We start from the raw sequence: 53,917 nt of genomic DNA on the forward strand, positions 1-53,917 counted from the left end.
AGCCGGCGTCCTCCGCGCGCTCCGCGATGGCCGCGGTCACCTCGCGGACCGCCTGCCTCGCGTACCGCTGGACGAGCGCGTCCCCGGACTGCGCGAGCGGCGCGATGGCCGAGAGGCCGGTCGTCGCTCGCGCCGGGTACGCCTTCGTGACGCCCGCGACCGCGACCACGCCGTTCTGCTGGACGAGCGGGTCGTCGGCCCGCGTCAGCGAGACGAGCTCCGAGAACTGCACGGAGAGGGCGTCCGGCTGGCGCTCGGCGAGCTCCGCGAGCACCCACGTCGCGCCCCGCCGCACCCACACGTCGTCGTCCGCGGCCGCCTCGCGCACGTCGTCGAGGACGGTCCGGACCTTCGTCGGCTGGGTCGTGACGGCTTCGACGAGCCGCCACGCCGCCCCCGCGCGCTCGTCGGCGTCGTCGCTGTGAAGCCGGTCGGCGAGCTCGTCGACGCCGTCGGCGTCCACGGACTGGCGGAGCGCGGCGACGCGCTCCTCGTCGACCGAGCCGTCGGTATCCCGTTCCATCGCAGTGATTCGTCCCGTCTTCGCCGGCGGGCGCATTGAACCTTCGGCTTTCCGCGGTGGTCGTCTCGTCTCGCACAGGCCGCCGTGAACACCCGGAACCGGGACGCGCTGATTCGGACGGGCGCGACCGGGACGAACGTCGACGACCCGCGCGTGCCGGTCGTGGCGGACCGAGACGCGTCCATCGCCGAGGTTCGAGCGTTCAGTAATATCTGGAATTTAGTTACAGAAATGTACTTCCTTACCTTCTTTCCATACGCTCATATCGTACTAACGGATTTTAGTGGATGTACGGAAAGAGTGATACGTGGGGCGACGGGAGGTGACGGTAATGAGCGGCAACGACTCGAGGGCGGTCGACGCGCGCGAGGACGCGGACCGGTTCCGGCACCTCTTCGAGAACGTCCAGGACGCGGTCGTGGAGTTCGAACTCCACGGCGAGGAGCCGGTCGTCGCGACGGTCAACGACGCCTTCTGCGAGATGTTCGGCGTGAACCGCGGGGAGGTGGTGGGCGCGTCGCTGAACGACCTCATCGTCCCGAGCGAGCGGATGACCGAGAGCAACCGCTTCGACCAGCGTACGGCCGCGGGGAAGTCGAACTACGCCATCGTCGACCGGCGCACCGAGGACGGCCTGAAGACGCTGCTGTACCGCGGCATCCCCTACGACGGCGGCGACCGCGGGTTCGCGCTGTACACGGACCTCACCGACGAGATTCGCCAGGAGCGCGAACTCGCCGTGCTGAACCGCGTGCTCCGGTACAACCTCTCCGAGGACGTGGACGCGCTGCTCGGCCACGCCGAGGAGCTGGCGGCGTCGGTCGACGACCCGGAGCTCGCGGCCACGGCGTCGGCGCTCCGGGAGCGCGCGCTCGCGCTCGAGCGCACCAGCGAGGAGGCGCGGGACCTCGAGCGCGTGCTGGACGCCGACCCGGTCCTCGAGCCGACGCCCCTCGGCGAGGTGGTGCAGTCTGCGCTCGCCGACGTGCCGCTGGCGGACTACGCCGACGTGACCGTCGACGTCGGCGACGCACCGGCGGTGCTGTCGGGGGGCCACCTCGACCGCGCGGTCGCCGCGCTCGTGGACAACGCGGTCCGGTACGCGGACGCGGAGACGCCGGTGGTCGAAATCACGGCTCGGCGCACCGACGACGCCGTCGAGCTGACGGTGCGCGACCGCGGTCCCGGACTCCCGGACACGGAGCGCCGCCTCCTCACCGGCGACGTCGACCTGACGCCGCTCGACCACGGGAGCGGCCTCGGCCTCTGGCTGGTCCGCTGGATCGCGACCGCGTACGACGGCGCCGTCGCGTACGACGAACGGGACGACGGCAGCGCCATCACGCTCGAACTCCGCGCGGCGACCGGGGACTGAGCCGTCGCCCGGGCGCCCGGCGCGAACGTGAAAGCGTAAAGACCCCGCTCCGCGACGGTGCGGGTATGGACCGCGTAGCAATCATCGGTGCGTCGATGACGGCGTTCGGCGACCGCGACGCGTGGGTGCGGGGGCTGCTGGCGGAGGCCGGCGACGCCGCCCTGCGGGACGCGGGCGTCGACGGCGACGACCTCGACCACCTCTACGTCTCGAACATGGCCAGCGGCGAGTTCGAGGGACAGACCGGCGTCCCGAACGCGCTCGCCCACGACCTCGGCGCGCTCGGCGCGTACACCCAGCGCGTCGACCAGACGAGCGCCTCCGGCGGCGCGGGCATCTACGCCGCGTGGCAGTCCGTCGCCTCCGGCGCCAGCGACATGACGCTGCTCGTCGGCGGGGAGAAGATGACCCACCGGACCACCGGCGAGGCGACGGACGTCATCGCCAGCCTCACGCACCCCGTGGAGTACAAGCACGGCGTCACGCTCCCGAGTTTCGCGGGCCTGACGGCGCGCAAGTACCTCGACGAGTACGACGCGCCCCGCGAGAGCCTCGGGAAGGTCGCCGTGAAGAACCACCGCAACGGCGTCGACAACCCCCACGCGCAGTTCCGCAAGGAGGTCGACCTCGAGACCGTCCTCGAGTCGCCCGTCGTCGCCGACCCCCTCCGACTGTACGACTTCTGCCCCATCACGGACGGGAGCGCCGCGCTCCTGTTCTGCCCGGAGTCCGTCGCCGAGCAGTACACCGACGACTACGTCGTCGTCTCCGGCATCGGCGGCGCGACGGACACCCACGTCGTCCACGAGCGCGAGGACCCGACGACGATGCGGGGCGTCGTCGAGTCCTCCGAGGTCGCCTACGAGATGGCCGACCGCGGCCCCGGGGACGTCGACTTCGCGGAGCTCCACGACATGTTCACTATCTTGGAGTTCCTCCAGAGCGAGGACCTCGGCTTCTTCGAGAAGGGCGAGGGCTGGAAGGCCGTCGAGGACGGCGTCACCGACCGCGACGGCGACCTCCCAATCAACACCTCTGGGGGACTGAAGTCGAAGGGCCACCCGCTCGGCGCGAGCGGCGTCGCACAGGCGTACGAACTCTACGTGCAGTTGCTCGGCGACGCGGGCGACCGGCAGGTCGAGGGGAGCGTCGGCCTCGCCTGCAACGTCGGCGGCTTCGGCAACTGCGTGACCACCACCATCCTCGAACAGCCATGAGCTTCGACGCACACCGCTGCCCGAACGGCCACGTCACGTACCCCGGACACACGCGCTGTCCGGAGTGCGGGGAGGAACAGACCGAGACCGTCGACCTCGCCGACCGCACCGGCACCGTCGTCACGTGGACGACCTCCACGGCGACGCCGCCGGGCGTCCGCGAACCGAACCACCTCGCAATCGTGGAGTTCTCTGTCGAGGGGGAGGACGTGCGCGCGCTCGGCCAGCTCACGACCGCCGACGGCGTCGAAATCGGCAGCGAGGTCGAACCCGTCTACGCCGACGAGCTCCGGGACCCCGAAGCGGGCATCCGCGAGCCGGAGAGCCACGAGTGGGACGGCTACCGGTTCGAGCCGGCGTAGCAATCGCTCGCGGCTGCTGCTTCAGAACGCGCGGTGGTACTGCACGGGCACGTCGGCCGCGTCTTCGCGCCCGAGCTCCGTCGCGGCGTGCAGCGGGAAGTAGGGGTCGCGGAGGAACTCGCGGCCGACGATGGCGAGGTCCGCGCGGTCGTTGCGAATCACGGCGTCGGCCTGCTCCGCGGAGGTGATGCCGCCGACGGTGCCGACCTTCACGTCCGTGTCGCGGCTGTTCCGGATGTGCTCGGCGAACCGGAGCTGGTAGTTCGGGCCCGTCCACTCGATGTCTTGGTCAGGGTGGATGCCGCCGGAGGAGACGTCGATGAGGTCCGCGCCGACCTCGTAGAGGTCGTCGGCGAGGCGGGCGGACTGTTCGACGTTCCACGAGTCGCGGTCGTCGAGCCAGTCGGTCGCGGAGATGCGGACGAAGACGGCCTTCTCGTCGCCCATCTCCTCGCGGACGGCCTCGGTGACCTCGCGGACGATGCGCGTGCGGTTCTCGAAGCTCCCGCCGTACTCGTCGTCGCGGTCGTTCGTCACCGGGGAGAGGAACTCGTGGAGGAGGTAGCCGTGGGCGGCGTGGACCTCCGCGATTTCGAAGCCGGCCTCGCGGGAGCGGCGGGCGGCCTCGCGGAACGACTCGATTACCTCGTCGACGCCCTCGGCGTCGAGGGATTCGGTCGCGGGCGGCTCCCCCTCGTACGGCCACGGTTCGTCGGAGGGGCCGACGACCGTCCAGCCGCCGTCCTGGGGATGGACGGGCTCGGAGCCCTCCCACGGCCGGGACTTCGACCCCTTCCGGCCCGCGTGCGCGAGCTGGATGCCCGGCGTGGCGCCCTGGGACTTCACGAAGTCGACAATAGGCTCGAGAGCGTCCCGGTGGTCGTCGCTCCAGATGCCGAGGTCCTCGGGCGTGATGCGGCCGCGCGGTTCGACGGCGGTGGCTTCGGTCATCACGACGCCGGCGCCACCGGTCGCCCGCGAGCCGAGGTGGACGCGGTGCCAGTCGGTCGCGAGGCCGTCGCGGTCGTCCACGGAGTACTGGCACATCGGGGACATCACGAACCGGTTCCGGGCGGTCACGTCCCGCACGTCCAGCGGCGAGAACACGTCGTCAGTCATCGCGTCGGCGTAGCGCCGCCGGGGGTTTAGCCGCGGTGCCCGAGGGGCTGCTTGCCGGCTCTCCCGAACGGGTTCGGGGCCGGCTCTCCGTCGGCGTGTTGGCTACTCCTCGAGTTCTTCGTCGTCCATTCCCTCCGCTTCCGGCGCGTAGTACTCGTCGTCGCCGTCTTCGCCGGCGACTTCGATCTCGGCCTCCACCTCGATGGAGACGCCGGGGGCGTCGAGTTCGGCCTCGAACTCCTCTTCCTCGCCGGCTTCGACTTCCAGCTCGGTCGAGTCCACTTCCACTTCGACCTCCGTGTCGACGTACGTGTCGGGCATACTCGGAGTGACGTGGTGACGACTGGTAAACGGTGCGGCCGGCCCGCGGAGCGGGCACCGACATGGCTTTCCCGTTCGGCGGACTACCGGTTCGCCGATGGCGCACGCCCACCCGTTCTCCGGCGAGCCGGAGACCACGCGGGAAGCGATCATGCAGGCGACGTTCCGCGCGCTCCGCGAGCACGGCTACGCGGGACTGACCATCCAGCGCATCGGCGACCACTTCGCGAAGAGCAAGTCGCTGCTCTACCACCACTACGACAGCAAGGACGAGCTCCTCCTGGAGTTCCTGGAGTTCATGCTCGCGGAGTTCGAGCAGGCGGCGCCGGACGACGACCTGCCGCCCCGCGAGCACCTCGAGGCCGTCCTCGACCACGTGCTCGCGGCGAAGCTCCCCGACGACCACCGGGAGTTCACGGAGGCGATGGTGGAGCTGCGCGCGCAGGCCGCCCACGACGAGCGCTACCGCGACCACTTCACGCGCAGCGACGAGTCCCTGCACGAGGAGCTCGCGGGCATCGTCCGGGAGGGCGTCGAGGCTGGCGCGTTCCGCGACGTCGACCCCGACGGCGTGGCGTCGTTCCTCGTGACGCTGTTCAACGGCGCGATGAACCAGCGCGTGACGGCGGACGAGGCGCGGGCGGAGACGGTCCGCGAGGAGGTCGACGCCTACCTCGCGTCGCGCCTGTACGCCGACGCGTAGGCCTCAGAAGGTGATGATCTCGTAGTCGTCGTCGACGAGCGAGCGGATGCTCGGGTGGCCATCGTGCTTGTCGAGGGTGACGACGCCGGCGTCCGCGACCGCGTCCTCGACGCCGAACGCGCCCGAACAGTAGTCGCAGGCGGACGTGTCGTCTTTCACGGACTGGTAGAGGTCGTGGTAGTCGTGGTCGGGGTCTTCGAGCTCGGGAATCCACTGCGTGCCCGCGCCGTCGAAGATGAGTTCGAGGTCGTCCTCGGGCTCGTCGGCGAACTCCTTGGCGGCTTCGAGGCCGTTCGCGAGCCGGCCGAGGTCGCTGTGGGATTCGGTGCCTGCCAGAATCACGACTGCTGCTTTCGTCATTACACTCCCGTCGAGGGGCGCCGCGCACAAAAGCCCGCGCGAACGTCCCAGTAACGGGGTTACGGGTCCGTAAGCCGCCTCAGTGGCGGTGGCCGCCCCGGCTGAACTGCCCGGAGAACGCGCGCTGGACGACCTCCGGGAGCGCGGGGTGGACGTGAATTGACTCCCGGACGTCCCGCACGCTGCCGGTGCCGGCCTTCATCGCGACGACGACCTCCTGAATCAGCGTCGAGGCCTCCGGGCCGACGATGTGGCAGCCGAGAATCTCGCCGTCGAGGTCGACGATGGCCTTCACGAACCCGTCGGCGTGCATCGCGTCTCCGCGCGCGGTGTCCGCGAAGTCGTAGGTGTTCGTCGCGTACTCCCGGCCCTCCGCCTCGAGGTCGGCTTCCGTGGCGCCGACGCCCGCGACCTCCGGGGACCCGAACACCGCGAACGGCATCGCCGTGTAGTCGACCGGCTCGGGGTCGCTGCCGAAGACGTTGCGCGCGACCGCCTGCGCCTCGTGGTTCGCGCTGTGCTTGAGGAGGTACTCGCCGACGATGTCGCCGAGCGCCCACACGCCGTCGGCGTCGGTTTCGAGGTAGTCGTCGGTCTCCACGAACCCGCTGTCGTCGGTCCGCACGCCGGTCGCGTCGAGGTTCAGCGTGTCCGTGTTCGGCGTGCGGCCGGCCGCGACGAGCAGGGCGTCGCCGGTGACCGAGACCGACTCGCCGCCCTCCACGACGCCGGCGTCGTCGCCGTACTCGTACTCGCGGGCTTCCAGCGTGACCTCGCCGCCGGACTGCGAGACGCTCGTCGCCTCGTAGCCGGTGTAGACGTCCGCGCGCTCGGCGAACCGCTCGGTGAACGCGTCGGCGACCTCGCCGTCGGCGTTCGGGAGGAGATTCGGGCGGCGGCCGACGACGGTGACCTCGCTCCCGAACGTCTCGAAGAAGTGCCCGAGCTCCGCGGCGATGTAGCCGCCGCCGACCACGACGAGGTGGTCGGGCGGCGTCTCCAACTGGAGGGCCTCGTCGCTCGTGAGGTAGTCCACGTCCTCGATGCCGTCGATGGGCGGAATCGCGGGCCGCGTGCCCGCCGCGATGAGCACGGTGTCCGCGCGGATGCGGGCGCCGTCGTCCTCGCCGCCCGAGAGTTCGACCGCGCGGTCGTCAACGAAGCGCGCCTCGCCCTCGTAGAGCGTGTGGCGGTCCGAGGAGCGCAGGCCGCGCCGAATCGAGTCCGCGTCCGCCTGCACCTCCTCGTTGACCTCGCGGACGATGCCCTCGAAGTCGACGTCGTCGACGGTTGCGTCGATGCCGAACTCGCCCGCGCGCTCGATGGTTTCGAGCACGTCGGCGTGATAGAGGAGGAGCTTCGAGGGGATGCAGCCGCGGTTCAGGCACGTCCCGCCGAGCGGCCCCTTCTCCACGACCGCGACCGACTGCCCCTGATTGGCGGCGACGTTCGCGACGTCCAGCCCCGACCCGGAGCCGATTACCAGAAAGTCGAACTCGTCCATACGCCGCCCACGCGGGCCGGCGCCAAGAAACCGGCTGCCGCCGCGAGCGCCGCCGGTTGACCCGAGAGTTATCGGGGCCGCCCGCGTAGTCCGGGGCGAATGAGTTTCGACCCGGAGCGCGTCACCACGGTGACGTTCGACTCGTACAGCACGCTCGTGGACGTCGAGGCCGCCGATCGGGCGCTCGCCGACCGCGTCGCCGACCCCGAGCCCGTCTCGCGGCTGTGGCGCTCGCGGTCGCTGGCGTACACGTTCGTCGCGAACCAGATCGACGCCTACCAGCCGTTCTACGAGATGAACCGCGACGCGCTCCAGTACGCGCTGGACGCCCACGGCGCCGACGTGACCACCGAGGAGCGCGACGAGATTCTCGCCGTCTACCACGAGCTCGACGTCTTCGACGACGTCCGCGACGGCCTCGCGGCGCTGACCGACGCGGGCTACGACTGCTACGTCGTCTCGAACGGGAACCCCGAGATGCTGGCGTCGATGGTCGAGCACGCCGGCATCGGGGACCTGCTCGAGGACACGGTGAGCGCCGACGAGGTGGAGACGTTCAAGCCCGCGGCCGAACTCTACCGCCACGCCGCCGCGCGCACGGGGACGCCCATCGACGAAATCGTCCACGTGACGGCGGGCTGGTTCGACGTGCTCGGCGCGTCCCACGCCGGGATGCAGAGCGCGTGGGTCGACCGGAAGGCGACGCCGTGGGAGCCGTTCGCGGGCGACCCCGACCTGACAATCGGAGACTTCCACGACCTCGTCGACGCGCTGCCGGCGTGACCGCAGGACGGCGCGGGGCGTGGTATCCGCCTGAACCCCGAGCTATTTGTCCCCACACGACACATTCGGGGACGATTAGATGACGACCGACGAGACGAGCGTCGAGCCGCAGGCGGTCGGCGACGCGCTCGACAGCATCCAGTCGGCGGCGACAGCACTCGGGGTGCCGGCGGAGACGACCGAGACCGCAGTCGCGGTGTTCCGACGCCACCGCGACCAGCGCGCCGTCCACGCCCACGACGCGGCGACGGCGGCCGCGGCGTGCCTGTACGTCGCGTGCAAGGTCGAACGCGTCCCGCGCACCGTCGACGAGTTCGTCGACGCGACGGGCGTCGATCGCACCCAGCTGCTGCGGCGCGCGAAGGCCGTCACCAGCGAACTCGGCATCGACCTCTCGGGGTTCGCGGACGCCTCCCAGTACGTCGACCGGTACGCCGGGGAGCTCGGCCTCCCGGAGGGCGTCGCGGACCGCGCGAGAGAAATCGTCGACCACTGCGAGGACGCGGGCATCGCCGGCGGCAAGTCCCCGAGCGGGTGGGCGGCCGCCGCCATCTACAACGCCAGCGTGGAGGCGGACATGGACGTCCGACAGGACACGCTCACGGAGCTCGCGGACGTCACCCACGTCACCATCCGGAACCGCTACAAGGAGCAACGGGAGGTGCTCCGCGAGCGGAACCCGCCGCCCGCGACTGCGGTCGAGGCCGTCGACTGGTACCGCCAGTACCTGCCGGCCTCGGAGTACGTCGCGGACACCGCCCGGGACCTGCTGACGGCCGCGGGCGACGCCCACTCGGTCGACGACGAACCGGCGGCGTGGGCGGCCGCGGCGCTCCGGGTCGCCGGCGAGCGCGCGGGCGCCCCCATCGGGATGAAGGCGCTGAAGACGCCCGCGGGCTGTTCGTCCTCGGACGTCCACGACCGCGCCGCCGACCTCGAAGCGCTGTAGTCAGGGCGCTTCTGCGAACACGCCGACGAACTCGCGCTGCTCGGCCAGTATCTCGGGGTCGAGGTCGGCGACGAGCGTGCGTTCGTCGCGGTTGAGCGCGGCGCTGACGGCGCCGTCCGGCCGCACGACCGCCGACTTCCCGGCGTAGTCGACGACGCGAGCGTCCGGGAGGTCGCGGCGGCCGGTGCGCCCGCAGCCGACCACCCAGCGCACGCCGTCGAGGGCGCGGGCGCGCAGGAGGAGCCGCCAGTTCTCGCTGTGGGTGCCCGGCCACGCGCCGACGACGAACAGCGCGTCGACGCGCTCGCGGGCGAACTCGGCGCTGACGTCCACGAAGTTCAGGTCGTAACACGTGGCGAGCCCGGTCTTCCCCGCGGGGGTCTCCACGGTGACCGCCTCGTCGCCGGCCTCGAGCACGTCGGCTTCGCCGCCCCAGAGGTTGCGCTTCCGATAGAAAGTGCGCTCGCCGTCCGGCGCGACGTAGGCGACGGAGTTGTAGTACGCGTCGCCGGCGTCCTCGACGAAGCCCGCGAGCACGGCCACGTCGTAGTCCGCGGCGGAGGCGGCGAGGCGGTCGAGTTCGTCGCCGTCGCGGGCGAGCGCGGCGTCGTAGACGCGGTCGTCCGCGACGAAGCCCGTGAGCGCGTACTCGGGGAAGACGGCGACGTCGACGCGGTCGTCGAGGGCGGCGAGGCGCTCGCCGACCGCGGCGAGGTTGGCGGGCGGGTCGAGGTCCGCGAGGTCGGTCTGGCAGGCGGCGACGGTCGGGGTTGGCACGCGGCGGAGTCGGCGCGCAGCGGGCAAAAAACCGCCGGACGGTCTTTATACGGATTTGAGTAAAGTCTTTACCCGGGGCGCGCCAACCACCGGGTATGGAACGAGAGGCCATCCGTCGCCGGGAGCGGCTGTACGTGGGCGGCGAGTGGGTCACGGGGCCGGACACCTTCCCCGTCACCGACCTCGCCGACGGCGGCACGTTCGCGGAGGTCGCCGCGGCCGACGAGGGCGCCGCCGACGACGCGCTCGCCGCCGCCGACGACGCGAAGGCGACGCTCCGAGACACCACGATTCCGCAGCGCTGCGAGTGGCTGCAGGCCATCGCGGACGGTCTGCGCGACCGCAAGACCGAACTCGCGGAGGTCATCGTCCGCGAGGCCGGCAAGCCCATCTCCTCGGCGCGCGGCGAGGTCGACAGCGCCGCCGAGCGCTTCGAGCGCGCCATCGAGGAGATCCGCCACCTCAAGGGCGAGTACCGCGAGGGCACCACGAGCGGCCACGAGGGCTGGCAGGCCATCGTGAAACACGAGCCGGTCGGCGCCGTGCTCTGTATCACGCCGTACAACTACCCGCTCGCGACGACCGCGCTGCAGGTCGCGCCCGCGCTCGCCGCCGGCAACGCCGTGGTCGTCAAGCCCGCGAGCAAGACGCCCGTGAGCGCCGCCATCCTCGCGGAGGTCGTCGACGACGCCCACCTCCCGGACGGCGCGTTCAACTTCGTGCCGGGGAAGGCCAGCGTCATCGGCGACGAGCTCGCTGGCGACGACCGCGTGAACGCCATCGCGATGACCGGCTCCTCGGGCGCCGGCAAGCACGTCGCCCGCGAGTCCGGGATGGTGAACCTCCACATGGAGCTCGGCGGGAACGCGCCCGCCGTCGTCTTCGACGACGCCGACCTCGACAAGGCCGCCGCCGCGGCCGCGAAGGGGTCGCTGAAGTACGCCGGCCAGCGCTGCTCGGCGGTCTCGCGCGTGCTCGCCCACGAGTCCGCCCACGACGACCTCGTCGAGCGCATCGACGCGGGGATGGACGACTGGGTGCAGGGCGACCTCTTCGACGAGGACACCGACCTCGGCCCGCTCATCAGCGAGGACCAAGCGGACTGGGTCGAAGAACTGGTCGACGACGCCGTCGACCGCGGCGCGACCGTCGTCCGCGGCGGCGACCGCCACGAGGACGGCGACGGCGTCCACGTCTTCGAGCCGACGCTGCTCGCGGACGTCCCGCAAGACGCGCGCATCGTCGACGAGGAGCAGTTCGGGCCGGTCTGCGCGGTGACGACGTTCGAGGACGACGCGGACGCGCTCGAGGTCGCGAACCGATCGGACCTCGCGCTGGACGCCTGCGTGTTCACCGCGGACTACGACCGCGCGATGCGGATGGCCGAGGACATCGACGCGGGCGCGGTCCGCATCAACGGCGCGCCCTCCCACGGGCTCGGCGACATCCCGTTCGGCGGGAACGAGGACTCCGGCATCGGCCGCGAGGGCCTCGACGCGACCATCCGCGAGTTCGTCCGCAAGAAGTCCATCATTCTGTAGCGGTCCGGCGACGGGTCGCCGCCGCGACCACCGCTCCCGCGAGGACGAGGCCGCCGGCGACGCCGAACGCCGCGACGTAGCCGGCCGTCGTCGCGAGCACGCCGCCCGCGACGCTCCCGACTGCCGTGCCGAGCCCGCCCAACGCGGTGTACGCGCCGAGGGCGTCCCCGCGGACCGCGGGCGGCGCGAGTCGCGCGACGATGCTCGTCCCGGTGACCGCGACCACCGCCCACGTCAGCCCGACGGCGACGAACAGCACGACCAGCCCCGGGAGCGCGAGCGCGCCGAGCACTGACGCGAACGCGACCGACGGGAACAGCGCGACGCGGGCGGCGAGCGCCGCGGTCTGGACGGCTTCCGGGCCGCGGGCCGCGGCGAGCGCGCCGACGCGCTCGTAGGCGACCGCGGAGGCCGCGCTGGAGACGAGGAACAGCGCGAACACGCTCCCGGAGGCGAGCCCGAGGTCCGTGGCGAGGTACGCCGGGAGCGGCCCGAAGAACACCGCGAACCCCGTGAAGAACAGCGTCGCGGCCGCGAGGTAGCCCGCGAGCCCGGGCGTGAGGCGGCCGGCGAATGCGCGCGGGTGGAGGCGGCGGAGCGCCCAGAACGACCGCACGCCGGAGAACGGCGCGAGCCGAGCGGCCCGCCCCGCGCCCCGCTGGAGGCGCTCGATGGAGACCGTGGCGCGGCCGAACCGGGCGGCCGAGACGTCCGGGCGGCCGGGCAGCCAGTGCCACGCGAGCACCGCGGCGAGCGCGCACGCCGCGGCGGAGGCGTAGAAGAACCACCGCTGGGCGCGGTGACCGCGGCGGCGTACCGGCCGGCGACGGCGGTCCACGCGGCGCCGACGAGCAGGCCGGCGAGCCAGCCGTACCCCTGCCACGCGTTCAGCACGCCGATGCGGCGGTCCCAGTCGCCGTCCGGGTGGCCGGAGACGACCAGCAGCGCGAGCACGGGCGCGGCCGCGGCGACGGCGAACTGGAGCGCGGCGTTCGCGACGACGACCGCCAGCAGGGAATCGGCGAGCGGGAGCGCGAGGAACGCCAGCGCGGAGAGCGCGAGGCTGACGAGGAGGAACGGCCGGAAGCGGCCGGTCCGCGTCGACAGCGACCCCCACGCGAGCGCGCCGGGGATGCCGGCGAACGCGGCGGTCGCGGCGACGACGGCGACGACGAACGCGTCCGCGCCGAGCGCGATGGCGTACAGCGGCACGAGCACGGACGCGGCGCCGACGGCGGCGTAGCCGAGACTCCACGCGACCAGCCAGCGGTCCCCACGGTCGGACACGCTCGACGTCTCGCGGGGCGCGAACATATCGCTTACGCGACGCCGCGAGCGAACCACGACGAGTGAAGTGGGTTCGGGTTCACGCCCCGCGCATGGACGAGCAAGCTCGCGTCGCCGCGTTCCTCGACGACGAGGACCTCCGCGCGCCGCCCGCCAACCGCGTGCTCGACCTCGCCAGCGAGGTCGGCGAACTCGCGAAGAACGTCAACGAGACCTCCGACTACGGCGCCAGCGACGGTGCAGACGTCGACCGCGACGAGCTCGGGGACGCGCTGTTCTGCCTGCTCGCGCTCGCCGACGAACTCGACTACGACGCGGGCGCGGCCCTCGACGAGGCGCTCGCGAAGTACGAGGCCCGCATCGACGACTCCGGGACCGCCGGCTCCGGCGAGTAGGGTTCTCGGTTCGCGGGAGCCGCGGACGCTTTTATGCCGCTGCTGGGCGTCTGTCCGAACGAAGATGGAAGACGACGCAAGCGGGCTGTTCGCGCCCGACAGGGTCGCCGTCGTCGGCGCGACCGACCGAGAGGGCTCCATCGGTCGCGCCATCGTGACGAACCTCGCGGACTTCGACGGCGACGTCGTCGCCGTCAACCCGGGCCGCGACGCGGTGCTCGGCTACGACTGCTACCCGGACCTGCAGTCGGCGCCCGCCGCTGACCTCGCCGTGGTCGTCGTCCCGCCGTCGGTGGTGGTCGACGCCGTCCGCGACGCGGGGGAGGCGGGCGTCCGGAACGTGGTGGTCATCACCGCGGGGTTCAGCGAGACCGGCAGCGAGGGCGCCGACCGCGAGCGCGAACTCGCGGCCGTCGCCGACGACTACGACCTCAACCTCGTCGGCCCGAACAGCCTCGGCGTGCTCTCCACGCCGTCGGGACTGAACGCGACGTTCGGCCCGTCGAACGCCCTCGACGGCTCGCTGTCGTTCATGAGCCAGTCGGGCGCGTTCATCACGGCCGTCCTGGACTGGGCGAACGACCAAGGCATCGGCTTCAAGGACGTCGTCAGCCTCGGCAACAAGGCCGTCATGGACGAGACGGACTTCCTCCGACAGTGGCACGACGACCCGGAGACGAACGTCGTGCTCGGCTACCTCGAGGGCATCGAGAACGGCCGCGAGTTCGTCGACACCGCCCGCGAGGTCACGCAGGACACGCCCGCGGTGGTGGTGAAGTCCGGTCGCACGGAGGCCGGCGCGCAGGCGGCGTCCTCGCACACGGGCACCATCGCGGGCAGCGAGGCCGCCTACGAAGCGGGCTTCGAGCAGGCGGGCGTGGTGCGCGCCGAGAACGTCCAGGAGCTGTTCGACTTCGCGCGCGCCCTCGACGGCCTCCCGCTGCCGGACTCCGAGGACGTCGCGGTCGTCACGAACGCGGGCGGCCCGGGCGTGATGGCGACCGACGCGGTCGGCGACGCGCGGCTCTCGATGGCGTCGTTCGGCGACGACACCGTCGACGAACTCGAGGCGTCGCTGCCGGACGCGGCGAACGTCTACAACCCCGTGGACGTGCTCGGGGACGCGGGCGTCGACCGGTTCGCGGACGCCCTCGACACCGTCCTCGGCTCCCCGGACGTCGGGTGTGCGGTCGTCGTCGCCGCCCCGACGGCCGTCATGGACTTCGCGGACCTCGCCGCGGTGCTCGCCGAGCGGCAGGCCGAGCACGGCACGCCCGTGGTGGCGTGCCTCATGGGCGGCGAGCGCACCGAGCGGGCGGCCGACGCGCTCGCCGAGGCGGGCATCCCGAACTACTTCGACCCGGCGCGCGCGGTGCGGAGCCTCGACGCGCTCGCCGTCCAGCGCGCCGTCGAGGCCCGCGAGTACGAGGCGCCCACGGAGTTCGACGTCGACCGCGAGCGCGCCCGCGAGATTCTCGAGGCCGCCGCGGAGCGCGACGACCGCCGGCTCGGCGTCGAAGCGATGGACCTGCTGGACGCCTACGGCATCCCGACGCCCGACGGCGAGGTCGTCGACGACCCCGCGGACGCCGAGCGGGTCGCCGCCGACATCGACGGCGACGTCGTGATGAAAATCGTCAGCCCGGACATCCTCCACAAGTCCGACATCGGCGGCGTCAAGGTCGGCGTCCCCGACGGGGAGGTCCGGGACGCCTACGAGGACCTCGTGACCCGCGCGAAGAACTACCAGCCCGACGCCACCGTCCTCGGCGTGCAGGTCCAGGAGCTGGTGGACACGGACGCGGGCACGGAGACGATTCTCGGCGCGAACCGCGACCCCCAGTTCGGCCCGCTCGTGCTGTTCGGACTGGGCGGCATCTTCGTCGAAGTCTTAGAGGACACGAGCGTCCGCGTCGCGCCGGTCTCCGAGCGGGAGGCCGACGCGATGCTCGACGACCTCGACTCCGCGCCGCTGCTGCGCGGTGCGCGCGGCCGCGACCCCGCCGACGAGGCGGCGGTCACGGAGGCCGTCCAGCGGCTCAGCCAGCTCGTCACGGAGTTCCCCGCGATCCTGGAACTGGACGTGAACCCGCTGCTGGCGACGAGCGACGGCGTGCAGGCGCTCGACGTCCGGCTCACCATCGACCCCGAACAGCTATGAACACGCTACTGGTCACATCCACGGAAGCAGGCACCGGCAAGACCGCGGTCGCGCTCGCGCTCGCGCGGCTCGCGACCGAACGCGGCGACGACGTCGGCTACATGAAGCCGAAGGGCACCCGGCTGGAGTCCAACGTCGGGAAGACCCTCGACGCCGACCCGATGCTCGCGCGCGAACTGCTCGGCCTCGACGCCGAGATGCACGAACTCGAACCCGTCGTCTACTCGCCGACGTTCGTCGAGGGCGCGATTCGCGGCCGCGAGGACCCCGCGGAACTCCGGTCGCGCGTGCAGGAGGCCTTCGACGGCCTCGCCGAGGACAAGGACGCGATGGTCGTGGAGGGCGCCGACGACCTCGCCACGGGCGGCATCGTCGACCTCACGGACCCCGAGGTCGCGGAGCTGCTGGACGCGAGGTGCTCGTGGTCGCGCCGTACGGCGAGCCCGGCGACGTCGACGACGTACTCGCGGCCGCCGACGACCTCGGCGACCGCTGCGCGGGCGTCGTGTTCAACGCGGTGCAGGACGCCGTCTACGACGACGTGGAGACGGACGTCGCGCCGTTCCTCGACGGCCGGGACGTGCCCGTGCTCGGCGTGATTCCGCGGGACGCTGACCTCGCGGGCGTCACCGTCTCGGACCTCGCGGCGGAACTCGGCGCGGACCTGCTCACGGAGGACGGCGCGGGAACCGACGGCCGCGTCGAGCGGTTCCTCGTCGGCGCGATGAGCGGCGAGGCCGCGCTCAGTCACTTCCGGCGGACGAAGGACGCGCGGTCATCACGGGCGGCGACCGCGCGGACGTCCAGACCGCGGCGCTGGACGCCCCGGGGGTGACGTGTCTGGTGCTGACGGGCGGCCACCGGCCCTCCGGCGCGGTGCTCGGGAAGGCCGCCGAGCAGGGCGTGCCCGTGCTGTCGGTGCAGTCGGACACGCTGACGACCGTCGAGCGCGCAGAACAGCTGGTGCGCGGCGGGCGCGTCCGCGACGAGCGCACGGTCGACCGGATGCAGGAGCTCCTCTACGACCACGCGGACGTCGACGCGCTCCTAGATTAGGGCGTCAGGTTCCACCCAGACGACGAAGCGGTCGTCCCGGCGGACGACCCCGCGGGTCGTCTCCGAGGCCGCGGAGTCGTCGACGTCCTCGCCGTCGACGGACTCGACCTCGTGGACGTCGTCGACCAGCAGGCCCGTGCTCTCGTGCTCGGAGAGGACGACGATGCGGCTGCCGTCCGCCTCGCCGTCGACGCCGAGGCGGACGCGGGGGTCGACGACCGTCGTCGTCTCGCCGCGGAGGTCGACGACGCCGACCACGTTGGCGTCCGCGTTCGGAATCGGAGTGACGTCTTCGGTCGCGTCCACGATCTCGTCGACGTGCGCGATGTCGATGCAGTATCGGTCCTCGCCCAGCGAGAACTCGAGGACGTCGGTCGCCGATGTCATACCGGCGAATCTTGGCCGACCGAATTAAGCGTTGGGTCTACGCCGGCGGAAGTGTTAGGCTGCCTACGTTTCCCCGCTCCGTCCGTCGATTCCGCCTCGGCGCGGAGGCCCGCCGAGCCCGACACTCTTTTTTCCCTCCACTCACATCATCAGTCCGATGGACCCGGTGGACGTGTTGCGGGTACTCGGCAACAAGTACAACGCCGAGATTCTCGAAGCCACTCACGCGCCGAAGTCGGCCCAGGAGCTCAGCGAGGAGCTCGACATCCCAATCGCGACGAGCTACCGGCGCATCGAGGAGCTCAACGAGCACGACCTCCTCAAGCTCGAGGGGAAGGAGCTCTCCGACGAGGGACGCCGCACGAAGGTGTACCGCCGGCAGGTCGACGAGATCACGGTGAAGTTCGGCGTCGACGAGACCGACGTCGAGACCACCGAGCGCACGGAGGCGAAGAACGCCCTCGTCGACGTCTGGAGCGACCTCCGCTCCGAGCAGTAGGGTCGAATCCGAGAGCGTCCGGCCGTGATTCTACGAGATAATAATCGCGGGGACATCTTTATACGGAGTCTGGGGAACGTGCGTACGAGCCACGCGCCCATGCGACCCATCGAAGCAATCTACCTGCTCTTCAGCGCGACCCTCGCCGCCGCCGGCCTCAGCATGGTGGCGTTCGCGGTCCGCGCGTACCTCGACACCGGCCGCCACTCCATGATGCACCTCTCGGCGGGGTTCGCCCTCGTCGTCACCGCAGCCATCGGCACGACCGTCGTGGCGTTCGTCACCGGCTTCGAGTACACCCGCACCCTGTTGACGGCGAACTACGTGTTCACGACCGCGGGCTACCTCTTCGTCATCTACAGCATCGTCACGCCCGACTAGGAGAACTTCGACTTCACGCGGTCGTACAGCTTCACGCGGCGCTCCGACGCCTCGCCCTCCGTCTCCAGGCCCGCTTCCTCGATGAGGTCCTCGAGCGGAATCTCGTACACCGGCCCGTCGTCGACCGGCTCCGCGGGCTCCTCGGTCTCGCCCGTGTCCGGGTCGACCCACTCGAAGCCCGTCGGCTCCTCCGGCTCGCTGGGTTCCATGCCGACGCTGTCCGCGAGCTTCGCCGCGAGGCGGTCGTACGCGCGCGCCGCGGGGCTCTCGGGCTTCAGCGACACCACCGGCCGGCCCTTCCGCACCGCGAGCTTGACCGCGTCGTCGTGGGGGACGCTGACGGTGACGGCGTCGGTCGTCCCGAGCGCCGTCGCGATGCCTTCCACGTCGTCGAAGCCGCCGTCGCCCGTGCGCGTGAACACCGCGCCCACCACGGGTTTGTCGAGTTTCCCGACGAGCTTCCCGGTCTTCGTGGCGTCCGTCAGCGACGTCAGCTCCGCGGTCGTCACCAGCAGCACGCCGTCCGCGACGCTCATCGCCATCGCGATGTCGTAGCTCAGCCCCGCGCCCGCGTCCAGCAACACCACGTCGTTGTCCTCGCGGAGGAACTCCACGACCCGGTGGAGGGACTTCGCGTCGGCGCGCGCGAACTGTTCCAAGTTCGTCGACCCGGGGACGAGCGTGAGGCCGTTCGTCTCGTACGTGGCGTCGGCGGGCGCGGCGTCACCGCCGAGCACGTCGTGGAGGGTCACGTCCGGGTCGACGCCGAGGAGGCCGGCGAGGTTCGCCATCCCGAGGTCGACGTCCACGACCGCCACGTCGAACCCGTCGTCGGCGAGCGCGACGCCGAGGTTCGCCGTGGTCGTCGACTTCCCGACGCCGCCCTTCCCGCTGGCGACGGCGAACACATACCCGTCGCCTCCGGCCTCGTTCATCGTGGGGTAGGTAGCGGACTACGATACATAAGTGTGGCCCCCCGGTCACACGGAGAGCAGCGACTCCACGAGCCGGAGCGTCAGCGACCCGATGATGGAGGAGATCCACGTCAGCACGACGAAGTGGACGTACGCGTTCACCTTGTGGCCGCCGTCGACGACGCGAATCATCAGCGACGACAGCACCGCGTTGACCAGTACCGTCACCACCAGCAGGTACTCGATGAGCTGGATGTCGTATATCCCCGTGTTGATGAGGTCGTCGACGGGCAGCGCAGCGTTTGAGAAGTCCAGCCCCAGCCCGGAGATGACGTCCACGATGCCCAGCCCGATGAAGAACGCGAACGTCGCCGCCGCCGTGATGCCGTACAGCACGCCGATCATCGTCGACGTCGCCTGGTTGCGGCGTTGGCGGAGCTGCTGGACTTCGCTCATGTTCCCCGAGATGAGGTCGCCGAGGTGTTTCGGGTCGCCACCCATCTGGCGCCCGATGAGGTACATCTCGCTGAACTTCTGGATCAGGTACGAGTGGGCGTCAGCGGTGAAGTACCGCCACGCCTTCTCCGCGTCCAGCCGGAGGTTCAGCCGCTTGTAGAGGTCGTCGACGAGCTCGGTGAGCGCGCCGAAGTTCTTGTTCCGCAGCGTCTCCAGCACCCGCGTTGTCGTCGTCTGGCGGGCCGTCTCGCTGGCTCCGAGCGCGCGGATGAAGTTCGTGAACGCGTCGTCGCGGTCCTTCACGCGCTTCTCCTCGGCGCGGGCCACCAGCCCCGGAATGATGAGCGGCGTCGTCGGTACCGCCGCGTACATCGGCAGCGGCACGCTGTGCGGGTCGACGCGCGTCCACCCGAGGAACACCGCCATGGTCCCCACGACCAGCGCCAGCGAGAGCCCGCAGCCGACCACGGTCGCGATGCGGAGCCGCCACTCCGTCCACGTCGTCCGGTTCTCCGGGAAGTACCACACCGGGTCGGTCGGCGCGACCGTGTAGATGGCGTACAGGAACCCGATTTGGATGAACGAGTAGAGGACGACGACCGCGGACACAGTCATCGTCGGGTTCGTCCCGGAGAGGATGGGGAGGACGGTCGCGAACACGAGCGCGAACGTCACGGACAGCACCATCGACAGGTAGAGGTCCTTCATCACCTGGAGGTTCTCCAGCTGGCCCTCGTAGACGGTCGCGTAGTTCCGGATGATGGCGTCCTGCTCGGAGGTCAGGTAGGCCTCGAGGCTCTCCCCGGAGTTGATGGTGTACGCCAGCCGGTCGAGGAAGTCAGCGACGAGGTCGCTGGGCACCTTGTTCGCGCGCATCCGGCAGGCGTCGTCGAGGCTCTGGTTCCACGCGTCGATGAGCTGGACGATGCGCCGGGACTCCTCCGCGAGCGGGCCGTACTCGTACTCGTCGCCCATCCGCCGGAACACCTCCACGCGGTCGATGTTCGTCGTCGACAGGATGGTCATGTGGGTGACGAACAGGTGGAAGCGGTTCTCCATCCGCGTGCGGCGCTGGTCGCGCTTGATCTTCGGGTACAGGACCGCTGTCACGAGGCCTAGCGCCCCCAGCATCGGAATCGGCACGGCGAGGAACATCGGCAGGTCGACGACGAAGACGGCCGCGACGGACGCCAGCAGGAAGACCACCGAGGGGACGACGACGAGCAGCGCGTACGTGTACGCCGGCATCCCCATCTGCCGGTAGGACTCGACGACGGAGTCGACCAGGTCGCCGAGTTCGATCTCCTCCAGCGTGCCCCGTGGCTCCGCTTCGACGTCCTCGGCGGCCATGGCTAGAACCCGCGCGTGATGGTGAACGGCAGGCCCTCGATGCCGTCCCGCTGGAACGACTCGATGGTCTCGTTGAACTCGTGGTACCCCGTCAAGTCCTCCTGGATGATGCGCTCGATGACGTCCGCGCGGAAGTCCAGTTCGTCGTAGATCTCGCGGGTGTCCGCGTACCCCAGGAGCGTCGCGATCTGCTCCTCGAGGACGTAGGAGTTGTTCCGGCCCTGGAAGACGATCTCGTCCTCGACGGGGTCCCAGTAGAACGCCTGCCGCGTGACCACGCCGCCCATCTCCTTCGAGTACCCCTCGATCTCCTGGACGGAGGTGACCCGGCGCAGGACGTCGTCGCCCTGCTTGACGCGGTTCTGGAACAGCGCCACGTCGGCGTTGTCCATGAACGTCTCCGGGACGTTGATGGGCTCCCCGGTGAACCGCTGGATCATCGAGACGATGTCGCTGGCGTGGAACGTCAGCATCACGGGGTGGCCGGTCTGGGCCGCCTGGAACGCCATCCGCCCCTCCTCGCCGCGCACCTCGCCGACGATGATGTAGTCGGGGCGGGAACGCAGCGCGGCCGCGACGAGGTCGAACATGTCCACGTCCGCGGAGTTCTCGCCCTGCCCCTCGCGGGTGAGCAGCTGCTGCCACGTGTCGTGGGGCGGCAGCACTTCGGCGGTGTCCTCCGCGGTGTAGATCTTCGAGTCCCGCGGGATGAACGACATGATGGCGTTCAGCGTCGTCGTCTTCCCGGACGCCGTCTCCCCGACCACGAACACTGTCTGTTCGTTCTCCAGGCAGAGCCAGAGGTACGCCGCCAGCTCCGGCGAGAGCGTCCCCCAGTTCGTGATCTGGCCGACCGACAGCGGCACCTCGTCGCCCTGGCGGATGGTCAGCGACGGCCCCTTCAACGAGACATCGTCGCTGTAGATGATGTTCACGCGGGAGCCGTCCGGGAGCGTCGAGTCCACGATGGGGTCGGAGTCCGACACCGGGTCGCCGATGCGTTCGCCCATGTTCCGCAGCCAGCCGTCGAACTCGTCGGGCGACCCGAAGTCGACGGTGGTCTCCAGCATCCCGAACGTGCCGTGGTCGACGTAGCAGTGGCTCGGGCCGATGACGTGGATGTCCTCGTTGTACGGGTCACGCATCACCGGCTCCAGCGGTCCGAACCCGACGATGTCCCGGTTCAGCTGGTAGCGGATGTTCTCGTACGTCGACTGCGTGACCGGAATCCGCCCGAACCCGAACGCCTCCTCGAGGGCGTCCCGGACGAGCGGCGCGGCCGCCCGCACCTGCCGGGCGGCCTGCTTCGGCGCCGCCGCGACGCGGCGCGCGCCCGCCTTCACCTGCTGGCCGGAGAGGTCCCCCGAGTCGAGGGACATCTGCCCGCGCTGGTCGCTGACCATCCGGTCGGCGACCGACGAGGCGTCGAAGTTCCGCACGAGCGACCCGAGGTTGTTCGGGAGCGTGCGCACGCGCTGGAACACGCCGCCCTCGTCGTCGTTGATGCGGACCGTCTCCTCCAGCAGCTCCTCGATGCGGTCGTCGTACTCGGCTTCCTGCTCGGGCGCCGGCTTGTTCACCGACTTCTCGAGAATGCGCTCGCGGACCTGGCCGAACACCGCCGCCTCCGGACCGGAGAGCTCCGGCTCGATGGTGTAGTACTTCGTGTCTTTCCCGAGGTCGCCGTACACGTGGCAGTAGATGGGGCCGCCGACGGGGTAGAGGACGTTCGGCTTGTCCGCCTCCCACTCCTCTTCGGGCTCGTCGATGAACTCCGGGAACTCCCCCGTGAACTGCTTGAACCGCTGGAGGTACTCCCGCAGGTGGGTGTTCCGACTCGCGGTCTCCCGCAACTCGTGCCCGATCTGTCGACTCCCGTGGTCTGCCATGGTGGTTGTCTCCTGCTACGCGACGCTCCGACTCTCGATGACGATGCCGGTCCCGGACCGCACCGAGTACCCGATGGTGTCACCGACCTGCTCGCCCATCCCCGCGAACCGCCGCACCGCGATCGAACGGCGGACGTCGTTGCCGACCTCCGCCATCTGTAACTCGAAGTACACGTCCGCGATGGAGCGGAACGGGCCGATGGCCTCCTCGTCTACAGTACTCGGGTCCACGGTCAAAACGATGACCTTTCCTTTCGAGACCAAGTCCCTGAAGAAGGAAATAATTTCCAGGGCGGCCTGGCGCTCCTCGTTCTGGCGGACGAGCGCCTCGAACTTCGGGTCGTTGCGCAGGATGGCGTCGAACGTGTCGATGATGACGACATCGGCCTCCCACATCTTCTCGGCCTCCATCAGCCGCTTCAACAGCTGCATGCGGTTGCCCTCCTCGTCGGAGTCCCCGCGCAGCGTGCTCCCGCCGGAGTCGACGTCCGCCTGGAAGAACAGGAGGTTCTCGTTCAGGAGGTGTTCCTCGACGTCGTAGGACAGCGAGTGCATCTGGTCGATGAACCCCCGCACCGTCAGCTCCGTCGACACCAGCGTCACCGAGTGGTCCTCCTCGCAGAGGCCGTAGGTCATCCGCTGGCTCATCGCGGACTTCCCCGCGCCGTAGTCGCCCTCGATGAGGACGATGCTGCCGCCGGGAATCCCGCCGCCGAGTTCGTTGTTCAACCGGTCGTGTTCGTCCAGCCCGAGCGAGTAGAGGTTTCGCGTGCTCATGATGTTCTGAACTCCAGCAGCTCTTCGTCGCCGTTGACCGTCACCGCAATCCGGTGGTCGCCAGCCGTGAGGTTCTGCTCGAGGGTCACCCGCACGACGTGGCCGGTCTGCCAGCTCTCGCCGTCGAGGACCGTGACGTTCGACGGCACCACGTACTGGCCGTCCACGAGGACGTCGAACGCCCCCGGCCTCGCCGGCAACGTGTTCGACCCCGTGTTCTTCACGAGCAGCGTGATAGTCCCGTTGTCGTAGATGGCGGACGGCGACCCGGGGTCGCTGATTACCTCCACGTCGGTCCGAATCTCGTCGCTGACGTCGACGCTGCGGTCGCCGAGCGCGCCGCTCAGCCGCTGGACGCCGTTTGTCATCGTGCCGGCGACCGACGCCGCCACGAGGATGCTCGCGATGAAGATGATGAGCGTCGAGGAGGAGACGCTCGCCATCTAGGTCCCCTCCACGGTCGCGGTCTCGGTCACGCCCGGTCCCGTGACGACCTTCACGCGGTCGGGCTCCCCCACGTCGAGGGTGACGTTGTACGTCTCCCCGGGCAGCCACAGCGACGTGTCGTTCTGCCCGCCGACGCTCCAGTCGACGTACTCGTCCCGGGGTTCGAACGCGCCGTCGACGAGCACGTCGGTCGCCGCGACGGACAGCGTCGTCGCCCCGGCGTTGGTCACGTTCACGGTCACGTACTCGTTGCCGCTCGCGTTGTACGTCGCGTCGACGACGGTGACGTCGGTGTTGCGCTGTTCGAGGACGCGGTCGTCGTAGCTGCTGTCCGCGTCCTGCACGCGCTCGTACCCGTTGTACGCCGCCGAGTAGAGGATGCCGACGCTGACGAACGCGGCAATGAAGAGGATTGCCGCGGAGCCACTAACGCTGAATCCCATTCCTGTGGAGGTCGTCGAAGCGGTCGACGATGGCGCGCTCGATGTTCTCGCTCGCCAGCTCGTCGATGTAGTCCAGGCTCTCCAAGTGGTCGTCCATCGTGAGCTCGGTCGTCCCGAACTCCTCGCGGTAGAGGTAGTCCGAGTCGGTCAACCCCTCGAGGTAGTCGAAGAGGTGGTCCCGGACCGGCTCGCCGATCCACCCGATGCGCTCGTAGTAGTTCAGCGTGCGGACCGTGTTCTTCGGCCCGAACTCCGAGAGCAGGTAGTCCAGCCACTCCAGCGCGACGACGTCCGCGAGGTAGCCCGTCGGCGGCTCCGCGAGGTGCGGCTCGTCGCCGTCCGAGGCGAATCCGAGCCCGGGCGCCGCCGGCGCCGAGCCAGAGGTTTCGTCGACGGCCGTCGACTCCTCTTCTTCCTCCTCGAACTCGAAGCCGCCGTCCTCGTCGGCCGTCTCCTCGTCGTCGCCCTCGAGGTCGGAGTCGTCGAACCCGAGTTCGGCCTCCTCGGCGGACGGCTCGGGCGCGTCCGTCGCGTCTGCCTCCGCTTCGACGGGCTCGCCGTCCTCCTCTTCGGCCCAGTCGGCGTCCCCGGACTCGTACTCCTCTTTGAGCTCCTCGAAGGAGGTGCCACCGCCGCCGGCGTCCTCCTCTTCCTCCTCGTCGTCCTCGTCGCCTTCGAGGTCGAACTCCTCGTCTTCGCCCTCGTCGTCGAACTCGTCGAAGTCGTCCATCTCGTCGTCCTCGAACTCCTCGTCGAACTCCCCCATGCCGTCGTCCTCGAGGTCGCCCATCTCGTCGTCCTCCTCGAAGGCGTCGTCCTCGAAGAAGTCGTCGGCGTCCGCGTCCGCGATGTCCGCGTCGAGGTCCTCCTCGGCGGCGTCGTCGCCGCCCTCCTCGTCGTCGTCGAAGAGGCCGAAGCTCTCGCCGCCACCGCCCCCCATCGCGTCGGCGTTCACGTCGTCGACGAACGGGTTGACCCCGCGGGTCACCATCTCGTAGATCTCGAGGAGCTTCCGGACGTTCTCCTCGACGTCCTCGACGCTCTCGCTGATCTGTTCGTTCTCGCTCCGGACGGTGTTGGCCTTCGACGCGACGTTCGACACTTCGGTCTCGAGCTCCTCGATGCGGTGTTCGAGCTCGTTCACGGACGCGTTCTGGGCACCCGCACCACCGTCCCCCCCGTCCATGTCGTCGAACGACCCGAACTCGTCGTCGAAGTCGTCGTCGAACTCCTCGTCGCCGCCGAACTCGTCACCGCCGAACTCGTCGCCGTCGGAGTCCCCCGACCCCTCCTCGTCGTCGTCGAGCCAACTGGCCATCCCGACGGCCAGCGCCCCGAGCTGGACGAAGACGAGCGCAGCCGGGGTGAGGTGGATAAACTTCATTCGGAGTGATACAGGTGCCCCGGACGTAATTAATGTTCTCCCCCAGTTCTCAAAACGATGAATTGGTCTCGCACGGCCTGAGGCCACGGAGACGCGTCGAGCGGCAGTAATAGCGAGCGAGGCGACCGCGTGAGCGCTCTGAGCGCCGACCGCCACTCAACGTGTCATTTCATCGACGAGAGCCGCGCGATGAAGACGAGACTGAGCACGTGGTCGGTCATCTCGAAGTCGGAGTGGCCCTCCTCGTCGGCCGGCCCCGCGAACCCCCGGACGTGATCGCGGAGCTCCTCGGCGGCGTCCTCGCCCACCCAGCCGATGGACTCGTAGTAGTCGATGGCGTCCAGCGAGCGCTTCACGCCGCCGCGCTCCAGCAGGAACTCCAGCCACTCGAACAGCGTGATCTCGGCGGCGTACTTCCCCGGCATCGTCTCCAGGTACGGCCGCTCGAGGCTCTGCTCGCTCGCGCTCGAGTGCATGAACAGCAGCTGCTTCAGCTGGCCCGACCGAATCGCCTCCTCGGCCGTCTGCTCGTGTTCGGTGAGCCGCTCCTTGAGCTCGCGGATGTTCTGGCCGTCGCTCTGGCGGGCCGCGCTGCGCAACTCCTCGGGGTCGTACTCGCGTGGATTCAGCGTCATGCTTCGGTCTCCTCGTCGAACTGGCCGTCGCTGGACGTCAACTGGTCGACCCGGTCGTCCAGCTCCCGGACCGCCTCCGACTGCTCGCTGGTCGCCTCCACGATGCGCTCGGACGCGTCCGCGGCCTGCTCGGCCTGGTCCTGGACTTCCTCGATGGTGACGATGACGTCCTCGACCGTCGACGCCTGTTCGTCGTTCGCGCGCGCGACCTCCGTAATTCCTGTGGCTGCCTCGTCGACCGCGTCCGCGATCTCCTCGAGGGCGGTCAGCGCGTCGTCGATCTCGTCGCCCGCGCGGTAGATCTGCTCGTGGGACTCCTCGACGGCGACGACCGTCTCGTTGGCCTGCTGCTGGACGTCGTCGATGCTGCCCGCGATGCGCTCGGTGTGCTCGCGGGTCTCGTTGGCGAGCTGTTTCACCTCGTCGGCGACGACCTCGAACCCGCTGCCCGCCTCGCCGGCGCGGGCGGCCTCGATGTTCGCGTTCAGCGCGAGCAGGTTCGTCTGGTCGGCGACCTCCGCGATGACGTCCACGACGTCCTCGATCTCGTCCATCTTCTCCTCGAGCTCGGAGACGCTGTCCACGAGGTCGTCGCTGATCTCGATGACCTCGTCGGTCGCCTGACTCGCGCCCTCGCTGGCGTCCAGCCCGTTCTCCGCGGCGGTCTGGGCCTGCTCGGCGGCCGCCGCCACCTGGTCGGAGCTGGCCGCGACCTCCTGCATGCTCGCCGAGAAGTTCTGCATCTCGCTGGCCGCGTCCGACAGCATCTCGTTCTGCTCGTCGACGGTCTCGGCGATCTCGGTGGCGTCCTCGGTCGCCCGCTGGATGGACGCCGCAAGCTCCTGGGTCCGCCCGTCGACCTGCCCGACGAGGCGTTCGAACTCGTCGGCCATCCCGTTCAGGTCGTCGACGACGCCGAGCAGCCGCTCGTCGATGACGCCGTCGTGCTCGAAGGACGCGCGCTGTTCGAGGTGGCCGTTCGACAGCGCGTCGATGGTCGTGCTGAGCTCGGTGACGAGCTCCTCGACGGCCTCCGTCCGGCGGACCTCCTCGGTGCGGTCCTCGACGGTCTCGACGACCGCGACGAGTTCGCCGTCGTCGTAAATCGGCGTCGCCGTGAACCGGATCTCGCGCTCCTCGCCGTCCGCGGTCACCATCGTGCTCGAGTCGACGTAGCCGGTCTCGGTCGCCTCGGCGCGCTCGACGTCGAACTCCCGGTCGGCGGTCTCGGGGGCTTCGATGACCTTGTCCGCGAGCGTCTGCACGCGACGCCCGTCCGGGTAGAACCCCTCGCTGGCGTGCTCGAGGCCGACGGCTTCCTCGGTCGGACACTTCGTGAGGTCCGCCAGCGCCTCGTTCCACGCGACGACCTCCCCCTCGGCGTCCAGCATGAACACCGGGACGCCGACCCCGTCGAGCAGTTCGTCGTCGTCGATGTTCAGCCCGCTGGCGGTCCCGCTGCCGTACTCGTCGACGCCCGCCGCGGCGTCCTCGACGACGGCGCCGAGTCCGGTCCGCAGTTGGGCTTCCGCGCGGTCCAGCGCCTCCTCGTCGACGTTCCCGTCGCGCAGGTCCTCGAACACCGACCGCACGACGCCGTCGACGGCGGCCTCGTGTGCGGCGACGAACCCCGCGGCGTCGACGCCCGCCGCCTCGTAGGCGGGGACGTACGTCCCGGGCTCCGGCCCGGTTTCGTCGAGGAGCCCCTCGAGGTGGTCGTGGGCTTCGTCCGGGAGGCCCGCGTCGAGGCGCGCCCCCTCGACCTCGTAGCCGTCCCGGACCGCCGCCGCGTGTCTGTCCTGCCCGCCGAAGGAGAACTGGCCGGTGTCGGTGCCGCCGTCCGTCGCCGGCTGCTCCGACCCCCCGCCGAGTAGTTTTCGAAGCGTACCCAGCATTTGTAGCCCAACAGCAACGAAGTAGGTATAAAAGGTTTCCCCCACGGTTACCATTTCGTATAATCGGGTAGGCGCCCGCTACGCGTGCGTAAAGACAATCGTACGGTCGGTCTCCCGAACGATGCAGACGTCGACTGACGACCCCGGCGACAGCTGGCAGGTCCGCTCGGTCGTCGCCAGCGCCTCCGCGAACGCGTCCCCGCAGGCCGGGCACGTCACCCCGTCGCGGTTCTCGAACACGCGCTCGGTTCCGGTGTCCTGCACGAGCTTCAGGCGGTGTCTGACGGCCTCGAAGTCGACTGTCTCGCCCATGCTACCGACTCACTGCGTCCGGAAGTATAGCTGTTAGCGAAGCCATACCGCGTTTTTCACGCCTGATAACCGGGGGCGTACCTTTTAGTATAGTTCAGGATTCTGTGCGGGTGAGCCCCAGCAGCCCGTCACGGGACCGGGGCAGAGAAACCACAAAAATGTTCGAGTTCATCAACGAGGAAGACGAGCGCGGTCAAGTGGGGATCGGGACGCTCATCGTGTTCATCGCGATGGTCCTGGTCGCCGCGATCGCCGCCGGCGTCCTCATCAACACCGCGGGTGTCCTCCAGACCCAGGCCGAGGACACGGGGCAGGACAGTACCGACCAAGTCGCGAACAACATCAACGTCATCGGCGCCGTCGGTGAAGTGAACGACGTGAGCGAAGTCGAGTACGACGACACGACCGTCTACGAGATCCGGACGACGGTCCAGAAGTCCCCGGGCGCGGGTGACATCGACCTCTCCGGGCTGAGCATCCAGTACGTCGGCCCGAACGGGTTCGGTAACCTCGTCCACATCAGCGAGAAGAACACGTCCCAGCACAACGTCTCCAACGTCTACTTCGTGCAGGCCATCACGGCCGAGACCGAGGAAGACACGGTGATGACCTCCGAGAGCGACCGCTACGAACTGGTCATCCCGACCGGTACCTACTGGGACAACAGCAGCGATACGATCCAGAACGCGACCGATGGCGTTGAGGTTGCCGCGGGTGCCTACGAGGATGTCGACGACATCGACGCCAACCCGTCCGGGGTCGACATCGACAACACGGACCTCGACCTGCTTCAGGAGAGCGACCGCGTCGAGCTGACCATCACGACCGACTCGGGTTCGCAGCGCTACGTGAACCTCCGCGTCCCGTCCTCGCTCGTCGGTGACGAGGGCGGCACGGTCACGCTGTAATCCAGAGTAATGTTCGAGTTCATCAACGAGGAAGACGAGCGCGGTCAAGTGGGGATCGGGACGCTCATCGTGTTCATCGCGATGGTCCTGGTCGCCGCAATTGCCGCCGGCGTCCTCATCAACACCGCGGGTGTCCTCCAGACCCAGGCCGAGGACACGGGGCAGGACAGTACCGACCAAGTCGCGAACAACATCAACGTCATCGGCGCAGTCGGTGACATCTCGGAGTCGGACGGTACCGCACCGCCGATCGTGAACACGACCAGCGAGTCCGGCACGCAGAACTTCACGACCTTCGAGAACGCGACCGACCAACCGAAGGCACACACCATCCGGCTCGCCGTGCAGAAGTCGCCGGGTGCTGCCGACATCGACCTCTCCGGGCTGAGCATCCAGTACGTCGGCGGGGACTCGTTCGCGAACCTCGTCCACGCCACGCAGGCTGAAGCGCCCGTCGTGACGAACGTCAGCGACGAACCGGTCATCGAAGACGGGAACAACGGTGAACCCGGTTACTTCGTCAGCAAGATCACCGCCGAGAGCGACGACACGGTGATGACCGCTGAGAGCGACCGCTACGAGATCGTCATCCCGCTCCAGCAGGCGTACAACACGAGCGCTGACTCGGCGGAGAACGTCGACCAGGAAGATGTCGGTAGCGCCATCGACTCGCTCAACTCTGACGAGGGCTACGACAACAGCAAGCTCGGTCTCCTCGACGAGGGCGACGTCGCCGAGCTGACGATCACCACGGAGTCCGGTTCGCAGCGCTACGCGAACCTCCAGGTGCCCGACTCGCTCGTCGGCGACGAAGGCAGCACGGTCCAGCTGTAGTCGACTCCGCGCCGCTTTTCACTTTTTGCGCGACGCTCTCGTCGAACAGCGACGGCAGAAGAACTAGTCGAGTGTCACTCGGAGGTTGTCGCCGGTGACGCCGACGTGCCGTTGTCCGCTGTCTCGTTCTCGAGCGCTTCGTCGGTGTAGCCGCTCGCGAACACGGTGTTGAGGAGTTTCGTGCCGTCCCACTCGCCGCTGTTGTACTTCTGGACCCAGTCGCGGCGCACGAGGTAGCCGTCGGGCTGTTCGGCGGGGTCGTGGGGGTTCTCGATGTGGGCGTGGACGACGTCGGCTTCGTCGCCGTCCTGTGCGACGTACTCGGCGTACATGCGCGCCATCTGGCCGACCTCGCGGACGTGCTGGCGCTGCGGGGGGACGTCTTCGACCTCGCCGGCGCGCGTGCGATACGAGATTTCGACGGCGTCCGCGTCGGGGGAGTAGCGGAACTCCGTGACGTCGAGGCGGGCGGCCTCGGTGCCGCTGTTCTCGAGGATGTAGTGGAACTCGGCGAGCGTCGCGGTGCCGTCGTCGTTCGGCTCCTCGGGTTCGACAGTCCGCGTCCCGCCGGGCTCGTCGTCGCCGAGGACGGTGTAGCCGACGCCGAGCACGGAGCCGAGGCCGATGCCGGCCGCGCCCACGACCATCGTCCGTCGGGAGACGTCGAGCACGCCGCCGTCGTCGGCGCCGGCGTCGTCGGTCGGTGGGTCGCTGGGCGTCGAACCGTCGTCTTCGCTCATGGCGGCGCCTATGCGGCCCGCGTATATGTCGCTTGGGCACTCGTGTCTGCGGGTTTACGTGTTTTCCGCGCGGGTGCTCGACCACCAACACCGACTTATACGTTCTCGTCGTAACGTCCGGGTAGTGCCATCGCTGTACGGGCTCGAACGCTCCGGCGACGTCGAGAAGCTCGTCGAACTGCTCCGGGAGAGCGAGAAGGAGACGGTTCGGCGCCGCGCAGCCGAGATTCTCGGGAACCTCGACGACCCGGAGTCGGCGGGGTTGGACGCGCTCGTGGAGGCGATGAGCGACGAGGAGGCCACCGTCCGCGCGGCGGCCATCGACGCGCTCACCCAGCAGGAGGCGGTCGAGGCCCTGATGAAGGGGCTGGGGGAGTCGGTCCCGGAGTCGGGGGCGACGTGGGCGCAGGCGGAGGCGTTCGTGGAGAACCTGCGCGCGGACACGGTGGAGCTGCGGATGGCGTCGGCGAACGTGCTGGGGTTGCTCGGCGTAGAGGACGCGGCGAAGCCGCTGGCCCAGCGCCTGCAGTCCGAACCCCACCCCGAGGTGCGGGCGCGGATTGCGCGCGCGCTCGGCCGCATCGGCGACCCGTCGGTCGCGGGCGTGCTCGTGGAGTGCCTGGAGGGGCAGCCGCTGGGCGTGCGCCGGGAGGCCGCGGAGGCGCTCGGCCGGCTGAACGGCAAGACGGCGCTCCGGGGACTGCTGCAGGTCGTCGACGACGACAGCGAGGAGATGCGGCGGACGGCCGTGAGCTCGCTGGGGAAGTTCGAGAACGCCAAGCCCGTCGACGCGCTGGTCGAGCGGCTGGGCGACGAGAGCGACCTCGTGCGCCGGGCGGCGGTGTTCTCGCTCATCGAGATCCTGTCGAACGTGCCGCCGGACCGCAGCCACGAGCTCCGGGAGACCATCGTCGACCGGATGGCCGCGCGCAGCGACCCCTCCATCGTGGCCTCGCTCGTGGAGATTATCGAGGAGGGAACCCAGATTCACCAGCGCCGGAACGCGGTGTGGATGCTCGGCCGGGTCGCCGGCGACAAGTCAACGAAGATGGAGGCCGTGGAGGCGCTCCGCGACGTCCTCGGCGAGGACGACGACCTCATCTCGCAGTTCGCGGCGACCGGGCTCGCGGAGATCGGCGGCCGGATGGTTGAGACGGCGCTGCTGGAGGTCATCGAGACCGACGAGTACGGCGACGACTCGGTGGCGATGGCGGCGTTCGCGCTCGGGAAGGTCGGCGGCGAGCGCTCCCGGAAGCGCCTGGAGAAGCTCGTCGACGAGACCGAGAACGCGGAAGTGCGCCGGCGGGCGTTCTCCGCCATCTCGAAGCTCGGCGGCCACACGTAAGCGGTCGCGCCCGCGGTCGGGCGGCCCGCTTTCAAATCCGAGAATCGCACGCAAAACGTTATATGCGCCAGTGGAATAACTTCCGCAAGCAATGAGTAGGGACGCGCCGGGCCGGCACGCAACCGTTGGGGCTGGGACGCCCGCCCGTCCGCTCGGGGAAGCCGAATGAGCGAGTCCGAGTACAAGATCGCGGACGGCGCCGGGAAGTTCCTGCAGGCGGTCAAGGACGGCCGGCGGATGAAGGACGCGGACTGGACGAACGGCCGCATCCTCCTGTCGAACAAGCGCATCGTCCTCGCGGGCAACGACGGGAAGCGCAGCCTCCCGCTGTCGAAGGTCTCCAGCCTGAGCGGCCGCTACGACGTCAACCAGACGGTCGCGAAGGTCAGCGACTACGTCTCCCTGCAGATGGAGAGCGAGAGCGTCGTGCTGGTCTCGATGGGGGAGAACACCGAGCAGTTCGAGACCAAACTCTACGGCGCGCTGCTCGACCAGACGGAGCTGCTCGTGAAACACCCCGCGGTGAAGGGCGGCGTCGTCCAGGACGAGTCCTTCGAGCGCGCGCGCATCAAGGTCGACGACGACCAGCTGAGCGTCGCGATGCAGAACGGGTCGTTCGTCCCCGTGGACCTCGACGACGTCGGCTCCGCGGAGGCCGCCTCGCTGGACGTGCAGGGCGAGAAGAGCCCCGTGCTGAAGGTCGAGCACACCGTCGAGGACACGAGCGTGCAGACGTACTTCTCCAGCGACTCGCACACGTGCTCGATTCTGGAGTCGCTGCTGACGAAGGAAGCCGAGAAGAGTCAGGGCTCCGTGGACCTCTCGGAGACGGAGAAGCGCGTGCTGATGGCCCTGTACTCGGGGGTGTCGTCGTTCGAGATTCCGGACTTCCTCGGGATGGACGTCGACGAGGTCGAGTCCATCTTCGAGCGGCTCATCGAGGTCGACGTCTTAGAGGAGGTGCGCAAGCGCCGCGAGGTGACGATGAAGACCCGCGGGCGGAACATCGCCAGCGAAGCCATCAACGAGGAGTAGGCGGCTTCGAACCGCGAGTCACATGTTGACGTCTTCGATGTGCTCGCTGACGGCGGCCCGGCCCATCGACGTGAGCCGCGGGCCGTCGTCGTCGCGGACGAGTTCCTTGTCGATGAGGTCGTTGAGCAGCACCGTGAGCCGGCTGGCGTCGACGCCGAGGACGGTCGCGAGGTTCGCGCTCGGGCCGCTGGAGTAGATGGCGACCAGCGCCTCGACCTCCTCCTCGGAGAGGTCGACGTCCGCGAGGTCCTGCTTGAGGAGCGTGTAGCGGAGGCGGATGAACCGCCCGAGGAGGTTCATCTTCCGGCCGGAGTCGAGCGCGAGCTCAGTCGTCACGGGCCCGGTCCCGTCCATGTGCCGGACGGACAGCAGCTGCTGCGAGGAGCCGCCGAGCTCGCGGTTCACGCGCTCGAAGTGCGTGACCGTGGAGACGTCGATTTCGGCGGCGGCGTCCCCGCGGAGTTCGACGGTGCCCGGGGAGACCGACAGGGTCCGGGACTCGAAGCTCCGGTCGGTGACGCGGCCGCCGCGGCGCGCGGGGTGTTTCGCGTACACCGTCGACCCGTTCAGCAGGCCCTTGAAGACGAGGATGACGAAGCGTTCGACCGTGTCGCCGGCGCCCTCGACGACGGCGACGCGGCGGTCGCCGTCGCGCTCGTAGGCGATGGTGACGGTGTCGTCGAAGAACTCCGCGAGGTCGCCGGGCGCGGTGTCGTGCTGGACGTCGAAGACGCCGCCCAGCGGGATGGTGACGCGGTCGTCGTCCGTGGCGAGGACGATGCGTCGCTTGCTCATCACGACGCGCCCGCGCACGGGCTCGGCGTGCGTGGCCGTGTCGGGGATGAACGACGTGACGAAGTCCGCGATGGCTGATTCCGACATGGCCCCGTGGTACGACCCGTAGTTGGTCAGCGAAACAGAATAAGCGTTACTCCTCGCCGTCGGGGAGCCGTCGGTAGATGCGGATGCGGGGGTCGGCGGCCTCGAAGCGCTCCTTGACGCCGCTGGGCAGCGTCTCGGTCTGCCCGAGGACGAGGTGGCCGCCCGCCCGCAGGGACGCGCTCACGGTGTCGAGGATGGGGCGCTTGTACTGCTTGTCGATGTAGATGCAGACGTTCCGACAGCAGACCAGGTCGAAGCCGGACTTGGGGTCGTCCGTGATGAGGTCGTGGCGCTCGAAGGTCACGAGGTCCTTGACGTGGTCGGCGACGACGAACCCGCGGTCGGCGCGCTCCTCGACGTACGCCGTGGGGTCGTCGAGGAAGCCCAGTTGCTCGCGGATGTCCGCGGTGCGCGTGCTCTGGTAGTACCCCTCGCGGGCGCGGTCGAGGGCGTCGTCGTCGATGTCGGTCGCGAGGATGTCGACGTCCCGCGGCGGGATGCCGGCGTCGAGCGCGAGCATCGCGATGGAGTACGGCTCGCGGCCGTCCGCGCACGCCGCCGACCACACCGACACCGAGGGCCGCTGGTCGGCCGTCTCGACGAGCACGTCCTCGAGGGCCGCCCAGACCTTCCGGTCGCGGAAGAACTGCGTGACGTTGACGCTGAGCGTGTCAAGGAGTTCCGCGCGCTCGTCGGGGTCCTCGCGGAGCACGTCGAGGTACTCGGCGTACGTGTCGGCGTCCCGGCGGCGCATCCGCGCGGACACCCGGCGGTCGAGGTAGGCGTCGTCGTAGTAGCTGGTCGCGAACGTCGTCTCGCGTTCCACGAACGCCAGCAGGTCCTCGAACTCGGTCAAATCACGTCCACCCCGTCGACGCGGTCTATGCGGACGTCGCCGCTCGCGGGGGAAAAGGTCACCGACCGGCCGGTGCTGCCGCCGGTCTCGCTGGCGAGCAGCGGCACGTCCGCGTCGGCGAGCGCGCGCTCGGCGGCGTCGACGTTCCGGTCGCCGATGGCCTCCCCGACCGAGATGTCCAGCATCGCGGAGCCGCCGACGAGCTTCGCGGCGACGTTCTCGGGGTCGGCGCCGCGGCGGTACATCGCCGCGAGCATCTCGTCCAGCCCGGAGTCGACGTACTTCGCGGGCTTCTCCGCCGGCGACGGCGCCGCGGGCAGCATCGCGTGCAACAGCCCGCCAACCGCGGCGTCGGCGTCGTAGACCGCGACCGCCACGCAGGAGCCGAGCCCGCTGGTGACGAGGGTGTCCTCGCCGTCCGTGACCCGCCAGTCAGCGACGCTGACCCGAGCCTTCTGCGCCTCGCTGCTCACGCGCCGTCACCCCCGGTGTCGTACTCCGGCGGGAACTCGGGGTCGGCGTCGCCCGCCGACAGCTCGGTTGCGATTTCGGCGACCGTGTCGGCGTCCTCGGGGCTGGGGAACGCGCAGACCCGGCAGGTCAGGTCGTCGCTGAGCGCGACCGTGGCGTCCACGACGGCGACCGTGTCGGCGTGGCGGCCGTACGCCGCGGCGACCGTGTCCAGCACCGCGCGGCCGTCGTCGCGGACGTGCGAGGGCGTAGAGACGTCGATGGTGGCGTCGAGGGCGTTCGCCCAGCCGTCGAGGACGCCGCTGGCGGTGACGTTCCCGAGCTCCGCGATGGCGCTCTCCGCGAGCGCCTCGTCAGGGTCCTCGCGGGCGACGAGCGCGTCCGCGACCGCGCCCGACTCGTCCTCGTCGAACAGCACCGCGAGCACCGTGTTCACGGGGCCGTCGCTCTCGAAGACCGCGCCCTCGTAGGCGGCGTCGTCGAGCAGCGACGGGACGTCCTCGACGGGCACGAAGTCGAAGTGCGACTCCACGGCGTCCGGGTCGATGCCCGTCATCGCGGCGAGGTGGTCCGCGACGGCGTCCGCGCTGTGCGCGGTCAGCTGGGCGTACGCCGCGAGCGCGTCCGCCGAGAGGTCGCCGTCGTCCCCGAGGTAGTCGACGAACTCCTCGGCCGCGGGCAGCACAGCGAACCGGCAGGTGCCGTCGACGCCCGCTAAGGCGACGCGGCTCTCGAAGACGAACGCCGCGCCGTCCGCGGCGGCCACGTCGTCGACGAGCGCGTCGTCGACGTCGACCGGTTCCGGCGGCTGCACGTCGATGGTCCCCTCGGTGTTCTCGGCCCACCCGTCGACGAATCCGCTGGTGAGGATGTTCGCGACCTCCGGGAGCGCGCCGTCGCCCGTGCCGGTCTCCTCGGCGACGCGGGCGGCGAACGGCTTCTCGAAGGAGACGAGCGCGCGGCCCGCGAGCGCGCCGTCGAACGGCACCGCGATGCGCGTCGCCGCGTCCCCGAGGAACGACGACAGGCCGTCGGCGTCCACGAGCGTCGTCCGCGAGAGCTCGCAGTGCGCGGGGACGCCCGTCAGCGTCTCGAGCGCCTCGGCCGCGCGCCGGCCCCCCTTCGCGCCCGTGTGGCTGAACGACGCCAGCGAGTCGAGGTCGACCCGCATCAGATGTCGTTGATCATCGAGACGAACTCCTCGATGTCCGGGAACGAGTAGATCTTCGCCTCGACGTCCGCGTCGGGCGCCGAGAGCGTGGCGTCGAACACCATCGCGATCTCGTGCTCGCCGGGGTCGACGCAGTGCGCGACGATGTCGTCGCCGGACGCCCGGAAGAGGTTCGGCGTGGAGATGTCGATGGTGCGCCCGAGCACGTTCGCCCAGCCGTCGATGAACCCGCTGGTCATGATGTTGCCGACCTCGCGGATGGCCGAGCGCTCCATCTCGCTGTACGCGCCGCCGTCGCTCTCGACGCCGCCCATCATCGTGGAGGCGACCCGCCGCGCGCTCGCGTCGTCGAACAGCACGAGCACGGAGCCGTGGGGCTGCTCGACGAGCGGGACGTTCACGCCGACCTGCTTCTCGTTGCCGAGGTGGGCGCCGAGGTCTTCGACGTCGATGACGTTGATCTTCGTGATCTCCATCTCCGTGTCGACGCCCGTGAGCTGGCTGAGGTTGTCAGCCACCGTGGAGGCGCCCTCGCGGGCGAGCCGGTTCACCGTCTGCAGCCGCCGGATGTCTATCATCGTGTCCATGGTTAGAGAGTCGACACGTCGAGGATGGTCACGACGTCGCCCTCCCCGAGGACGGCCGCGCCCGAGAGGCCCGGAATCCCCGAGAGGATGCCCTCGAAGGGCTTGACGACGACCTCCTCCTGGCCGCGCACGTCGTCGCAGTGGACCGCGACCTGCCGCTCGGTGTCCCGGATGCGGACGAGCATCCCGTCGTCCTCGCGGGTCTCCCCGGGGACGTTCAGCGCCTCGCCCAGCCGCACCAGCGGGTAGACCGTCTCGTCGTACGTGATGACCTCCTCGCCGTCGACGGTCTTCACCTGCCGCATCCGCGAGATCTCGTCGACGGTCTTGATGGGGATGCCGTACTCCTCGCCGCCGCTCTCCACGAACAGCACCTTCACGATGGCCACCGTCACCGGCAGCGTCATCGTGAACGTCGTGCCCTCGCCGGGGACGCTGGAGACCGACACCGAGCCGTCGAGCCGCGACACCGTGTCGCGGACGACGTCCATCCCGACGCCGCGCCCGGAGACGTCGGTCACCTCGTCGTTCGTGGAGAAGCCCGGGTGGAAGACGAGGTCCTCGACCTCCGCGTCGGAGAGCTCCTCGACCTCCTCGCGGGACTTGATGCCCTTCTCGACGGCCTTCTCGCGGACGCGCTCGCGGTCGATGCCGCTGCCGTCGTCCCGCACCTCGATGACCACCTGGTCGCGGTGGCGCTCCGCCGACAGGGTGACGGTGCCCTCGGGGTCCTTGCCGTTCGCTTCCCGCACTTCGGGCGGTTCGATGCCGTGGTCGACGGCGTTCCGCAGCAGGTGCATCAGCGGGTCGCTGATCTCCGTGAGGATGGTGCGGTCGAGCTCCACGTCGTCGCCCTCCACGACGAACTCGATGTCCTTGTCCTGCTCGCGGGCGAGGTCCCGGACCAGCCGCGGGAACTTCCCGACGATCTTCTTCATCGGGACCAGGCGCATGTCCATCACGGTGTCCTGCAGGCTCCCGGAGATCTTGTCGAGCTCGTCGAGCTCGTCGTCGACCTGCCGGTCGCTGCCCTCCATCCCGCGCCGGAGCTTGATGCGCGTCGTCACGAGCTGTTCGACCAGCCCGTGGAGCTCGTCGAGCTGGTCGACGTCCACGCGCACGGACTGAATCTCCGTGTCCGTGTCCGCGACCGGCGACTCCTCGTCGTCCGCAGCATCCCCTGCTGCACCGTCGTCTGCTCCTGCGTCGGCAGCGGCCGCTCCCGCCGCAGCGTCGCCGGCGTTCGCCGCATCGACCTCGTCAGTCTCGGCGTCGGCCGCGGAACTGCCGGCGTCGCCGTCCGCCTTCGCGTCGTCCACGGTCAGTTCCGCGACCGTGGCGTCGTCGAGCTTCGGGAACCCGTGGACCGTCGCGGCGACGTCGGCGACGTCGCTGGCGACGACGAGGTCGAAGCCGTCCTCGTACTCGCCGTCGTTGATGGCCTCCGGGCTCGGGTCGGCGCCGAGCAGGTCGAACTCCTCTTCGGCGGCCTCCAGCACGAACATCCCGTCGACGCCCTTCATCTGGGAGTCGCCCATGTCCACGTGGACGTGGAAGACCCGGCGGTCGGTGTTCGCGACCGTCTCGCGGTCGACGACGGCGAACGGGTCCACGTCGGGCGTCGCCTCGTCGCCGGTCGACTCCGCCGGCTCCTCGGCTGCGGCCTCGTCGTCGGCCTCGTCGAGGACCGCGCGCACGGATTCGACGGTGTCGGAGACGTCCCGCTGGACCTCCCCGTTGGCCTCGATCTCGTCGAGGCACGCCTCGATCTCGTCGACGCCCTCGAAGATGCGGTCCATCCGGTCGCCCGTCACCGCGAGGTCGCCCTGCCGCATCGCGTCCAGCAGGTCCTCGACGGCGTGAGCGAGCTCGCTGGCCTGCTCGAACCCCATCGCGCCGAAGTTCCCCTTCAGCGTGTGGGCGGTCCGGAAGATGGCATCCATCGCCTCCTCGTTGCCCGGGTCGGACTCGAGCTCCAGCAGCGCGTTGTTCAGATTCGTTACGTGTTCTTCGCCCTCGCGCACGAACGCTTCCAAGTAGTCGTCCATTCAGGAACTCCTCCGTATCGAGTCGGTGATCGCTTCTGTCAGTCGGTCCGCCGGCAGCACCTCGTCCACGCAGCCGGTCTCGATGGCGCGCTCCGGGATGCCGAACACCGCGCTGGTCGCCTCGTCCTGCGCGAACGTCGCGCCGCCGGCCTCCTTCACCGCGCGGACGCCGTCGGCGCCGTCCGTCCCCATCCCCGTCAACACCACCGCGACCAGCGGGTCCGTGACCCGCTCCGCGGCGGACTCCATCGTCACGTCGATGGCGGGCCGCACGCTGTGGCGCCGCTCGCCCTGGTCGAGGCGCACCCGGAGCCGGCCGTTCGAGTACCCGGACACCTGCATGTGGTAGTCGCCGCGCGCGACCAGCCCCTCGCCGCCGCTGATGCGGTCGCCGTCCTCGGCCTCGCTGATGTCGTACTCGCTGGTCTGGTCGAGGCGCTTCGCGAACCGCGAGGTGAACTGGTCGGGCATGTGCTGGACGACCAGCACGCGGAAGTCCGCCTCCCGCGGCAGCGCGCCCAGAAGCGACTCCACGACGTTCGGGCCCCCCGTCGACGCCCCCACGAGCAGCGTCGGGTGGTCGACGTAGTCGGCGTCGGTCGCCGGCGTACTGGTCGTCGGCGCCGACTGCTCGACGTCGTTGCCCGCCGTCGGGTCCGCCGCGGCGACGCGCTCGACCGCCGCCACGAGCTCCTCGCTGTGGCCCGACAGCTCCGTCGAGATGGTGCCGCCGGGCTTCGCGAACGTGTCCACGGCGCCCTTCTCCATCGCTTCGAGGGTCGCGTCGGCGTCCTCGGTGGTCAGCGCGGACAGCATCAGAATCGGCGTCGGGTGGCGGTCCGTGATGGCTTCGACCGCCTCGATGCCGTTCATCTCCGGCATCTCGACGTCCATCGTCACCACGTCCGGGTCGAGCTCCTCGACCTTCTTGACGGCCTGCTTGCCGTTCGCCGCGGTGTCCGCGACCTCGACGCCGCCGTTCTCCAAGATGTCGCTGATGACCGTCCGCATGAAGTGCGAGTCGTCGACCACCAGCGCCGTCGTCATGCCGCCAACACGTCGGAGATGGCGTCCATCACGCTGGGCTTCTGGAACGGCTTCGTGATGTACCCGTCGGCGCCCGCCTTCACGGCCTTCTTCATCTTCTCCTCCTGGCCGATGCTCGTACACATGATAATGTGGGCGCTCGGGTCGTGGTCTTTGATGTCCGCGGTCGCCTCGATGCCGTCGCGGATCGGCATCACGATGTCCATCATCACGAGGTCGGGGTCGTACTCCTTGTACATCTCGACGGCCTCGACGCCGTTCTCGGCCTCGTCCGCGATCTCGAACTCCTCTTCGAGAATCTCGCGGAGCAAGTTCCGCATAAACTCCGAGTCGTCCACCAGTAGGACCTGCTTCGCCATGGCTCGCTGATTTGGGAACGGGGCTAATAAACCCTCGTCACCGATTATCAGCGCTGATTGTCGCCGTTGTCCGCGTCGTCGACCGCGTCGATGAGCCGGTCGATGTCCAGCCACAGCACGAGGTCGACGTCGGCGTCCTCGATGTCGTCGTCCTCCTCGAGCTCCTCGTTGAGCTTCCGGATGACGCCCTTCACGAGGTCGCGCTCGACGGCCGCGGTGCCGATGCGGCGCACGTCCTCCCCGGTGTCGACCTGCAGTTCGGGGTAGTCCGAGACCTCCGTCACCTCGGCGACCCGCAGCCCGATCTTCTGCTTGTCGTCGGCGCGGTCCAGCACGAGGATGTTGTCCGACGGGAGTTCGCCCTCGATGGCGAGGAACTCCCGCGGGTCGACGATGGCGGTGGTCTCCCCGCGGAGGTCCATCACGCCCTCCACGGCGTCCGGCGCGCGCGGCACACGGGTGACCTGCTTGGACTCGACGATGCTGTCGACGGCCTCGATGTCGATGGCACACACCTCGTTGCCGAGTTCGAACTCGACGACGTGGGCGGCCGTCTCGGACTGGCGCTCGCCGCCCTCGAGATTCATCATGCCCTGCAGACGAACGACCACCGATAAAACCCTTTCGCGGCCGTTATCAGCGCGGAAAACCGGCTCCGCCTACCGCCGGGGGAAGACGAGGCCGTCCTCCTCGGAGACGGTCTCCACGAGCTCCCGAATCGAGTCCTCGGGCCCGAGGTCGTGGGCCTCGAGGTACGCGACGAGCCGCGACGTCGGGTAGCGAGCCTGCACGCTGGACTCCGCGAGCAGGATGCCGAGCGCCTCGTCGACGGGCGTGCCCGCCGCGACCTGCTGGGCGTACCAGACGAGCAGCCCGTCGAAGGCCGCGCCGATGTCGTCGGTCGCGAGCTGCTGGTGGTTGATGGAGTCGCCGGACTTCGCAGCGATGCGGTAGGCGTACTCGCTGTCGTGCTCGTCGAGTTCGTCGCCGAGCCACCGCTTCACGTCCCGGCCCGTGACCTCGCCGTCGTCCGCGTCCTCCGCGTCCGCGGCGTCCTCGCTGGCGTCCTCGTCGTCGGATGCTTCGGGCTCGTCGGCTGATTCCTCGTCTGCCTCCGCGTCCTCGTCGTCGACGGTCGCTTCGTCGGCGTCCTCGGGGGGGTCCGGCGGGCCGTCGGGACCGATGACGTACCGGTCGCCCCCGATCGAGGCCACCTCCTCGCGGGCCTCGATGTCGAGCTCGTCCGGGGAGAGGACGGTTTCGTCGGCGTCCGGGTCGCCGGATGGGGCCATACCCGGAGGGTTGGCCGCGCGCGCTCTAAAGTCTATCGCGGGGGCTCGCCGGCGAGCCGCCGGCCACCCACCTTTTTCGCGGCGCCGGTCGAACCCGACTGTATGTCGTGGTACGCGGTCGACGCGCTGGACGAGGCGCTCGCGGAGGCGAAGTCGCTACTCGTGCCCGTCGACGTCGGCGTCTGGGTCCGGCTGGCCGTCATCACGCTGTTCGCTGGCCTGTCGCCGCCGCAGACCCCGAGCGTCTCCGTCGACGTGCCGCCCCAGGCCGTCGTCGAGTACGGCGAGAACCTCCTGCGACCGCAACTGCTCGCGGCCGCGCTCTCCCTGCTCGCTATCGGTGTCGTCCTCGCCGTCGGGTTCGCCGTCGTCGGCTCGGTCATGGAGTTCGTGCTCGTGGACGCGCTCCGCTCGCGGGACGTCCGCATTCTCGGGCCGTTCAAGCGGCGACTCGGCCCGGGGCTGCGGCTGTTCGCCTTCCGCGTCGCGGTGGGACTCGTCGTCCTGCTCGCGACCGCCGGCGTCGCGTCCCCGTGTTCCTCGCCGCGACGACCGGCACCGTCCTCCCGCTGCTCGCGCTCGTCGTGACCGTCCCGCTGTTGGCCGTCGTCGGCGCGCTCGCGGCGTTCGCCTCCGAGTTCACGACGGCGTTCGTCGTGCCGCTGATGGCCGAACGCCGCGACACGCTCCTCGGCGGCTGGCGGCGCCTCTGGCCGACGCTGCGGGCCGACTGGCGGGAGTTCGCCGTCTACGTCCTCGTGAAAATCGTGCTCGTGGTCGGCGCCGGCGTCGTCTTCAGCCTCGCGGGCGCCATCGTCGCCATCCCCCTCGGCCTCGCCGTGTTCGGCGCCGCGCTCACGCCGGTCGCGTTCGTCGCCGTCGCGGTCGCCGGCGTCCTCGGCTTCCTCGTGCTCGCCGCGGTCAGCGTCCCGGTCGTGACCGGGCTGCGCTACCACTCGCTGTGCACGCTCGACGCGTCCGGCGTCGAGTTCACGCTTCACTAATTCGCCGACTTTCCACGCTCGCTAATCGTCGTCGCTGCGGTAGGCGTCGCCACCGCGCTTGCGGACGCGGAGGACGTACAGCGTCTGCGAACTCCGGTCAGCGCGGCAGCCGAGGCGGAACGGTCCGACCCGGAGTTTCTGGTGGGGTGCGCCCTGCAGTGGCTCGAGGTAGTCGAACGGGTCGCGCCACGGGTCGTCGACCACTTCGTCAAGCTTCGACGCGATTCGCTCCTGTGCGTACGCCTCGAGGGACGCGAACTGGCGGTCGGCGGTCTTCGTAAGTTCCCAGTCCCAGTCGTCGCTCATTCGTCGCCGAGGTCGTACTCCGCTTTGACGTCGTCGCTGCTCCGGGTGCGCCCCTCGCGAACGTCGACTTCGCCGGCGAGCATCGCCTTGAGGTCCGCGCGGTCGAAGTCGGGGTGTTTCACGGCGTCCCGGAGGACGGCGCGAATGAACTCGCTGCGGCTGTTGTACCCTTCCTCCTGCCACGTCGCGTCGACGTCGTCGAGGAAGGTTTCGGTGATGCGGATGTTGACGGTGGTCTTCTCCGGTGGGTTCTCCGCTTCGGCCATTACGTGTTGAATTTGTGTACCAATAGCACTTACAGCTGTCGGTGGCCTCGGGACCGGACGACGCAAAACGAGCGCGACGGAGTTCGTCGGAGACCGACCCTGATTACGTCAGCGCCGCCAGCAACTCGATAGCGAGCCCCTTGTCCAGCGGGTCGTTGGCGTTCCCGCACTGCGGGGACTGCACGCACGCCGGACAGCCGTCCGCGCAGTCGCAGGACTCCAGCATCGCGAGCGTGCGCTCCGCGAGGTCCGCGACCGAGTCGAAGCCCGCGCGAGCGAGGCCGACGCCGCCCGGGTAGCCGTCGTAGATGAAAATCGTCGGGCGGCCGGTGTGCGGGTGGACGGGCGTCGAGAGGCCGCCGACGTCCCCGCGGTCGCAGAGGAGCTCGGTGGGGAACATCGAAATCATCGCGTGCTCGGCGGCGTGGATGGCGCCCGGGAGGTCGCCCGCCGCACGCAGTTCGGCTTCGACGTCCGACGGGACGGTGTAGTAGAGCGCGCGCGTCTCCAGGGTCTGTTCGGGGAGGTCGAGTGTCATCGTCGCCTCCGTCTCGCCGCGCTCGGCGTTCCGGCGCTCGTAGCCCGTGACCTGCTCGGTGAGCGTGACGTCCGCGAACCGCACGGGGACGTCCTCGCGGGCGAACGGCGCGCGCTCCTCGCGGTTCTCGCGGACCTCGACGTCCTTGTCGGTGAGCACGCGCGTGTAGTGGTCGGCGTACGTCGGCTGGAGGTCCGCGACGTCGTTCGCGAGGTCGAGGTCCACGACCTCGTAGCGCTGGCCCTGGTGGTGGTAGATGGCGCCCGGGTGGGCGTCCCGGAGCGCGTCCGAGAACTCCATCGACGCCACCGTGTCTCCTGACGGGTCCAACAGCCTGACTTCGCGGTCGTCGATGGAGCGCAGGCTCATCTCGTGCTGGGGGCTGCCGTCGCCCGCGTACGTCCAGCGCGTGCCGTAGTCGGTCTCGCGGCGCTCGAGCACGCCCCGCTCTTCGAGTGTTCGGACGCGCTCGGCGAACCTCGGGAAGTAGGCCTCGTCCTCGGGGGAGAGCCAGTTCTCCCGGGCCGCCGACGCGACGTGCGGGTCCAGCAGGTGCTCGTTCGCGGGGTCGACGATGGCGTCCTCGGGGTCGCCCTCGAACAGCTCCGCCGGGTGGGTCATCACGTACTGGTCGAGCTGGTCCTCGCCCGCGACGAGCACGACGGCAGCGGGGTCGGTGCCGCGGCCGGCGCGGCCGGCGCGCTGGAACGTGTTCATCCGCGTGCGGGGTAGCCGTCGAGGAGGACGGCGTCGAGGCCGCCGACGTCGACCCCGAGTTCGAGCGCGCTGGTCGACCAGACGCCCCGGAGCGTCCCGTCGTGGAGGTCGGCTTCGAGGCTGCGGCGGCGGTCGTCGGTCAACGCGGCCTGGTAGGCGGCAATCTCGCTCGCGAGGTCGTGCCGGCCGCGGTCGCGGAGGTCGTCGGCGGTCCCCGTGGCGTTGCGCTCGGCGCCCTGCCGGGAGCGCGTGAACGCCAGCGTCTGGTGGCCGCGGGTCACGAGGTCGGCCATCAGGTGCCGCGTCTCCACGTGCGAGGAGCGCCGGCGTCCCTCGCCGCCCGCCTCCTCCGGGGGGTTCCACAGCAGCCAGTGCCGCGGCCCGCGCTCGCTGTGGTCCTCGTCGACGAGCGCGAACCCGGACTCGGGCCGGCCGGTCACGCGGGCCGCGTGCTCGACGGGGTTGCCGATGGTCGCCGAACAGCAGACGAAGTCGGGGTTGGCGTCGAATCGTTCGCAGACCCGCCGCAGCCGCCGCAGCACGTGCGCGACGTGGCCGCCGAAGACGCCGCGGTACTCGTGGACCTCGTCGAGCACGACGGTCTCGAGCCCGGAGAAGAACCACTCCCAGAGCCGGTGGCCGTGCGGGAGCAGCGCGTAGTGGAGCATCTCGGGGTTCGTGAGCAGGACGGTCGGCCGGCGGTCCCGCACGGCCTGCTTCTCCGAGCGGGAGAGCCGCCCGGTGTAGGTGTCCACTTGTACGCGGCTGCCGAACCCGAGGTCGCTCGCGATCCCCGAGAGCGTCTCCGCTTGGTCGGCGACGAGCGCGTTCTGCGGCCCGATATAGAGCGTGCGGCCGCCGTGGTCCATCGCGCGCTCGAACGCCGGCACCGTGTACGCGAGGCTCTTCCCGCTCGCGGTCGGCGTCGCGATGACGACGTCGTCGCCGTCCCGGACGGCCTTGATGGCGTCCGCTTGGTGGTCGTAGAGGGCGTCGATGCCGCGGTCCGCGAACGCCGACTCCAGCCGGGATTCGAGGGCGACGTTCCGCGTGCTCGCGTCGCTGCCGGGGAGCGTGCGCTCGTCGACGAGCTGGTCGTCGTAGTGCGGGCGGTCCCGGAGCCAGTCGGCGAGGTCGTCCACGCAGGACGGTGGGGTGCGGTCGCCAAACGGCTTCCGGTGGCGGCGACCGCGCCGCCGCGAGCGACAACTACTTTCCCATCTGGGGACCGAGACGGGGACATGTTCCCGCGGCTCGACTACCTCGAGTGGATTTCCGGCCGGCCGGAGGTCGCCCTCTACGACCTCGCGTCCAGCGACCTGCGCGGCGACCGCGACCACGAGCCCGAGGTCGTCCCCACACCGCTGGAGGGCCTCGACGACCCGCCGAGGGGCGCGACCCTCGAGACCCAGATCGCCGGCGAGTACGGCGTCGAACCCGAGCAGGTGCTGGTGACCGCGGGCGCGACGATGGCGAACGTCGTCGCCGCCGCGACCGCGCTCGGCCTCGACCCCGACGCCGACGCCCCCGCGAAGCAGCGCGTGCTCGTCGAGGACCCGAGCTACGAGCCGCTCGTGGAGACGCCCGCGGCCCTCGGCGCGGAGGTCGACCGGTTCGCGCGCGGCGACGACTACCGGCTGGCCGTCGAGCGCGCCGAACAGGCGATTGCGGACCACACCGAGCTCGTCACGGTGACGAACCGCCACAACCCCAGCGGCGTGCTCTCGCCCCGGGAGACGCTCGCGGACCTCGCGGACGTCGTCAGCGACGCCGACGCGCGGCTGCTCGTCGACGAAGTATACGCACCATACGTCACGGAGCCCCGGGACGGCCCGTTCGGCGGGCCGACCGCCGTGGGGCTCGACGACGCCGTGGTCACGAGCTCGCTGACGAAGTTCTTCGGGCTGGACGACCTCCGCGTCGGCTGGCTGGTCGCGGACCGCGAGTTCGTCGAGCGCGCGCGCTCGGTGTCCATGCACTTCCTCGGCGTCGCGGACACCAGCCGCGCGCTCGGCCGGCGCGCGTTCCACAACGCCGACCACCTCGCCGAGCGCTCCCGGACGCTGCTCGCGGAGAACACCGAGCTCTTCGAGGCGTTCCTCGCCGACCGCGACGACCTCACCGGGTTCCTCGCGGAGGGGTCGACGTTCGCGTTCCTCGAACCCGAGCACGTCGACGCCGACGACCTCGCGGCCGCCGCGTGGGACGAGGGCGTGCTCGTCGTCCCCGGCCGGTTCTTCGGCGACGAGGACCGCATCCGCGTGAGCCTCGGGCGCAACCCCAGCGAGGTCGCGCCCGCCCTCGACGCGCTCGGGGGCGTCCTCGACCGCGTCCAGTAGCCGCGTCGGACGCCCGTGGGACGCGAGCCTCGAACACTTATGGGGCACCGCGACAATCACCACGACATGGACTCCGAAGCAGACGAAATCACCTCGCTGGTCGGCCGCGAGGTGTACTCGAACAACGGCGTCTTCGTCGGCGAAGTCGAAGACGTCCGCCTCGACCTGGACACGGAAGTGGTGAACGGCCTCGCGCTCAGCGAGCTCAACTCCCAGCTGTTCGCGGACACCGAGACCGGGAAGAAGGGCGTCATCATCCCGTACCGGTGGGTGCGCGCGGTCGGCGACGTCGTCCTCATCAACGACGTCGTCGAGCGCTACGAGAGCCCCGACGAGGACGCGGAAGTCGCGGTCTGATTCTCCCGGCGAGTCGAACGGCGTAAGGCGGTCCGCCCGCTCCCCCGAGACATGGAAGTCGTCGGCCGCCTGCTCGCCTTGCTCGTCCTGCTGCTCGTGGGGACGGGACTGCGCGTGGCCGGCGTGCTCGACGACGCGCGCACCCAGCGGCTCAACGACGCCGCGTACTTCGTCGCGCTGCCCGCGCTCGTGTTCGTGTCGACGTACGACCGCGACGTCGCCGAGCTCGTCTCGCCCGCGCTGTTCGGCGGGATCCTCTTCGTGCTGCTCGCGACCGCGGCGGTCGCGTGGCTGGTCCACCGGCAGCTCCCCGGACGCGGCCGGCGGAGCGTCGCCGTCATCCAGTCCTACCACGCGAACCTCGGCTACCTCGGCCTGCCGCTGGTCGCCGCGACGTTCACCGACGACGTGACCGCGGTCGCGAGCGTCGTGCTCGGCGTCGGGTCGCTGTTCCAGGTGCCGCTGACGGTGTTCGTGCTCACGACCGTCAGCGACGCCGACGCCTCGCTGTCCGAGGAGCTGGCGAAGCTCGCCAAGAACCCCGTGTTGCTCGCGCTCGTCGGCGGCCTCGTCGTCGGGTCCGCGGGCGCCTCCGTGCCCGCGCCGGCGACCGCGGGCCTGGACGCGCTCGGGACGCTCGCGCTCCCCATCGCGTTGCTCTGCGTCGGCGCCTCCCTCGACGTCGACCTGCCGGACGTCGACATGGGCGCGACCGGCAGCGTCGTCGCGGTGAAGATCGCGGTGATGCCCGCCATCGCGTGGGCGACGTTCTCGCTGCTCGCCGTCGACGCCGCGACGTTCACCGCCGCCGTCGTGATGCTCGGGATGCCGACCGCGGTGTCGACGTACGTGTTCGCGAGCGAACTCGGCGGCGACGAGTCGTTCGCGTCCCTGAACGTCTTCGTCACCACGCTCGCGTCGGTCGCGTCGCTGTTCGTCCTCTTCAGCGTCGTCGGCTGACCGGAGAACTCAGTTCCCGTTCGAGCTCCCGGAGCTCTCGGACTCGACGCCCATCGCGTCGAAGAGCTTCTGCGTGACCGCCTCCTCGGTCAGCGACAGCAGCGTCTCGCGGTTCTCCTCCGTGGCCTCGATGCCCGTGAAGATGCCGAGCGGGATCTCCGCGGAGGCCTGCGTGGAGTGGCCGGCGGCCTCCCCGATGTTCTCGAAGGCGTCGCTGAGCACGCGCCCGATGTTCAGCCGGATGTCCTTCGAGCGCGCCGCGAGGTAGATGGTGTCCTCGACGATGCCGAACACCGCCGTGGTCGTGATGCCCTCGAGGTTCAACAGCTGGGACGCCGCCTGCGAGAGCGCGTCCCGGTCGCTGATGAACCCCGCGTTCGAGACGAGGTGGCTCCCCTGCACCTCGCGGTTCGCGATGGCCTCCGCGAGCACGTCCAGCGTCTCCGGGCTCATGTTCGGCGACTCCACCTGCTCGAGGGTGTCGTGGTCCGCGAACGGGTAGAGGTACGCCGCCGCGGTGAGGTCCGCGGGCGTCGTGTCCCGGCGGAAGTCCAGCGTCTCCGCGCGGATCCCGTACAACAGCGCGGTCGCGACCTCCTGGCTCACGGAGAGGTCGAACTCCTGGATGTACTTCGTGAGGATGGTGGAGGTCGCGGAGACGTTCGGCCGGACGTCTGCGAACTCCGCGTCGAACTCCTCGTCGACCTCGTAGTGGTCGAGGAAGATGTCGACCTCGCGGTCGATGGACACCTCGCCGGCCTTCGCCGGGTCGACCAGCGCGACCGTGTCGTAGTCGTCGATGTCGACGTCCTCGTACGGCGTCAGCTCGATGTCCAGGAGGTTCACGAACGCGCGGTTCTCCTGGTGGCCGATGTCCCCGAAGTAGAGGATGTCCGCCTCCACGCCGAGGTGGTCCGCGATGGCGTTCAGCGCGGCGGCCGCCGCGATGGAGTCCGGGTCGGGGTTGTCGTGCGTGACGATGGCCAGCCGGCCATCCGTCCCCTCGATGACGTCCGCGAGCTGGCGGGCCTTGTACTCCAGTTCGCCGGACTCCAGCGCGCGCAGCGCCGCGTCCGCGATGACCGACGACGGGTTGATGACGACGTCCGCGCCGAGCTCCGTGAGCTCGTCGCTGGTCACGGGGTCGCTGGCGCGCACGACGACGAACTGCTCGTCGTTGCGCTCGCGGACGTTCGCCACCGCGGCCTCGTTGGCCTCCACGTCCGAGGCCATGATGAGGACGACGTCGCGGTCGGCGACCAGCCCCGCCACCTCCTCGTCGCGGATGTCCGCGACCTGCGCGTTCAGGTCCTGGTCGCGCAGCGCCTCCACGCGGGCCTCGTCGCGGTCAACGATGAGGACGTCCTTCCCTCGCTCGACCAGCTCCTCGGCGACGGCGTGGCCGACGCTCCCGCAGCCCAGAATCGCGTACGTCGACATCGAGGAGATGGTTGCCCGGCTGCTCATGATGTCCACGGATAGCGGAGGCCGTCACTTAACCTTCCCGACCTGTCGCCGGCCGCCCCACAATTCCGGCGCCGAGTGGCGAACGCGGCCGTTTTCGCTCGGCGCGGTCGGTCCCCCGCGGCCCGGGAATTCGGCTGCCGTCGAGTGACTGCCGTCCCGAATCAGAACGTATTTGAGTCGCAGCGTCGAACGGTGGAATGCGTTGGGCCGGTAGCTCAGTTTGGCAGAGCGACGGACTCTTAATCCGTCGGTCGCGTGTTCAAATCGCGCCCGGCCCGCTGAATTCTATACCGCATAATATTGGCAAGCAGAAGCGCTGATACTCAAGTATCCGGTTGGAGATTAGTGCCTGATTTGAACACCCACGGATGCGGGACGGGCCGCCTTATCGGGGTTTACCGTAGCCGAGTCCGTTTCGATGCCGGAATGACGACGACCATACTATGGAACGGTTCCACACCAGTTCTCAACCGGCAGGTGCTGAACGTCTTCAGAGAAGTACTACCAGATGCTACTGAGTGAGGTATTGGCCGGCAGTGTTCGCCGCTCGCCGGCCTTATCGAGGTGTGTCTTGAGGACGAAATGTCTTCTCAGCACACCGATTCAGAACTAAATTGCTCGCCTGCGTCTCTAACGCTCTATTTGAGCTTCGGCAGCTCAAAGGAGATACTAACGTTAGTGATGGCGTCCGCTACACGACCAGCCACATCTGCCTTATAATCGGCTTTCCGCTGTTCACGCTCTCGCTTTCGCCGCCCTTTCGCTCGTGTGAAGTTCATCTGTATCTGGTCAGATTTATCTCCTATGAGGCGGCGGACTTCTCGGAATTCAGCTTGTGTAAGAGGCTCTTTACCGTGTATTTTCGCCATCTCGGGAGTGACGAGTCTACCGGGGCGATATTCCGTTTTCAGTCTACGAACTTCATTAAGAAACTGAAGCTCTGCGGATTCAATATTATCTACCGTCATTTCCGCGAGGTTGTCAACAGAATACGTTTCCTCCCACATCTCGAATTTCTTCTCTACGCGGTCGGGTGGCAGGTCAGTTTGAGTCATTACCTACATCTATCAACGCTTGAACCAAAGAATTAGCGGCTTCTACTATCTCCGTCGCCGGCCTTATCGGTGTCCCAGATTAGAAAAATCGACGTGGGTGATTCTCCTCTACCGTTATCGTCTCTTCAGGAGCCTCCTGATGGACTCCCACAGACAGGGAGTGCTACAGGTCTTTCATAAATTCCTCCCGACGAGCCAGCGCGTCAGCATCCTCCGGCTCGTCGTAGTGTGACTTGATGATTTCTGGCGAGGCATTCACGCGGTCACTGAGATGCTCAACCGGCCAACCGTTGTTTCGATGGTAGGTAATTGATGCACTCCGAATCGCGTGAGGGAAGTAGTTGAACGGGCAGCCGGCGGCGGGCGAGCTTCCCGCGTACTCACACTCATCGGGGTCACGGTCGTCAGGACAGGGTTCCCCATATTCGCAGGGGCGAGTCATCTGGTACACCCAGTTGCGAATCGCGGTTCGAGAGACCCGGCCATAGTTGGTCGAAATCAGGGGCCGTCGGTCGTTGTCATCCGTTGCGTCGATTCGGTTGTCGGCGAGGTAATCGTCTAACAGGCGACCCATTCCCTCAGAGAGGTTTACTGCTCGTTCGCCGCTGTGTTTGTTTTTCAGCGGCGTTCCGGACGATTCCCGGTGTTTGACCTTGATGTAGCTCTTCTGAGGGTAGTAGTCCTCCACGTCGAGTCCGTGAATCTCGCCGAGTCGCATCGCTGTGTGCCACATCAATTCGAGCGCGGTGTGGCGGTTGCTCGCGTACTCGTACTTCCGAAGGTAGTGGAGCGCCGCCAATATCTCGTCAGTATCGACATCCTTGCGACGAGCCTTCTCCTTCTTGCTAATGGAGGGAACCAAGACCTTCTCGTGGAGTCCTTCCGGAACCGCGTCAATCTTCTCGCAAAACCGAATGAAGACACGGAGCGTGGACATCTGAGTCCGTTGGCTCACTCGGTTTAGGTCGCCCTCCTTCGTCCGCCACGTCTTGTATCGGTGGACCTTCCTGCCGTCGAGGTCGTTCAGATTGTCTAATCCAACTTCGTCACACCAGCGGATGAAGTGTTGAAGCCTGATTCGGTGAGCGTTGAGCGTGTTCTCACTGTACTCTGCGTCCTTCTCGTCAAGGTACCAATCGAACGCGTCTTCTGGTTCGATAGGTTCGAGGGAGCGGTCGTTCATAGTTGGCACGACCCGAAGATGGAGGGGACTACTTCACGCGAGCGAAGCGAGCGCGGTCGCGTGTCTCAAATCGCGCCCGGCCCGCTTTTCAGTGACCTACACCGCAGAGCGACGGGTGTGTCGCTCTGCGTGTAGTCGGACGTAAAGCGGCGAGCGATTTGAACCCTGCCAGTCGCAGCCCGCGCAGCGAAGCGAGCAGGAACGTCTGGCCCCGGTTCACAATCGCGCCCGGCCCGCTTCGTCGAGGAACGCGCGTGTGAAGCGGCCACTCGTTCGTCGGTGGGACCGCCAACCACTCGAGGGAGCCGAAACGCGTTTTTGTCCCTGCGTGGAACGGACCCGTAATGGCCTCGCTGCGCTCGCTGCTGGCGCGAGAGCGAGTCGACGCACTGGGAGCGTGGGGCGTCACGCTGGCGCTCTGTCTGGCCGCCGGCCGGCTCTACCAGCTGAGCGAGCCGGACTGGACCGCGTTCGCGGTGCTGCTCGTGGGCGTGATGGTCGTCGTGCCGGTGGCCGAACGCGACCCGGCGGTGACGTTCCCGAGCGAGCTGCTCGCGCTCGTCACGCTGCCGGTGCTCGTGCGGGCGTTCGACGCGTTCCCGACGGTGACGCCGTTCTTCGCGGTGGCGGGGGTCGCGCTGTTGGTCGCGGTGGTCCTGGACGCATACACGTCGCTGGCGATGACGCCGCGGTTCGCCGCGGTGTTCGTCGTGGTGGTGACGATGGCGCTCGCCGGCGTGTGGGCGGTCGGGGTATTCGCGGCCGACTCCCTCCTGGGGACGTCGTTCCTCGTGGGGCGCGTGGAGCTGATGTGGGACCTGGTGGCGGCGACGGCCGCGGGCGTGCTCGCAGGTATCATCTTCGAGGTGTACTTCGAGTACTCCGAGCGCGTCCAGCGGCTGCGGCGGGCGGACCGGGACGACGCGTCGCGGACGGCCGAATCCGGCGAGCTGCCGGGCGAGCACCACCACCGGACGGCCGTTCGCGGGATGCAGGCGGTGCTCGCGGTTATCGCGGCGGCCGCGGTGGTCCGCGGGAACTGGACGCTGCTCGTGAACTCGGGGGTGCCGCTGGCCATCACGCTGCTGCCGGCGGCGCTCCGCCACCAGTACGACTACACGATGGACACGGGGCTGGTGGTGTGGGTGACGCTGGCGTCGACGCTGCACGCGGCGGGCGCCGTCGGGCTCTACCAGTGGTTCGGGTGGTTCGACAGCGTCACGCACGCGCTGTCCGCCTCGCTCGTCGCGGGCGTCGGCTACGCGGTCGCTCGCGCGGTCGAGTTGCACGCCCGCGCGGTGTCGTTCAACCGCGGCTTCCGCGCGACGTTCGTGGTGTTGTTCGTGCTGGCCGTCGGCGTCGGCTGGGAGATTCTCGAGTTCGCGAGCGGCGGGCTGGCGTCGGTCGTCGGCGGCGAGGCGGTGCTCGCGCAGTACGGGACCGCGGACATCGTCAACGACCTGGTGTTCAACACGGTCGGCGCGGTCCTGGTCGCGGCGTACAGCTCCGCGCACTTCGAGGACGTCGCGGACCTGTTCGTCGACCGCGTGAGCGTCGTCGTCCGCGGCGGCGACTGAGGCGTGTCGGCGCGAGATCTACCGCGGGCCGCGCCGAACGCCCGTTTCGGTCGACTCGTCCCGTCACGCGCCGCGTTGAGGCGATGTCGCCGAGACGCGTTCGGCCGCGTTCCTCGCGCTCCGAGTTCACTGAAATCCTCACAAAAATAGAAAAAGTACCGGACGTTCGTTAATTCCGCGACCCACAGCGGACAGGAATCTGCAGAAGCTGTCGTTCTACTGTACACCTGTCGAAACGCCTTAATGTCGGGTCCCCGTTTGCCAGTCCAGAACAGAGTGTCGCAGATGGACCGAGAAAACTCCCCGGCAGTCCTGGTCGTCGACGACGAACGGGACCTCGCCGACTTGTTCACCGCGTGGCTGTCCGACGA

At 69.2% G+C, this 53,917-nt stretch carries 55 protein-coding genes, 1 tRNA gene and 4 pseudogenes (1 of these 60 cut by a window edge); 24 read left to right on the forward strand and 36 right to left on the reverse strand.

Annotated features, from left to right (window positions below; all coding sequences use genetic code 11):
- Window positions 1–523: pseudogene (locus GJ634_RS00005) on the reverse strand (protein kinase); the annotation flags it as partial.
- 331 nt (window positions 524–854) lie between these two features.
- Between GJ634_RS00005 and GJ634_RS00010 the strand changes: the two are divergent.
- The 3 genes from GJ634_RS00010 to GJ634_RS00020 all read left to right on the forward strand — a co-directional run bounded on the left by GJ634_RS00010 (window position 855) and on the right by GJ634_RS00020 (window position 3,477).
- Window positions 855–1,898, forward strand: coding sequence for a PAS domain-containing sensor histidine kinase (locus GJ634_RS00010; protein WP_157499697.1), 1,044 nt, complete (start codon window positions 855–857; stop codon window positions 1,896–1,898).
- Window positions 1,899–1,963: 65 nt separating this feature from the next.
- Window positions 1,964–3,115: a thiolase family protein gene (locus GJ634_RS00015; protein ID WP_157499699.1), complete on the forward strand. Its 1,152-nt coding sequence runs from the start codon at window positions 1,964–1,966 to the stop codon at window positions 3,113–3,115.
- A complete protein-coding gene (locus GJ634_RS00020) occupies window positions 3,112–3,477 on the forward strand; it encodes a Zn-ribbon domain-containing OB-fold protein (RefSeq protein ID WP_157499701.1) in 366 nt (121 codons plus the stop codon). Before GJ634_RS00015 ends, GJ634_RS00020 begins: the two co-directional genes overlap by 4 nt.
- A 21-nt stretch (window positions 3,478–3,498) precedes the next feature.
- Here GJ634_RS00020 and GJ634_RS00025 read toward each other — a convergent pair whose 3' ends face one another.
- Window positions 3,499–4,596, reverse strand: a complete 1,098-nt coding sequence (locus GJ634_RS00025; RefSeq protein WP_157499703.1) for an NADH:flavin oxidoreductase/NADH oxidase — start codon at window positions 4,594–4,596, stop codon at window positions 3,499–3,501.
- Window positions 4,597–4,698: 102 nt separating this feature from the next.
- Complete coding sequence (locus GJ634_RS00030) at window positions 4,699–4,917, reverse strand: hypothetical protein (RefSeq protein WP_157499705.1); 219 nt, start codon at window positions 4,915–4,917, stop codon at window positions 4,699–4,701.
- 97 nt (window positions 4,918–5,014) lie between these two features.
- Here GJ634_RS00030 and GJ634_RS00035 point away from each other — a divergent pair, with 97 nt between their 5' ends.
- Window positions 5,015–5,620, forward strand: coding sequence for a TetR/AcrR family transcriptional regulator (locus tag GJ634_RS00035; RefSeq protein ID WP_157499707.1), 606 nt, complete (start codon window positions 5,015–5,017; stop codon window positions 5,618–5,620).
- Between the two features lie 3 nt (window positions 5,621–5,623).
- On the opposite strand, the gene GJ634_RS00040 is transcribed toward GJ634_RS00035, so the two are convergent.
- Window positions 5,624–5,980 (reverse strand): DsrE family protein, encoded by a 357-nt coding sequence (locus GJ634_RS00040; RefSeq protein WP_157499709.1) that lies wholly within the window; start codon window positions 5,978–5,980, stop codon window positions 5,624–5,626.
- 79 nt (window positions 5,981–6,059) lie between these two features.
- On the reverse strand, window positions 6,060–7,484 hold the full coding sequence (locus GJ634_RS00045; protein ID WP_157499711.1) for a dihydrolipoyl dehydrogenase: 1,425 nt from the start codon (window positions 7,482–7,484) through the stop codon (window positions 6,060–6,062).
- A 99-nt stretch (window positions 7,485–7,583) separates the two neighbouring features.
- Between GJ634_RS00045 and GJ634_RS00050 the strand changes: the two genes are divergently transcribed.
- Both GJ634_RS00050 and GJ634_RS00055 read left to right on the forward strand, forming a co-directional pair.
- Complete coding sequence (locus GJ634_RS00050) at window positions 7,584–8,267, forward strand: haloacid dehalogenase type II (protein ID WP_157499713.1); 684 nt, start codon at window positions 7,584–7,586, stop codon at window positions 8,265–8,267.
- A 79-nt stretch (window positions 8,268–8,346) separates the two neighbouring features.
- Window positions 8,347–9,216: a transcription initiation factor IIB family protein gene (locus GJ634_RS00055; RefSeq protein ID WP_157499715.1), complete on the forward strand. Its 870-nt coding sequence runs from the start codon at window positions 8,347–8,349 to the stop codon at window positions 9,214–9,216.
- Here GJ634_RS00055 and GJ634_RS00060 read toward each other — a convergent pair whose 3' ends face one another.
- Complete coding sequence (locus GJ634_RS00060; RefSeq protein WP_331713910.1) at window positions 9,217–9,993, reverse strand: carbon-nitrogen hydrolase family protein; 777 nt, start codon at window positions 9,991–9,993, stop codon at window positions 9,217–9,219.
- A gap of 95 nt (window positions 9,994–10,088) precedes the next feature.
- Here GJ634_RS00060 and GJ634_RS00065 point away from each other — a divergent pair, with 95 nt between their 5' ends.
- A complete protein-coding gene (locus GJ634_RS00065; protein WP_157499718.1) occupies window positions 10,089–11,534 on the forward strand; it encodes an aldehyde dehydrogenase in 1,446 nt (481 codons plus the stop codon).
- Here GJ634_RS00065 and GJ634_RS15750 read toward each other — a convergent pair.
- Both GJ634_RS15750 and GJ634_RS16790 read right to left on the reverse strand, forming a co-directional pair.
- Window positions 11,524–12,372 (reverse strand): MFS transporter, encoded by an 849-nt coding sequence (locus tag GJ634_RS15750; RefSeq protein ID WP_231736876.1) that lies wholly within the window; start codon window positions 12,370–12,372, stop codon window positions 11,524–11,526. The two genes, GJ634_RS00065 and GJ634_RS15750, sit on opposite strands and share 11 nt — an antisense overlap.
- A gap of 14 nt (window positions 12,373–12,386) precedes the next feature.
- A pseudogene (locus tag GJ634_RS16790) lies at window positions 12,387–12,848 on the reverse strand (MFS transporter); the annotation flags it as partial.
- Window positions 12,849–12,913: 65 nt separating this feature from the next.
- Between GJ634_RS16790 and GJ634_RS00075 the strand changes: the two are divergent.
- From GJ634_RS00075 to GJ634_RS00085, 3 genes and pseudogenes are all read left to right on the forward strand, one after another.
- Complete coding sequence (locus GJ634_RS00075; protein ID WP_157499720.1) at window positions 12,914–13,216, forward strand: MazG nucleotide pyrophosphohydrolase domain-containing protein; 303 nt, start codon at window positions 12,914–12,916, stop codon at window positions 13,214–13,216.
- Window positions 13,217–13,280: 64 nt separating this feature from the next.
- Window positions 13,281–15,377 carry an acetate--CoA ligase family protein gene (locus GJ634_RS00080; protein ID WP_157499722.1) on the forward strand — a complete coding sequence of 699 codons (2,097 nt, stop codon included), beginning with the start codon at window positions 13,281–13,283 and terminating at the stop codon, window positions 15,375–15,377.
- A pseudogene (locus GJ634_RS00085) lies at window positions 15,374–16,433 on the forward strand (phosphotransacetylase family protein). The gene GJ634_RS00080 and the pseudogene GJ634_RS00085 overlap by 4 nt, the downstream one beginning before the upstream one ends.
- Here GJ634_RS00085 and GJ634_RS00090 read toward each other — a convergent pair.
- Window positions 16,425–16,820, reverse strand: a complete 396-nt coding sequence (locus GJ634_RS00090) for a chemotaxis protein CheW (RefSeq protein WP_157499724.1) — start codon at window positions 16,818–16,820, stop codon at window positions 16,425–16,427. The pseudogene GJ634_RS00085 and the gene GJ634_RS00090 overlap by 9 nt on opposite strands.
- A gap of 157 nt (window positions 16,821–16,977) precedes the next feature.
- Between GJ634_RS00090 and GJ634_RS00095 the strand changes: the two genes are divergently transcribed.
- Entirely contained in the window at window positions 16,978–17,319 is a 342-nt protein-coding gene (locus GJ634_RS00095) for a helix-turn-helix domain-containing protein (protein ID WP_157499726.1), read from the forward strand.
- 99 nt (window positions 17,320–17,418) lie between these two features.
- On the forward strand, window positions 17,419–17,700 hold the full coding sequence (locus GJ634_RS00100) for a hypothetical protein (protein WP_157499728.1): 282 nt from the start codon (window positions 17,419–17,421) through the stop codon (window positions 17,698–17,700).
- Here GJ634_RS00100 and minD read toward each other — a convergent pair.
- The 10 genes from minD to GJ634_RS00150 form a co-directional block, all read right to left on the reverse strand.
- Window positions 17,697–18,635 (reverse strand): MinD/ParA family protein, encoded by a 939-nt coding sequence (gene minD / locus GJ634_RS00105; protein ID WP_157499730.1) that lies wholly within the window; start codon window positions 18,633–18,635, stop codon window positions 17,697–17,699. The two genes, GJ634_RS00100 and minD, sit on opposite strands and share 4 nt — an antisense overlap.
- A gap of 45 nt (window positions 18,636–18,680) precedes the next feature.
- A complete protein-coding gene (gene flaJ, locus GJ634_RS00110) occupies window positions 18,681–20,420 on the reverse strand; it encodes an archaellar assembly protein FlaJ (RefSeq protein ID WP_157499732.1) in 1,740 nt (579 codons plus the stop codon).
- 2 nt (window positions 20,421–20,422) lie between these two features.
- Window positions 20,423–22,309 carry a type II/IV secretion system ATPase subunit gene (locus tag GJ634_RS00115; RefSeq protein ID WP_157499734.1) on the reverse strand — a complete coding sequence of 629 codons (1,887 nt, stop codon included), beginning with the start codon at window positions 22,307–22,309 and terminating at the stop codon, window positions 20,423–20,425.
- A 15-nt stretch (window positions 22,310–22,324) separates the two neighbouring features.
- A complete protein-coding gene (locus GJ634_RS00120) occupies window positions 22,325–23,086 on the reverse strand; it encodes an ATPase domain-containing protein (protein WP_157499736.1) in 762 nt (253 codons plus the stop codon).
- Window positions 23,083–23,529, reverse strand: coding sequence for a flagellar protein G (locus tag GJ634_RS00125; protein WP_157499738.1), 447 nt, complete (start codon window positions 23,527–23,529; stop codon window positions 23,083–23,085). The genes GJ634_RS00120 and GJ634_RS00125 overlap by 4 nt, the downstream gene beginning before the upstream one ends.
- On the reverse strand, window positions 23,530–23,976 hold the full coding sequence (locus GJ634_RS00130; protein WP_157499740.1) for a fla cluster protein FlaF: 447 nt from the start codon (window positions 23,974–23,976) through the stop codon (window positions 23,530–23,532).
- A complete protein-coding gene (locus GJ634_RS00135) occupies window positions 23,960–25,360 on the reverse strand; it encodes a FlaD/FlaE family flagellar protein (protein WP_157499742.1) in 1,401 nt (466 codons plus the stop codon). Before GJ634_RS00135 ends, GJ634_RS00130 begins: the two co-directional genes overlap by 17 nt.
- 164 nt (window positions 25,361–25,524) lie before the next feature.
- On the reverse strand, window positions 25,525–25,995 hold the full coding sequence (locus tag GJ634_RS00140) for a FlaD/FlaE family flagellar protein (RefSeq protein ID WP_157499744.1): 471 nt from the start codon (window positions 25,993–25,995) through the stop codon (window positions 25,525–25,527).
- Window positions 25,992–27,890 carry a methyl-accepting chemotaxis protein gene (locus GJ634_RS00145; protein ID WP_157499746.1) on the reverse strand — a complete coding sequence of 633 codons (1,899 nt, stop codon included), beginning with the start codon at window positions 27,888–27,890 and terminating at the stop codon, window positions 25,992–25,994. The genes GJ634_RS00140 and GJ634_RS00145 overlap by 4 nt, the downstream gene beginning before the upstream one ends.
- Before the next feature lie 78 nt (window positions 27,891–27,968).
- Complete coding sequence (locus GJ634_RS00150; RefSeq protein WP_157499748.1) at window positions 27,969–28,202, reverse strand: flagella cluster protein; 234 nt, start codon at window positions 28,200–28,202, stop codon at window positions 27,969–27,971.
- 158 nt (window positions 28,203–28,360) lie between these two features.
- On the opposite strand from GJ634_RS00150, the gene GJ634_RS00155 reads away from it, so the two are divergent.
- Complete coding sequence (locus tag GJ634_RS00155; protein WP_157499750.1) at window positions 28,361–29,110, forward strand: archaellin/type IV pilin N-terminal domain-containing protein; 750 nt, start codon at window positions 28,361–28,363, stop codon at window positions 29,108–29,110.
- Between the two features lie 9 nt (window positions 29,111–29,119).
- The gene (locus tag GJ634_RS00160; protein WP_157499752.1) at window positions 29,120–29,944 is read left to right on the forward strand and encodes an archaellin/type IV pilin N-terminal domain-containing protein; all 825 of its coding nucleotides are present in this window, start codon (window positions 29,120–29,122) and stop codon (window positions 29,942–29,944) included.
- A gap of 74 nt (window positions 29,945–30,018) precedes the next feature.
- Here the strand turns inward: GJ634_RS00160 and GJ634_RS00165 are convergent, their stop codons facing one another.
- Entirely contained in the window at window positions 30,019–30,684 is a 666-nt protein-coding gene (locus GJ634_RS00165) for a hypothetical protein (RefSeq protein WP_157499754.1), read from the reverse strand.
- A gap of 124 nt (window positions 30,685–30,808) precedes the next feature.
- Here GJ634_RS00165 and GJ634_RS00170 point away from each other — a divergent pair, with 124 nt between their 5' ends.
- Window positions 30,809–32,029, forward strand: coding sequence for a HEAT repeat domain-containing protein (locus GJ634_RS00170; protein ID WP_331713911.1), 1,221 nt, complete (start codon window positions 30,809–30,811; stop codon window positions 32,027–32,029).
- Between the two features lie 165 nt (window positions 32,030–32,194).
- Complete coding sequence (gene cheF1 / locus GJ634_RS00175; RefSeq protein WP_157499758.1) at window positions 32,195–33,064, forward strand: chemotaxis protein CheF1; 870 nt, start codon at window positions 32,195–32,197, stop codon at window positions 33,062–33,064.
- 18 nt (window positions 33,065–33,082) lie between these two features.
- On the opposite strand, the gene GJ634_RS00180 is transcribed toward cheF1, so the two are convergent.
- From GJ634_RS00180 to GJ634_RS00225, 10 genes are all read right to left on the reverse strand, one after another.
- On the reverse strand, window positions 33,083–33,946 hold the full coding sequence (locus GJ634_RS00180) for a CheF family chemotaxis protein (RefSeq protein WP_157499761.1): 864 nt from the start codon (window positions 33,944–33,946) through the stop codon (window positions 33,083–33,085).
- Between the two features lie 46 nt (window positions 33,947–33,992).
- Window positions 33,993–34,802, reverse strand: a complete 810-nt coding sequence (locus GJ634_RS00185) for a protein-glutamate O-methyltransferase CheR (RefSeq protein ID WP_157499763.1) — start codon at window positions 34,800–34,802, stop codon at window positions 33,993–33,995.
- Window positions 34,799–35,275, reverse strand: a complete 477-nt coding sequence (locus GJ634_RS00190; protein WP_331713912.1) for a chemotaxis protein CheD — start codon at window positions 35,273–35,275, stop codon at window positions 34,799–34,801. The genes GJ634_RS00185 and GJ634_RS00190 overlap by 4 nt, the downstream gene beginning before the upstream one ends.
- The gene (locus GJ634_RS00195; RefSeq protein WP_157499765.1) at window positions 35,272–36,444 is read right to left on the reverse strand and encodes a chemotaxis protein CheC; all 1,173 of its coding nucleotides are present in this window, start codon (window positions 36,442–36,444) and stop codon (window positions 35,272–35,274) included. Before GJ634_RS00195 ends, GJ634_RS00190 begins: the two co-directional genes overlap by 4 nt.
- Window positions 36,444–37,031, reverse strand: coding sequence for a chemotaxis protein CheC (locus GJ634_RS00200; RefSeq protein ID WP_157499767.1), 588 nt, complete (start codon window positions 37,029–37,031; stop codon window positions 36,444–36,446). The genes GJ634_RS00195 and GJ634_RS00200 overlap by 1 nt, the downstream gene beginning before the upstream one ends.
- A 2-nt stretch (window positions 37,032–37,033) precedes the next feature.
- Window positions 37,034–39,079, reverse strand: a complete 2,046-nt coding sequence (gene cheA / locus GJ634_RS00205) for a chemotaxis protein CheA (protein WP_157499769.1) — start codon at window positions 39,077–39,079, stop codon at window positions 37,034–37,036.
- On the reverse strand, window positions 39,080–40,126 hold the full coding sequence (cheB, locus tag GJ634_RS00210; RefSeq protein ID WP_157499771.1) for a chemotaxis protein CheB: 1,047 nt from the start codon (window positions 40,124–40,126) through the stop codon (window positions 39,080–39,082).
- Window positions 40,123–40,485, reverse strand: coding sequence for a chemotaxis protein CheY (gene cheY, locus GJ634_RS00215; protein ID WP_157499773.1), 363 nt, complete (start codon window positions 40,483–40,485; stop codon window positions 40,123–40,125). Before cheY ends, cheB begins: the two co-directional genes overlap by 4 nt.
- Window positions 40,486–40,532: 47 nt before the next feature.
- On the reverse strand, window positions 40,533–41,075 hold the full coding sequence (locus tag GJ634_RS00220) for a chemotaxis protein CheW (protein ID WP_231736878.1): 543 nt from the start codon (window positions 41,073–41,075) through the stop codon (window positions 40,533–40,535).
- 69 nt (window positions 41,076–41,144) lie between these two features.
- Window positions 41,145–41,777 carry a hypothetical protein gene (locus GJ634_RS00225; RefSeq protein WP_157499774.1) on the reverse strand — a complete coding sequence of 211 codons (633 nt, stop codon included), beginning with the start codon at window positions 41,775–41,777 and terminating at the stop codon, window positions 41,145–41,147.
- A 102-nt stretch (window positions 41,778–41,879) separates the two neighbouring features.
- On the opposite strand from GJ634_RS00225, the gene GJ634_RS15760 reads away from it, so the two are divergent.
- Both GJ634_RS15760 and GJ634_RS15765 read left to right on the forward strand, forming a co-directional pair.
- The gene (locus tag GJ634_RS15760) at window positions 41,880–42,365 is read left to right on the forward strand and encodes a hypothetical protein (RefSeq protein WP_231736879.1); all 486 of its coding nucleotides are present in this window, start codon (window positions 41,880–41,882) and stop codon (window positions 42,363–42,365) included.
- Window positions 42,311–42,781: a hypothetical protein gene (locus tag GJ634_RS15765; protein WP_231736880.1), complete on the forward strand. Its 471-nt coding sequence runs from the start codon at window positions 42,311–42,313 to the stop codon at window positions 42,779–42,781. The genes GJ634_RS15760 and GJ634_RS15765 overlap by 55 nt, the downstream gene beginning before the upstream one ends.
- Window positions 42,782–42,802: 21 nt before the next feature.
- Here the strand turns inward: GJ634_RS15765 and GJ634_RS00235 are convergent, their stop codons facing one another.
- The 3 genes and pseudogenes from GJ634_RS00235 to GJ634_RS00245 all read right to left on the reverse strand — a co-directional run bounded on the left by GJ634_RS00235 (window position 42,803) and on the right by GJ634_RS00245 (window position 45,750).
- Window positions 42,803–43,087 (reverse strand): type II toxin-antitoxin system RelE/ParE family toxin, encoded by a 285-nt coding sequence (locus GJ634_RS00235; RefSeq protein WP_157499775.1) that lies wholly within the window; start codon window positions 43,085–43,087, stop codon window positions 42,803–42,805.
- Entirely contained in the window at window positions 43,084–43,353 is a 270-nt protein-coding gene (locus tag GJ634_RS00240) for a ribbon-helix-helix domain-containing protein (RefSeq protein WP_157499777.1), read from the reverse strand. Before GJ634_RS00240 ends, GJ634_RS00235 begins: the two co-directional genes overlap by 4 nt.
- A gap of 103 nt (window positions 43,354–43,456) precedes the next feature.
- Window positions 43,457–45,750 (reverse strand): annotated as a pseudogene (locus GJ634_RS00245) (DEAD/DEAH box helicase).
- Window positions 45,751–45,849: 99 nt separating this feature from the next.
- Between GJ634_RS00245 and GJ634_RS00250 the strand changes: the two are divergent.
- The 3 genes from GJ634_RS00250 (at window position 45,850) to GJ634_RS00260 (ending at window position 48,264) form a co-directional block, all read left to right on the forward strand.
- Window positions 45,850–46,947 carry a pyridoxal phosphate-dependent aminotransferase gene (locus tag GJ634_RS00250; RefSeq protein WP_157499779.1) on the forward strand — a complete coding sequence of 366 codons (1,098 nt, stop codon included), beginning with the start codon at window positions 45,850–45,852 and terminating at the stop codon, window positions 46,945–46,947.
- A 66-nt stretch (window positions 46,948–47,013) separates the two neighbouring features.
- A complete protein-coding gene (locus tag GJ634_RS00255; protein ID WP_157499781.1) occupies window positions 47,014–47,304 on the forward strand; it encodes a PRC-barrel domain-containing protein in 291 nt (96 codons plus the stop codon).
- Between the two features lie 51 nt (window positions 47,305–47,355).
- Window positions 47,356–48,264 carry an AEC family transporter gene (locus tag GJ634_RS00260; protein ID WP_157499783.1) on the forward strand — a complete coding sequence of 303 codons (909 nt, stop codon included), beginning with the start codon at window positions 47,356–47,358 and terminating at the stop codon, window positions 48,262–48,264.
- 9 nt (window positions 48,265–48,273) lie between these two features.
- Here the strand turns inward: GJ634_RS00260 and GJ634_RS00265 are convergent, their stop codons facing one another.
- Window positions 48,274–49,731, reverse strand: a complete 1,458-nt coding sequence (locus tag GJ634_RS00265) for a DHH family phosphoesterase (RefSeq protein ID WP_157499785.1) — start codon at window positions 49,729–49,731, stop codon at window positions 48,274–48,276.
- Window positions 49,732–49,935: 204 nt separating this feature from the next.
- On the opposite strand from GJ634_RS00265, the gene GJ634_RS00270 reads away from it, so the two are divergent.
- A tRNA-Lys gene (locus GJ634_RS00270) sits at window positions 49,936–50,009 on the forward strand.
- Between the two features lie 360 nt (window positions 50,010–50,369).
- Here GJ634_RS00270 and GJ634_RS00275 read toward each other — a convergent pair.
- Window positions 50,370–50,786, reverse strand: a complete 417-nt coding sequence (locus GJ634_RS00275; RefSeq protein ID WP_157499787.1) for a hypothetical protein — start codon at window positions 50,784–50,786, stop codon at window positions 50,370–50,372.
- A gap of 163 nt (window positions 50,787–50,949) precedes the next feature.
- The gene (locus GJ634_RS00280; RefSeq protein WP_157499789.1) at window positions 50,950–51,969 is read right to left on the reverse strand and encodes a site-specific integrase; all 1,020 of its coding nucleotides are present in this window, start codon (window positions 51,967–51,969) and stop codon (window positions 50,950–50,952) included.
- Window positions 51,970–52,313: 344 nt separating this feature from the next.
- On the opposite strand from GJ634_RS00280, the gene GJ634_RS00285 reads away from it, so the two are divergent.
- A complete protein-coding gene (locus tag GJ634_RS00285) occupies window positions 52,314–53,546 on the forward strand; it encodes a hypothetical protein (protein WP_157499791.1) in 1,233 nt (410 codons plus the stop codon).
- Window positions 53,547–53,831: 285 nt separating this feature from the next.
- Window positions 53,832–53,917, forward strand: the 5' portion of a protein-coding gene (locus tag GJ634_RS00290; RefSeq protein WP_157499793.1) for a response regulator. The gene runs 574 nt beyond the window's last position; 86 of the gene's 660 nt are visible here — the first part of the coding sequence; it begins with the start codon at window positions 53,832–53,834; the stop codon falls past the right edge of the window.

The organism is Halobacterium sp. CBA1126, assembly GCF_009741975.1.
Lineage (GTDB): Archaea > Halobacteriota > Halobacteria > Halobacteriales > Halobacteriaceae > Halobacterium.

What these genes read in the sequence shown, in the direction of transcription:
- GJ634_RS00280 (WP_157499789.1), bottom strand. Translation starts at nt 51,969, where the DNA reads ATGAACGACCGCTCCCTCGAACCTATCGAACCAGAAGACGCGTTCGAT.
- GJ634_RS00165 (WP_157499754.1), bottom strand. Translation starts at nt 30,684, where the DNA reads ATGAGCGAAGACGACGGTTCGACGCCCAGCGACCCACCGACCGACGAC.
- GJ634_RS00145 (WP_157499746.1), bottom strand. Translation starts at nt 27,890, where the DNA reads ATGCTGGGTACGCTTCGAAAACTACTCGGCGGGGGGTCGGAGCAGCCG.
- GJ634_RS00255 (WP_157499781.1), top strand. Translation starts at nt 47,014, where the DNA reads ATGGACTCCGAAGCAGACGAAATCACCTCGCTGGTCGGCCGCGAGGTG.
- GJ634_RS00130 (WP_157499740.1), bottom strand. Translation starts at nt 23,976, where the DNA reads ATGGGATTCAGCGTTAGTGGCTCCGCGGCAATCCTCTTCATTGCCGCG.
- GJ634_RS00065 (WP_157499718.1), top strand. Translation starts at nt 10,089, where the DNA reads ATGGAACGAGAGGCCATCCGTCGCCGGGAGCGGCTGTACGTGGGCGGC.
- GJ634_RS00195 (WP_157499765.1), bottom strand. Translation starts at nt 36,444, where the DNA reads ATGCGGGTCGACCTCGACTCGCTGGCGTCGTTCAGCCACACGGGCGCG.
- cheB (WP_157499771.1), bottom strand. Translation starts at nt 40,126, where the DNA reads ATGACGACGGCGCTGGTGGTCGACGACTCGCACTTCATGCGGACGGTC.
- GJ634_RS00120 (WP_157499736.1), bottom strand. Translation starts at nt 23,086, where the DNA reads ATGAGCACGCGAAACCTCTACTCGCTCGGGCTGGACGAACACGACCGG.
- cheF1 (WP_157499758.1), top strand. Translation starts at nt 32,195, where the DNA reads ATGAGCGAGTCCGAGTACAAGATCGCGGACGGCGCCGGGAAGTTCCTG.
- GJ634_RS00115 (WP_157499734.1), bottom strand. Translation starts at nt 22,309, where the DNA reads ATGGCAGACCACGGGAGTCGACAGATCGGGCACGAGTTGCGGGAGACC.
- GJ634_RS00010 (WP_157499697.1), top strand. Translation starts at nt 855, where the DNA reads ATGAGCGGCAACGACTCGAGGGCGGTCGACGCGCGCGAGGACGCGGAC.
- GJ634_RS00080 (WP_157499722.1), top strand. Translation starts at nt 13,281, where the DNA reads ATGGAAGACGACGCAAGCGGGCTGTTCGCGCCCGACAGGGTCGCCGTC.
- GJ634_RS00265 (WP_157499785.1), bottom strand. Translation starts at nt 49,731, where the DNA reads ATGAGCAGCCGGGCAACCATCTCCTCGATGTCGACGTACGCGATTCTG.
- GJ634_RS00260 (WP_157499783.1), top strand. Translation starts at nt 47,356, where the DNA reads ATGGAAGTCGTCGGCCGCCTGCTCGCCTTGCTCGTCCTGCTGCTCGTG.
- GJ634_RS00275 (WP_157499787.1), bottom strand. Translation starts at nt 50,786, where the DNA reads ATGACTCAAACTGACCTGCCACCCGACCGCGTAGAGAAGAAATTCGAG.
- GJ634_RS00025 (WP_157499703.1), bottom strand. Translation starts at nt 4,596, where the DNA reads ATGACTGACGACGTGTTCTCGCCGCTGGACGTGCGGGACGTGACCGCC.
- GJ634_RS00020 (WP_157499701.1), top strand. Translation starts at nt 3,112, where the DNA reads ATGAGCTTCGACGCACACCGCTGCCCGAACGGCCACGTCACGTACCCC.
- GJ634_RS00125 (WP_157499738.1), bottom strand. Translation starts at nt 23,529, where the DNA reads ATGGCGAGCGTCTCCTCCTCGACGCTCATCATCTTCATCGCGAGCATC.
- GJ634_RS00140 (WP_157499744.1), bottom strand. Translation starts at nt 25,995, where the DNA reads ATGACGCTGAATCCACGCGAGTACGACCCCGAGGAGTTGCGCAGCGCG.
- GJ634_RS00235 (WP_157499775.1), bottom strand. Translation starts at nt 43,087, where the DNA reads ATGAGCGACGACTGGGACTGGGAACTTACGAAGACCGCCGACCGCCAG.
- minD (WP_157499730.1), bottom strand. Translation starts at nt 18,635, where the DNA reads ATGAACGAGGCCGGAGGCGACGGGTATGTGTTCGCCGTCGCCAGCGGG.
- GJ634_RS00225 (WP_157499774.1), bottom strand. Translation starts at nt 41,777, where the DNA reads ATGGCCCCATCCGGCGACCCGGACGCCGACGAAACCGTCCTCTCCCCG.
- GJ634_RS00075 (WP_157499720.1), top strand. Translation starts at nt 12,914, where the DNA reads ATGGACGAGCAAGCTCGCGTCGCCGCGTTCCTCGACGACGAGGACCTC.
- GJ634_RS00180 (WP_157499761.1), bottom strand. Translation starts at nt 33,946, where the DNA reads ATGTCGGAATCAGCCATCGCGGACTTCGTCACGTCGTTCATCCCCGAC.
- GJ634_RS00095 (WP_157499726.1), top strand. Translation starts at nt 16,978, where the DNA reads ATGGACCCGGTGGACGTGTTGCGGGTACTCGGCAACAAGTACAACGCC.
- GJ634_RS00200 (WP_157499767.1), bottom strand. Translation starts at nt 37,031, where the DNA reads ATGGACACGATGATAGACATCCGGCGGCTGCAGACGGTGAACCGGCTC.
- GJ634_RS00015 (WP_157499699.1), top strand. Translation starts at nt 1,964, where the DNA reads ATGGACCGCGTAGCAATCATCGGTGCGTCGATGACGGCGTTCGGCGAC.
- GJ634_RS00135 (WP_157499742.1), bottom strand. Translation starts at nt 25,360, where the DNA reads ATGAAGTTTATCCACCTCACCCCGGCTGCGCTCGTCTTCGTCCAGCTC.
- GJ634_RS00040 (WP_157499709.1), bottom strand. Translation starts at nt 5,980, where the DNA reads ATGACGAAAGCAGCAGTCGTGATTCTGGCAGGCACCGAATCCCACAGC.
- GJ634_RS00160 (WP_157499752.1), top strand. Translation starts at nt 29,120, where the DNA reads ATGTTCGAGTTCATCAACGAGGAAGACGAGCGCGGTCAAGTGGGGATC.
- GJ634_RS00090 (WP_157499724.1), bottom strand. Translation starts at nt 16,820, where the DNA reads ATGACATCGGCGACCGACGTCCTCGAGTTCTCGCTGGGCGAGGACCGA.
- GJ634_RS00035 (WP_157499707.1), top strand. Translation starts at nt 5,015, where the DNA reads ATGGCGCACGCCCACCCGTTCTCCGGCGAGCCGGAGACCACGCGGGAA.
- GJ634_RS00220 (WP_231736878.1), bottom strand. Translation starts at nt 41,075, where the DNA reads ATGATGAATCTCGAGGGCGGCGAGCGCCAGTCCGAGACGGCCGCCCAC.
- GJ634_RS00285 (WP_157499791.1), top strand. Translation starts at nt 52,314, where the DNA reads ATGGCCTCGCTGCGCTCGCTGCTGGCGCGAGAGCGAGTCGACGCACTG.
- GJ634_RS00030 (WP_157499705.1), bottom strand. Translation starts at nt 4,917, where the DNA reads ATGCCCGACACGTACGTCGACACGGAGGTCGAAGTGGAAGTGGACTCG.
- cheY (WP_157499773.1), bottom strand. Translation starts at nt 40,485, where the DNA reads ATGGCGAAGCAGGTCCTACTGGTGGACGACTCGGAGTTTATGCGGAAC.
- GJ634_RS00055 (WP_157499715.1), top strand. Translation starts at nt 8,347, where the DNA reads ATGACGACCGACGAGACGAGCGTCGAGCCGCAGGCGGTCGGCGACGCG.
- GJ634_RS00250 (WP_157499779.1), top strand. Translation starts at nt 45,850, where the DNA reads ATGTTCCCGCGGCTCGACTACCTCGAGTGGATTTCCGGCCGGCCGGAG.
- GJ634_RS00155 (WP_157499750.1), top strand. Translation starts at nt 28,361, where the DNA reads ATGTTCGAGTTCATCAACGAGGAAGACGAGCGCGGTCAAGTGGGGATC.
- GJ634_RS00050 (WP_157499713.1), top strand. Translation starts at nt 7,584, where the DNA reads ATGAGTTTCGACCCGGAGCGCGTCACCACGGTGACGTTCGACTCGTAC.
- GJ634_RS00100 (WP_157499728.1), top strand. Translation starts at nt 17,419, where the DNA reads ATGCGACCCATCGAAGCAATCTACCTGCTCTTCAGCGCGACCCTCGCC.
- GJ634_RS00150 (WP_157499748.1), bottom strand. Translation starts at nt 28,202, where the DNA reads ATGGGCGAGACAGTCGACTTCGAGGCCGTCAGACACCGCCTGAAGCTC.
- cheA (WP_157499769.1), bottom strand. Translation starts at nt 39,079, where the DNA reads ATGGACGACTACTTGGAAGCGTTCGTGCGCGAGGGCGAAGAACACGTA.
- GJ634_RS15760 (WP_231736879.1), top strand. Translation starts at nt 41,880, where the DNA reads ATGTCGTGGTACGCGGTCGACGCGCTGGACGAGGCGCTCGCGGAGGCG.
- GJ634_RS00045 (WP_157499711.1), bottom strand. Translation starts at nt 7,484, where the DNA reads ATGGACGAGTTCGACTTTCTGGTAATCGGCTCCGGGTCGGGGCTGGAC.
- flaJ (WP_157499732.1), bottom strand. Translation starts at nt 20,420, where the DNA reads ATGGCCGCCGAGGACGTCGAAGCGGAGCCACGGGGCACGCTGGAGGAG.
- GJ634_RS00240 (WP_157499777.1), bottom strand. Translation starts at nt 43,353, where the DNA reads ATGGCCGAAGCGGAGAACCCACCGGAGAAGACCACCGTCAACATCCGC.